General features: G+C 66.0%; 54 protein-coding genes (1 of these 54 only partly in view). 40 read left to right on the top strand and 14 right to left on the bottom strand.

The genetic code is table 11. From position 1 onward, the window contains the following. The 18 genes from VNN77_14155 to VNN77_14070 all read left to right on the top strand — a co-directional run. A protein-coding gene (locus VNN77_14155) for a sigma-54 dependent transcriptional regulator (protein HXG52536.1) crosses the window boundary here: on the top strand, positions 1-416 show its final stretch. The gene continues 1,726 nt to the left of window position 1, outside the view; the window shows 416 of its 2,142 coding nt (coding positions 1,727-2,142); the start codon falls outside the window, past its left edge; the stop codon is at positions 414-416. Between the two features lie 264 nt (positions 417-680). Next, positions 681-1,379 carry a hypothetical protein gene (locus VNN77_14150; GenBank protein ID HXG52535.1) on the top strand — a complete coding sequence of 233 codons (699 nt, stop codon included), beginning with the start codon at positions 681-683 and terminating at the stop codon, positions 1,377-1,379. 62 nt (positions 1,380-1,441) lie between these two features. Next, positions 1,442-1,606 (top strand): hypothetical protein, encoded by a 165-nt coding sequence (locus tag VNN77_14145; protein ID HXG52534.1) that lies wholly within the window; start codon positions 1,442-1,444, stop codon positions 1,604-1,606. Between the two features lie 122 nt (positions 1,607-1,728). Beyond that, the gene (locus tag VNN77_14140) at positions 1,729-5,154 is read left to right on the top strand and encodes an acyl-[ACP]--phospholipid O-acyltransferase (GenBank protein ID HXG52533.1); all 3,426 of its coding nucleotides are present in this window, start codon (positions 1,729-1,731) and stop codon (positions 5,152-5,154) included. Positions 5,155-5,172: 18 nt separating this feature from the next. Then, a complete protein-coding gene (locus VNN77_14135) occupies positions 5,173-6,222 on the top strand; it encodes an aromatic ring-hydroxylating dioxygenase subunit alpha (GenBank protein ID HXG52532.1) in 1,050 nt (349 codons plus the stop codon). After that, positions 6,203-6,892 (top strand): hypothetical protein, encoded by a 690-nt coding sequence (locus tag VNN77_14130; GenBank protein ID HXG52531.1) that lies wholly within the window; start codon positions 6,203-6,205, stop codon positions 6,890-6,892. Before VNN77_14135 ends, VNN77_14130 begins: the two co-directional genes overlap by 20 nt. After that, positions 6,889-7,650 carry a hypothetical protein gene (locus tag VNN77_14125; protein ID HXG52530.1) on the top strand — a complete coding sequence of 254 codons (762 nt, stop codon included), beginning with the start codon at positions 6,889-6,891 and terminating at the stop codon, positions 7,648-7,650. Before VNN77_14130 ends, VNN77_14125 begins: the two co-directional genes overlap by 4 nt. Then, positions 7,647-9,326, top strand: a complete 1,680-nt coding sequence (locus VNN77_14120) for a GH3 auxin-responsive promoter family protein (GenBank protein ID HXG52529.1) — start codon at positions 7,647-7,649, stop codon at positions 9,324-9,326. The genes VNN77_14125 and VNN77_14120 overlap by 4 nt, the downstream gene beginning before the upstream one ends. Continuing rightward, positions 9,323-10,438: a hypothetical protein gene (locus VNN77_14115; protein ID HXG52528.1), complete on the top strand. Its 1,116-nt coding sequence runs from the start codon at positions 9,323-9,325 to the stop codon at positions 10,436-10,438. The genes VNN77_14120 and VNN77_14115 overlap by 4 nt, the downstream gene beginning before the upstream one ends. Before the next feature lie 9 nt (positions 10,439-10,447). Further along, positions 10,448-13,282 (top strand): FG-GAP-like repeat-containing protein, encoded by a 2,835-nt coding sequence (locus tag VNN77_14110; GenBank protein ID HXG52527.1) that lies wholly within the window; start codon positions 10,448-10,450, stop codon positions 13,280-13,282. 17 nt (positions 13,283-13,299) lie between these two features. Further along, positions 13,300-14,352, top strand: a complete 1,053-nt coding sequence (locus VNN77_14105) for an aromatic ring-hydroxylating dioxygenase subunit alpha (GenBank protein HXG52526.1) — start codon at positions 13,300-13,302, stop codon at positions 14,350-14,352. Next, the gene (locus VNN77_14100) at positions 14,349-15,212 is read left to right on the top strand and encodes a diiron oxygenase (GenBank protein ID HXG52525.1); all 864 of its coding nucleotides are present in this window, start codon (positions 14,349-14,351) and stop codon (positions 15,210-15,212) included. The genes VNN77_14105 and VNN77_14100 overlap by 4 nt, the downstream gene beginning before the upstream one ends. A gap of 9 nt (positions 15,213-15,221) precedes the next feature. After that, positions 15,222-16,151: a fatty acid desaturase gene (locus tag VNN77_14095; GenBank protein ID HXG52524.1), complete on the top strand. Its 930-nt coding sequence runs from the start codon at positions 15,222-15,224 to the stop codon at positions 16,149-16,151. Positions 16,152-16,161: 10 nt separating this feature from the next. Continuing rightward, positions 16,162-16,890, top strand: a complete 729-nt coding sequence (locus VNN77_14090; GenBank protein ID HXG52523.1) for a hypothetical protein — start codon at positions 16,162-16,164, stop codon at positions 16,888-16,890. Then, positions 16,887-17,540, top strand: coding sequence for a phosphatase PAP2 family protein (locus VNN77_14085; protein ID HXG52522.1), 654 nt, complete (start codon positions 16,887-16,889; stop codon positions 17,538-17,540). Before VNN77_14090 ends, VNN77_14085 begins: the two co-directional genes overlap by 4 nt. Then, the gene (locus VNN77_14080) at positions 17,537-18,148 is read left to right on the top strand and encodes a nuclear transport factor 2 family protein (GenBank protein ID HXG52521.1); all 612 of its coding nucleotides are present in this window, start codon (positions 17,537-17,539) and stop codon (positions 18,146-18,148) included. The genes VNN77_14085 and VNN77_14080 overlap by 4 nt, the downstream gene beginning before the upstream one ends. A gap of 64 nt (positions 18,149-18,212) precedes the next feature. Next, on the top strand, positions 18,213-19,286 hold the full coding sequence (locus tag VNN77_14075; GenBank protein ID HXG52520.1) for an ABC transporter substrate-binding protein: 1,074 nt from the start codon (positions 18,213-18,215) through the stop codon (positions 19,284-19,286). A 25-nt stretch (positions 19,287-19,311) separates the two neighbouring features. After that, the gene (locus VNN77_14070; GenBank protein ID HXG52519.1) at positions 19,312-21,024 is read left to right on the top strand and encodes an iron ABC transporter permease; all 1,713 of its coding nucleotides are present in this window, start codon (positions 19,312-19,314) and stop codon (positions 21,022-21,024) included. Between the two features lie 16 nt (positions 21,025-21,040). Here the strand turns inward: VNN77_14070 and VNN77_14065 are convergent, their stop codons facing one another. Next, positions 21,041-21,361: a hypothetical protein gene (locus VNN77_14065; GenBank protein ID HXG52518.1), complete on the bottom strand. Its 321-nt coding sequence runs from the start codon at positions 21,359-21,361 to the stop codon at positions 21,041-21,043. Between the two features lie 191 nt (positions 21,362-21,552). Here VNN77_14065 and VNN77_14060 point away from each other — a divergent pair, with 191 nt between their 5' ends. The 3 genes from VNN77_14060 to VNN77_14050 all read left to right on the top strand — a co-directional run bounded on the left by VNN77_14060 (position 21,553) and on the right by VNN77_14050 (position 24,053). Further along, the gene (locus VNN77_14060) at positions 21,553-22,260 is read left to right on the top strand and encodes a class II aldolase/adducin family protein (GenBank protein ID HXG52517.1); all 708 of its coding nucleotides are present in this window, start codon (positions 21,553-21,555) and stop codon (positions 22,258-22,260) included. 62 nt (positions 22,261-22,322) lie between these two features. Then, positions 22,323-23,018 carry an iron-containing redox enzyme family protein gene (locus VNN77_14055; protein ID HXG52516.1) on the top strand — a complete coding sequence of 232 codons (696 nt, stop codon included), beginning with the start codon at positions 22,323-22,325 and terminating at the stop codon, positions 23,016-23,018. 21 nt (positions 23,019-23,039) lie between these two features. Continuing rightward, complete coding sequence (locus VNN77_14050; protein ID HXG52515.1) at positions 23,040-24,053, top strand: ABC transporter substrate-binding protein; 1,014 nt, start codon at positions 23,040-23,042, stop codon at positions 24,051-24,053. 18 nt (positions 24,054-24,071) lie between these two features. Here the strand turns inward: VNN77_14050 and VNN77_14045 are convergent, their stop codons facing one another. Next, on the bottom strand, positions 24,072-25,079 hold the full coding sequence (locus VNN77_14045; protein HXG52514.1) for an ABC transporter substrate-binding protein: 1,008 nt from the start codon (positions 25,077-25,079) through the stop codon (positions 24,072-24,074). A 102-nt stretch (positions 25,080-25,181) separates the two neighbouring features. Continuing rightward, complete coding sequence (locus tag VNN77_14040; protein HXG52513.1) at positions 25,182-26,258, bottom strand: ornithine cyclodeaminase family protein; 1,077 nt, start codon at positions 26,256-26,258, stop codon at positions 25,182-25,184. A 191-nt stretch (positions 26,259-26,449) separates the two neighbouring features. On the opposite strand from VNN77_14040, the gene VNN77_14035 reads away from it, so the two are divergent. The 4 genes from VNN77_14035 (at position 26,450) to VNN77_14020 (ending at position 32,203) form a co-directional block, all read left to right on the top strand. Further along, the gene (locus VNN77_14035; protein HXG52512.1) at positions 26,450-26,896 is read left to right on the top strand and encodes a gamma-glutamylcyclotransferase family protein; all 447 of its coding nucleotides are present in this window, start codon (positions 26,450-26,452) and stop codon (positions 26,894-26,896) included. Positions 26,897-27,026: 130 nt separating this feature from the next. Next, the gene (locus tag VNN77_14030; protein HXG52511.1) at positions 27,027-30,590 is read left to right on the top strand and encodes a DUF748 domain-containing protein; all 3,564 of its coding nucleotides are present in this window, start codon (positions 27,027-27,029) and stop codon (positions 30,588-30,590) included. Between the two features lie 90 nt (positions 30,591-30,680). Further along, positions 30,681-30,926 (top strand): hypothetical protein, encoded by a 246-nt coding sequence (locus VNN77_14025; protein HXG52510.1) that lies wholly within the window; start codon positions 30,681-30,683, stop codon positions 30,924-30,926. 50 nt (positions 30,927-30,976) lie between these two features. Next, positions 30,977-32,203 (top strand): MFS transporter, encoded by a 1,227-nt coding sequence (locus VNN77_14020; GenBank protein ID HXG52509.1) that lies wholly within the window; start codon positions 30,977-30,979, stop codon positions 32,201-32,203. 21 nt (positions 32,204-32,224) lie between these two features. On the opposite strand, the gene VNN77_14015 is transcribed toward VNN77_14020, so the two are convergent. Both VNN77_14015 and VNN77_14010 read right to left on the bottom strand, forming a co-directional pair. Further along, on the bottom strand, positions 32,225-33,097 hold the full coding sequence (locus tag VNN77_14015; GenBank protein ID HXG52508.1) for a cation diffusion facilitator family transporter: 873 nt from the start codon (positions 33,095-33,097) through the stop codon (positions 32,225-32,227). Between the two features lie 67 nt (positions 33,098-33,164). After that, a complete protein-coding gene (locus VNN77_14010; protein HXG52507.1) occupies positions 33,165-34,184 on the bottom strand; it encodes an MltA domain-containing protein in 1,020 nt (339 codons plus the stop codon). A 159-nt stretch (positions 34,185-34,343) separates the two neighbouring features. Between VNN77_14010 and VNN77_14005 the strand changes: the two genes are divergently transcribed. Continuing rightward, positions 34,344-34,712, top strand: a complete 369-nt coding sequence (locus tag VNN77_14005; GenBank protein HXG52506.1) for a metallopeptidase family protein — start codon at positions 34,344-34,346, stop codon at positions 34,710-34,712. Between the two features lie 32 nt (positions 34,713-34,744). Here the strand turns inward: VNN77_14005 and VNN77_14000 are convergent, their stop codons facing one another. After that, on the bottom strand, positions 34,745-35,833 hold the full coding sequence (locus VNN77_14000; GenBank protein ID HXG52505.1) for an ornithine cyclodeaminase family protein: 1,089 nt from the start codon (positions 35,831-35,833) through the stop codon (positions 34,745-34,747). Positions 35,834-35,985: 152 nt separating this feature from the next. Here VNN77_14000 and VNN77_13995 point away from each other — a divergent pair, with 152 nt between their 5' ends. Continuing rightward, on the top strand, positions 35,986-36,897 hold the full coding sequence (locus VNN77_13995; GenBank protein ID HXG52504.1) for a fumarylacetoacetate hydrolase family protein: 912 nt from the start codon (positions 35,986-35,988) through the stop codon (positions 36,895-36,897). A gap of 43 nt (positions 36,898-36,940) precedes the next feature. On the opposite strand, the gene VNN77_13990 is transcribed toward VNN77_13995, so the two are convergent. The 4 genes from VNN77_13990 to VNN77_13975 form a co-directional block, all read right to left on the bottom strand. After that, a complete protein-coding gene (locus VNN77_13990) occupies positions 36,941-37,723 on the bottom strand; it encodes an ABC transporter permease (protein HXG52503.1) in 783 nt (260 codons plus the stop codon). Further along, positions 37,723-38,484: an ABC transporter permease gene (locus tag VNN77_13985; GenBank protein ID HXG52502.1), complete on the bottom strand. Its 762-nt coding sequence runs from the start codon at positions 38,482-38,484 to the stop codon at positions 37,723-37,725. Before VNN77_13985 ends, VNN77_13990 begins: the two co-directional genes overlap by 1 nt. A 13-nt stretch (positions 38,485-38,497) precedes the next feature. Next, positions 38,498-39,274, bottom strand: a complete 777-nt coding sequence (locus tag VNN77_13980) for an ABC transporter ATP-binding protein (GenBank protein HXG52501.1) — start codon at positions 39,272-39,274, stop codon at positions 38,498-38,500. Between the two features lie 77 nt (positions 39,275-39,351). Next, the gene (locus VNN77_13975; GenBank protein ID HXG52500.1) at positions 39,352-40,314 is read right to left on the bottom strand and encodes an ABC transporter substrate-binding protein; all 963 of its coding nucleotides are present in this window, start codon (positions 40,312-40,314) and stop codon (positions 39,352-39,354) included. A 312-nt stretch (positions 40,315-40,626) separates the two neighbouring features. Between VNN77_13975 and VNN77_13970 the strand changes: the two genes are divergently transcribed. From VNN77_13970 to aroG, 11 genes are all read left to right on the top strand, one after another. Further along, a complete protein-coding gene (locus VNN77_13970; GenBank protein ID HXG52499.1) occupies positions 40,627-41,421 on the top strand; it encodes a TatD family hydrolase in 795 nt (264 codons plus the stop codon). Positions 41,422-41,530: 109 nt separating this feature from the next. Further along, positions 41,531-42,448: a mechanosensitive ion channel family protein gene (locus VNN77_13965; protein ID HXG52498.1), complete on the top strand. Its 918-nt coding sequence runs from the start codon at positions 41,531-41,533 to the stop codon at positions 42,446-42,448. Between the two features lie 95 nt (positions 42,449-42,543). Continuing rightward, entirely contained in the window at positions 42,544-43,719 is a 1,176-nt protein-coding gene (locus VNN77_13960) for an MFS transporter (protein HXG52497.1), read from the top strand. Positions 43,720-43,796: 77 nt separating this feature from the next. Further along, a complete protein-coding gene (locus VNN77_13955) occupies positions 43,797-44,867 on the top strand; it encodes an A/G-specific adenine glycosylase (protein ID HXG52496.1) in 1,071 nt (356 codons plus the stop codon). Further along, positions 44,848-45,615: a monofunctional biosynthetic peptidoglycan transglycosylase gene (mtgA, locus tag VNN77_13950; GenBank protein HXG52495.1), complete on the top strand. Its 768-nt coding sequence runs from the start codon at positions 44,848-44,850 to the stop codon at positions 45,613-45,615. The genes VNN77_13955 and mtgA overlap by 20 nt, the downstream gene beginning before the upstream one ends. 75 nt (positions 45,616-45,690) lie before the next feature. Then, positions 45,691-45,900 (top strand): hypothetical protein, encoded by a 210-nt coding sequence (locus VNN77_13945; GenBank protein HXG52494.1) that lies wholly within the window; start codon positions 45,691-45,693, stop codon positions 45,898-45,900. A gap of 419 nt (positions 45,901-46,319) precedes the next feature. Then, on the top strand, positions 46,320-47,246 hold the full coding sequence (msrP, locus tag VNN77_13940; GenBank protein HXG52493.1) for a protein-methionine-sulfoxide reductase catalytic subunit MsrP: 927 nt from the start codon (positions 46,320-46,322) through the stop codon (positions 47,244-47,246). 88 nt (positions 47,247-47,334) lie between these two features. Beyond that, on the top strand, positions 47,335-47,973 hold the full coding sequence (locus VNN77_13935; GenBank protein ID HXG52492.1) for a protein-methionine-sulfoxide reductase heme-binding subunit MsrQ: 639 nt from the start codon (positions 47,335-47,337) through the stop codon (positions 47,971-47,973). Positions 47,974-48,228: 255 nt separating this feature from the next. Continuing rightward, the gene (locus tag VNN77_13930) at positions 48,229-49,638 is read left to right on the top strand and encodes an ATP-binding protein (GenBank protein ID HXG52491.1); all 1,410 of its coding nucleotides are present in this window, start codon (positions 48,229-48,231) and stop codon (positions 49,636-49,638) included. 144 nt (positions 49,639-49,782) lie between these two features. Further along, a complete protein-coding gene (gene asnS, locus VNN77_13925; protein ID HXG52490.1) occupies positions 49,783-51,174 on the top strand; it encodes an asparagine--tRNA ligase in 1,392 nt (463 codons plus the stop codon). Between the two features lie 218 nt (positions 51,175-51,392). After that, a complete protein-coding gene (gene aroG, locus VNN77_13920) occupies positions 51,393-52,472 on the top strand; it encodes a 3-deoxy-7-phosphoheptulonate synthase AroG (protein HXG52489.1) in 1,080 nt (359 codons plus the stop codon). 136 nt (positions 52,473-52,608) lie between these two features. Here aroG and VNN77_13915 read toward each other — a convergent pair whose 3' ends face one another. Beyond that, a complete protein-coding gene (locus tag VNN77_13915) occupies positions 52,609-53,628 on the bottom strand; it encodes a DUF2235 domain-containing protein (protein ID HXG52488.1) in 1,020 nt (339 codons plus the stop codon). Positions 53,629-53,834: 206 nt separating this feature from the next. Here VNN77_13915 and VNN77_13910 point away from each other — a divergent pair, with 206 nt between their 5' ends. After that, positions 53,835-54,884 (top strand): tripartite tricarboxylate transporter substrate binding protein, encoded by a 1,050-nt coding sequence (locus VNN77_13910; GenBank protein ID HXG52487.1) that lies wholly within the window; start codon positions 53,835-53,837, stop codon positions 54,882-54,884. An 8-nt stretch (positions 54,885-54,892) separates the two neighbouring features. Here the strand turns inward: VNN77_13910 and VNN77_13905 are convergent, their stop codons facing one another. The 3 genes from VNN77_13905 to VNN77_13895 are packed head-to-tail and all read right to left on the bottom strand — an operon-like array spanning position 54,893 to position 56,475. Then, a complete protein-coding gene (locus tag VNN77_13905) occupies positions 54,893-55,507 on the bottom strand; it encodes a TIGR00730 family Rossman fold protein (GenBank protein ID HXG52486.1) in 615 nt (204 codons plus the stop codon). Next, positions 55,504-56,001 (bottom strand): MgtC/SapB family protein, encoded by a 498-nt coding sequence (locus VNN77_13900; protein HXG52485.1) that lies wholly within the window; start codon positions 55,999-56,001, stop codon positions 55,504-55,506. The genes VNN77_13905 and VNN77_13900 overlap by 4 nt, the downstream gene beginning before the upstream one ends. 42 nt (positions 56,002-56,043) lie before the next feature. Beyond that, positions 56,044-56,475, bottom strand: coding sequence for a PAS domain-containing protein (locus tag VNN77_13895; GenBank protein HXG52484.1), 432 nt, complete (start codon positions 56,473-56,475; stop codon positions 56,044-56,046). Positions 56,476-56,753: 278 nt separating this feature from the next. Here VNN77_13895 and VNN77_13890 point away from each other — a divergent pair. Beyond that, positions 56,754-57,228, top strand: a 475-nt coding sequence (locus VNN77_13890; GenBank protein ID HXG52483.1) for a peptidoglycan-binding domain-containing protein, incomplete at its 3' end; no start/stop codon positions are given.

Below are 57,228 nucleotides of genomic sequence, written 5' to 3'. Positions count from 1 at the left end.
ACATTCCCCTGCTCGTCTCCCACTTTATCGCCAAAGCCAGAGAGCCGACGCGGAAATCGATCAGCGACGTAACCGCCGCGGCGATGGCCTTGCTGATGTCTTACGACTGGCCGGGCAACGTCCGGGAGCTCGAGAACACCGTCCTGCGCATGATCGTCTCCTGCAAAACCGACATCCTCGACGTCTCGGACATCCCGAGCGAGATCCGCGGGGGTGACATCGGCACCGCCCCCGCATCCGCGCTGCTGAAGGGAATTTCCCGGGAGTCCAGGGAAATGGTGGAAAGACGGGCGATCGAGGAAGCCCTTCGCCGCACAGAGGGTAACGTCACGCAGGCCGCAAAGCTCCTCGGGGTGAGCCGCGCCACGCTGCAAAACAAAATGAAGCTCTACGGACTCCGGCAGCCCAAAGCCTGAAAGCCTTGCGCTCGACTGGTCGCGCGGCGCGGTGCCCAGCTTGTTTGCCACCCGCCGTGGCCGGGTGCCGAGCGCTCTTTACAGCGCTCCGCCGCCGCTTCCGCCCTCGCCTCGATTCCGCTGGTTTCAGAGGTGCTTGCCCCGGAGGGGGCAAACGTACCGGCCTGGCACGGGGGTTGCCACCGGATCGAACAGGCGCCGCCGAGGCCGACCCTCGGTCGCCCGGCGGCGGTTATCGATCGGGCTTACGCCTCGGGAGGGTCTATGCGTGTGTCCATGCCTGTTGTCTGCGTGGTCGGGGCGCTGGCGCTGACGTCATGCGCCGCCACCTTCGAGCCCCGCCTTCAGTCGCTGGAGTCGCTCAAGGGCCGGCTTCCGACGGTGAGGCAGGTGCAGGGCGGCGTCGAGGTGTCTCTGGAGGAATTTTTCACGCCGGGAAAGTCCCGACGCGCGTTCGACGCCGAAGTCGGCGCGGCTGGCGTTCTGCCGCTTCTCGTCCGCGTCGAGAACCACGGGTTGCGATCCTACAGGCTGCGACGCGACCGCGTTGCGGTTTACCGGGGGGACGAGCCATTGCTTCCCCTCGAAGGCCGCCTCGCGGCGGCTCAGGGCGCGGCGCGCGATGCGGTGTGGAACTCGCTGGTGAACACCGCCGCACTCGGCCCGCTGGCCATCTACTGGGGGGTCGCCAGCCTCGCAGCGACCGCCAGCCAGACGCAGGCGGTCAACAGGAAAATCGAGCACCACTTCGAAAGCCTGGAGCTCCAGGACACGCTCGTGAAGCCGGACGAAACCGTCCTGGGTTTCGCCTACTTTTCCCTGCCGCGCGCTACAGGCCCGATCGCGGATCTCCGCGCGGAAATCGTGCTGGAGGAGGAGCCGGCGGAAAACGGCGAGGAGAGGCTGCTGGCTTACCAGCTCGCGCTCCCGCCGCTTTCCGACCGGCCGGGGGGCGTTCCATGAGACCGACCCCACGAAGGGAACGAAGGCTTCACTTTTCGACCCCCCTCGAGCGCCCCCTGCGTATGGCCGGCGCGAGACCGCGCGGTCTCGACGACAGCGTCCCGCGCAACGTCGCGACCCTGCAGCACCTGGTCGTGGAGACAGGTTTCGAGACCGACTCGGCCGAAGACTTCGATGACGAGCCCCGCCGGATCTCGATCGCCCTCCCGTCGCTCGATCTGCGGTGATAGAGCCGCCGCCGGTGCGCCTCGCAACCTTCGCCTCCGTCGGATCGGGTTCCCTGTTTCGCCGGGAAACCTCGACGACAACCCTTGAATCGTCTTTCTTTTTCGCCGGAAAATGGGTAACGATGGAGCCGCAAGCAGCCATGGCGGAGCGCCGATACATCGACATCTTGAGGGACCGGGGGTTCCTCTGCTTTTTCTGGACGCAATTTCTCGGCGCCTTCAACGACAATCTTTTCAAGATGGTGGTCTCCCTGGCCGCCCTCAACATGACGCCTTCGCCGGGAACGCGCGGCCTCTACATCTCGATGATCGGTTTCCTTTTCATTCTTCCTTTCGCGCTCTTTTCCGGCTATGCGGGTCAGCTCGCCGATCGCTACAGCAAGCGCCGGGTCCTGATCGTCGTCAAGTTTTTCGAGATCGCCATCATGGGTCTGGGCCTGCTCGCGTTCCTCGCCGAGCACGTGGAGTGGCTGCTGGCCGTGGTTTTCCTGATGGGGCTGCACTCGACTTTCTTCAGCCCGGCCAAGTACGGGATCCTGCCCGAGATGCTTCCCGAGGAAGACCTCTCGCGCGGCAACGGATTGCTGGAGATGAGCACTTTCCTCGCGATCATCCTCGGCACCTCCCTGGGCGGCCTCATTTACGGCAACTGGCAGGACCGTCTCGGAGCCATCGGCGCCCTCCCGGTGCTGATCGCGGTCGCCGGCACCGCAACGAGCTTCGGCATCACTCGGGTGCCCGCTTCCGGATCGAGCAAGAGCTTTCGGGTCTTTCCCTGGACGGAAATCGTCGACGGAATCCGCCGCCTCTACGGCGACAAGGCGCTCTGGCTGGCCGTTGTCGGCATCTCGTATTTCTGGTTTCTCGGCGCGCTGGTGCAGATGGACATCCTCCTGTTCGGGAAGGAGGTCCTCGCGCTCGACGAATCGCGGATCGGGCTTCTCGGGACGTTTCTCGCCGTGGGCATCGGCGCCGGCAGCCTCGCGGCCGGCCGGCTTTCGGGAGGCCGGATCGAGCTCGGACTGGTGCCTCTCGGCTCGGTGCTGATGGGGCTTTTCCCGATGCTGCTGTTCCTCGCTCCGCCACGCTTCGGCGCCGCCGGCGCTCTCCTGGTCGCGATGGGCTTTTCCGCGGGTCTTTTCATCGTGCCTCTGAACGCCCTCCTCCAGCAACGCAGCGGCAAGGTGGAAAAAGGTCAGCTCATCGCCACCAACAACTTCCTGAACACTCTGGGGGTCCTGGCCGCCGCCGGTTGTCTCTGGCTCCTGAGCGACAGGCTGAGCCTCGGATCGGATCGCGTCATCCTCATCACCGGGGCGCTCACGTTCGCGGCCACCGGCTACGCGCTCTACGTCCTGCCCGATTTCGCGGTGCGCTTCGTTCTCTGGCTCCTCACGCACACCCTTTACCGCATCCGCATCGTCGGTCGCCGCAATGTTCCGACCCACGGCCCCGCCCTGCTGGTCTCCAACCACGTCTCGTTCGTCGACGCGCTGGTGATCGGCGCCTGCATTCCGCGCTTCGTCCGTTTCATGCTGCACCGCGAGTACTACGATATCCGCTGGCTCCAGTGGTTCTTCCGCCTGATGAAGGCGATCCGGGTTTCGGCCGAGCGGCGGCGCGACATCGTCGAGTCGATCGAGCGCGCGCGCAACGAGCTCCTGGCGGGCCGGGTGGTCTGCATTTTCGCCGAAGGAGCGATCAGCCGCACCGGGCGGCTGCTGCCGTTCAAACGGGGCTTCGAGAAGATCGTCGAGGGGACCTCCGTCCCCATCATCCCGGTTCACCTGGATCGGCTCTGGGGGAGCATCTTCAGCTTCAAGGACGGCCGGTTCTTCTGGAAGTGGCCGGGAAAGATCCCCTACGACGTCACGGTTTCCTTCGGGAAGCCGCTTCCCGCGACCGCGACCGCGCCGGAAGTGCGCCAGGCGGTGATGGAGCTCGAGAGCGAAGCGGTCCACCACCGCCGCCGCCCGCACGACCTCCTGCACGCGCGCTTCGTCCGTACCGCGAAACGGCGCTGGTTTTCCTTCTGCATGGCCGATACGACCGGCGTGCGGTTGAGCTACGGCAGGACGCTGGTGGCAAGCCTGCTCCTAGCCCGCTGGCTGCGCCGGCACCGCGCCGCCGAGCCGATGATCGGAATCCTGCTCCCGGCTTCCGTGGCCGGCGCCCTGACGAACATCGCGGCGCACCTCGCCGGCAAGATTCCCGTGAACCTGAACTTCACCGCCGGGCGAGAGGCGCTCGCATCGGCGATCGCGCAATGCAACATCGCCACGATCGTCACCTCGCGCGCGTTCCTCTCCCGGGCCCGGCTCGAGGAGATGCCCGGCATGGTCTTCGTCGAGGAGATCCGAAGAACCTTCGGGCCCGCCTCCCGGGCCGCCGCCTTCCTGGACGCTTTGCTGGTTCCCGCCGCCTGGCGCGCCCGACGCTACGCCGCCCGCCACCGGCCCGGCGACCTCGCCACCGTGATCTTCTCGAGCGGCAGCACCGGGACTCCCAAAGGCGTCATGCTGTCGCACCACAACATCGTTTCGAACATCGAGGGCATTTGCCAGGTGATTCCCTTCAATTCGACCGATCGGATCATGGGGGTGCTTCCCCTGTTTCATTCGTTCGGCTTCACCGGGACGCTCTGGCTCCCTCTGCTGGCGGGATTCGGCGCGGTTTATCATCCCAACCCGACCGACGCGAAGACGATCGGCGAGACGATTCAAAAGTACAAGGCGACGCTCTTCATCAGCACGCCGACCTTCTACGCGAGCTACATCCGCCGTTGCAGCCCCGAGGAGTTCGCGAGCCTGCGCTACGCGATCGCCGGCGCCGAGAAGCTGCGGGAGCACATCGCCCGCGGCTTCAAGGACAAGTTCCGGATCGACCTGCTGGAAGGCTACGGCTGCACCGAGCTGGCTCCGGTGGTCGCCGTCAACATGCCGGACGTGGTTCACGCGGGCCAGCGGCAGATCTCCCACAAGCCCGGCACGGTCGGCCAGCCGATTCCGGGAGTGGCGGTCAAGGTGGTCAGCCCCGACACCGGCGAGAGCCTGCCGCCCGGCTCGGAGGGGCTGCTGCTGGTCAAGGGCGCCAGCCGCATGCTCGGTTACCTCGGACAACCGGAGCTCACGGCGCAGGCGCTGCGCGACGGCTGGTACGTCACCGGGGACATCGCGTCGATCGACCATGACGGGTTCATCCGCATCACGGACCGCGTGTCCCGCTTCAGCAAGATCGGCGGCGAGATGGTTCCGCATGTGAAGATCGAGGAGGCGATCAACGCGATCCTCGGGAGCGCGGCCTGCGTCGTGACCTCGGTCGCGGACGAGCACAGAGGAGAAAGGCTCGTCGCCTTCTATACCCACGGGATCAGCGAAGACGACCTGTGGGAGAAGCTCAACCGCTCCAGCCTGCCCAAGCTGTGGATCCCCAGGCGCGACCACCTCTACCGGGTCGAGTCGATTCCGGTCCTGAGTTCGGGCAAGGTGGACCTCAAGCGGGTTCAAGCCATGGCGCAAGAGACCGCCGGGACGCGCGGCGCCGGCTGAGGAACGCGACGCGGCCCGATGAACGGATCCGGTTCGCTCATCTCCCGCTTGAAGGCGTTCTGGTACATCGGCGCCGAATCCCGGGAGCTCGAGTCGCGTCCCCTCGCCGCCACGATCATGGGCGAGCGGCTCGTGTTCTTCCGCGCCGGCGACGGTTCGCCGAGAGCGCTGCTCGATCGGTGTGCTCACCGGGGCATGGCGCTGTCGCGCGGGAGAGTCCGGCGCGACGGGCTCGAATGTCCGTATCATGGCTGGCGGTACGACGGCGATGGCCGCTGCCTGGAGGTTCCGGCCCTTGCCGACGGCGCGCCGCCGCCCCGCGCGAGCGTCCGGGCCTTTCCCTGCGCCGAGCGCGACGGCTATATCTGGGTCTACATGGGGAATTGTCCGCCGAGCAGCTCTCCTCCGCACCTGGACGGCGCGGGCGAGCCCGGCTGGACCACTTTCAGGATGAAAACCCGTTTTCAGGCGGGAGTGTTGGCCTGTCTGGAAAATTTTCTTGACTGCCCGCACACGGTTTATGTACATCGTGGGTGGTTTCGGAACTCTCGACCCCGACCCGCCAGAGCCCGGGTGGAGCGGTACTCCGACAGGGTTCTGGTGCGCTTTTTCGGCGAGCGCGATCCCCGGAGCGCCGTTTCCCGGCTGTTGTTTCCGCGACGCGCAGAGATGGGCCACACCGATTGCTTCCTGATGCCGGCCACCAGCCGCGTGGAATATTCCTTCGGGCCGAGGCGGCGCTTCATCATCACGTCCCAGTGTACTCCGGTGTCGCCCGACGAAACCGAGGTCTACACTCTGATCGCTTTCCGCTTCGGCGCCGTCGGACCTCTCGTGCGGCTGCTTTTCGAGCCTCTTTCACGCATCATTATCCGCCAGGACGTGGAAATCCTGCGGCTACAAGGCGAGCAAGTCCGCCATTTCGGAGACGGGCCGCTGGTCTCGACTTCCGCTGACGTGTTCGGCCCGGAGATCGTGCGCCTGTGGCAAAGCGCTGTGGAATCCGGCACGGACGCCGGGAAACACGGCGCGCCGCTCGAAACCCGCGATGTTGTCCTCCGTTTCTGACTCGTCGCCCGCGGGGAGGCCGCGGGCCTGGGCGCGGCGCCGCAAGCTCACGGGGCTCGTCCCGATCGCCGCGCTTCTCGCCGGATCGTTGCTGTTCTACTATCGGCAGAACTATGCGGGCCAGATCGGCGGGAAAATGTCCGTCGCCAAGCTCCTCTGGCTGGACTATGCTGTCCTCGCGTGGTTCGTGCTTCCGCTGCTGCTCGTGCTCTCGCCCCGGGTATCGCCCGCGCTGCGGCGGGTCTATGGCGTGCATCTCGCAAGCTTCGCCGCTCGCGGTCTGGCCGAGCTGTGGATGCTCTACGTCGTCGTGTCGTGGATCCCGCCCTACGGCATCGCTCACGACCTCGCGCACGTCGTCCTCGTTACGCTCCTGGCCCGCCGAACGCGGAACGACCCGGCAAGCCTCCGGGGCGCGGTCGACGCGGCGGCCTTCCGGTTCCTGACCTCGCTCCGAGTCGGGCTGTTCTGCGAGATGCTTTTCGCATGGCTCTTTTACCGGGCCACGGGAGGAAAAATCGGCATTTATTTCGCGAGCACGGACCCGGTCTTTTCGACCATCAATGCGCTCACCTGGGCGGCGGTCACGTTTTTGGTTCCCGATCTGCTGCGCACGTTCTGGAGATGCCGGGACGCTCTCTTTCCTCTTCGCCGGGACCGGGCCCCATGAGCTCCAGGAGACTTTCGTCGGAAACCGCGGCCGTGAGCTCGCTGTGCGCGGGCGACGTCGCGGCGCTTTACCGGATCTACGAACGGTGTTACGACGGCTCGGACCCCGCGCGCTTCGAGGCCGATCTGAAGGAGAAGCACTGGGTGATCTTGCTGCGGGATCCGGCGTCGCTCGCCGTGGTCGGCTTCTCGACGCAGACGATCATCGATGTCGAGGTGGACGGGACGCCCGTCCGCGCATTGTTTTCGGGCGACACCGTGATCGATCCGCGCTACTGGGGCACTCAAGAGCTGGTGCGCTCCTGGTGCCGCCTGGCCGGCGAAATCAAGGCGCGCAGGGCGGACCTGCCGCTCTACTGGTTCCTGACCTCCAAAGGCTATCGCACCTACCTTTACCTTCCCTGTTTTTTCCGCACCTTTTATCCCCGGTACGATCGCCCGACGCCGGCGTTCGCGCGCCGCCTGATCCACGTCTTGGGAACGACGCGGTATCCTCGGGAGTTCAACGCCGCGACCGGGCTCGTCGAGCACCGCGGCGACCACGACCGAGTCAAGCAGGCGCTCGATGCGACCCCGCGGCACCTGGCGAACCCTCATGTCCAGTTTTTCGTGCGCCGCAACCCGCGTTACCGGGAGGGAAGCGAGCTCGTCTGCGTTGCCGAGATTTCCCCGGCCAACATGCGCTCCATCGCCCGGCGCGACGTGGAGGCGGCTCTGGCGCGCGCCGCGTCCGCCGCGGCCGAGGGGGAACAGAGATGATCCCGCTTCTGCTGGCGAACTCGCTGTGGCTTTGCTCGGGGGTTGCGGCGGCCCGCGGGCTGCGGCGCGCCTTGCAAACGCCGCTTCGGGCGCAAGAAGACCTCTTGCTGTCCATCCTGCGCGCCAACCAGGACTGCGAGTACGGGAAGCGGCACGGCTTTTCCCGCATCCGTTCCGTCCGCGACTATCAGACCGCGGTTCCCATCGTTTCGTACGGCGATCTCGAGGAAGACATCGACGCGGTCAAAAAGGGCCGGAGCGGCGTTCTCACCAGCGCGCCGGTCGTCGCTTTCGAGAAGACGACCGGTTCGTCGGCCGCGGCGAAATATATCCCGTACACCGCGGCTCTCAAGCGTCAGTTCCGGCGGGCGGTGGCGGCCTGGATGATCGATCTCTACAGCCATCATCCGGCGATGATGATCGGGAAAGCCTACTGGTCCGTGAGCCCCGCCGCGCGGGAGCGCGAAGTCACGCCCGGCGGCTTGCCGGTCGGCTTCGACGACGAAACCGAGTACTTCGGCGGTCGGGACCGCTGGCTGCTGCGGCGGATTCTGGCGGCTCCTCCCGAGCTCCCGGCGATCCCGGACCTTTCGAGCAGCCGCTACGTCACGTTGCGGTTCCTGCTCGAGGAAAAGCGGCTCGCTTTCGTGTCCGTCTGGAACCCGAGCTTTCTCACCTTGCTGATCCGTTATCTTCTCGAGCACGCGGAACGGCTGATCGAGGATGTGAGGCGGGGCCAGCTCACTCCTCCCGTTCCGCTTCCCGATCCGCTTCGAGAAACGCTCTGCCGCAGGCTCCGGGCCAACCCCGAACGGGCCGCGGAGCTCGAGCGAGCCTTCGAACAGCCCGCCCGTCTGGTTCCTTCTCTCGTCTGGCCCGGGCTTGCCGTGGTCAGTTGCTGGACCAGCGCCGGCGCGAAGCTGTTCGTGCCGGAGATGCGGGAGTTTTTTCCGCACGCCGTGATTCAGCCCAAGGGCCTGATCGCCACCGAGGGAGTGGTTTCGATCCCGTTGACGGGGCATGCCGGAGCGGCGCCCGCCCTCACCTCCCATTTTCTCGAATTCATCGACGGCGACCGGCCCGGAGCGACCCCTTTGCTGGCCCACAAGCTGACGCCGGGCAAGACGTACTCCGTCGTGCTGACCACCGGGGGAGGGCTGTACCGCTACCGGCTCGGCGACCGGGTGCAGGTGGTCGGCCGCATCCTCGAGACGCCTCTCGTCGAATTCATCGGCAAGGAAGATCTGGTCTCGGACCTTTGCGGCGAAAAGCTCCACGAGGCCTACGTCCGGAAAATCCTCCGCGAGCTGTTCGAGCAGGTCGGCCTGCGGCCGTCGTTCGCCATGATGGCGCCTGAATGGGGCCGGCCGCCCGGCTACGTCCTTTTCGTCGAAGCGCCCGGGTTCTCCGACCCTCCGATCGAGTCGCTCGGCGCCCGCCTCGAAGCGAGGCTCAAGGACTCGCCGCATTACCGTTACTGCCGGGAGCTGGGACAGCTCGCCCCGGCACGGGCCGTGCTCGTGAGCGGCGGGGCCGCGCGCATCTACCTGGAGCGCTGCCTGACGCTCGGCCAGCGCGCCGGCGATGTCAAGCCGACCGCGCTGCACTGCGCGACGGGCTGGCGGCAATGGTTCCGGCCGGCCGGCGCGGACGTCGTCGCGGGGGAAAATCCATGAGCCGCTTCGCGTTCGAGCTCGCCGGAGCAGAGCACGACCTTTCCCTGAGGCGGTTGTTCGCGGAAACGGAGATGGACGGGGAAATCAAGATCTCGTTTCGCCGCGAGCCGAGCTACTTCCACGCATCACGCGTCCAGGGACCCTTCTATCAAGTCGTCGCGGCGCGCGACACGCTGACGAGCGAAGTGGTCGGCGTCGGCACTCGGGCGGTCCGCCCCGGGTTCCTGAACGGCGCGGTTGCACCCGTCGGTTACTTGGCGGATCTCCGTCTGGCGCCGCCGTACAGGGGCGGCCCGCTGGTCGCCAGAGCCTACCGTCACCTGAACGAGCTCGATCGAGACGGCCGGACCGAGATCTACTTCACGGTGATCGCGGAAGGCAACCGGCACGCGCTGCAAACGCTCGCCGCCGGGCGGGCGGGGATACCGCCCTACCGGGACTTCGGACGCGTGCTGTCGCCCGCCGTCAACCTGCGGCGCCGCAAGCCGGCCGGCCCGGCCGGCGTCGAGATCCGGCGCGGCACTGTGGATCTTCTTCCGGAAATCGTGGACTGTATCAATCGAAATCACCGGCGCAGGCAGTTCGCTCCGTGCTACGCGGTCGCCGATTTTCGCTCGGCGGACGCTGACGAAGCGCCGGCGACGAGAGGATTTCGCGTCGAGGACTTCTATGTGGCGTTGCGGGGCGGAAAGATCCGCGGCGTCCTCGGGAAATGGGACCAGTCCTCTTTCAAGCAAGCGGTCGTGACAGGGTACGCCAAAAGGCTCCTCGCGCTTAGGCCGGCCCTGAACTTTGCCGCCCGATTGACGGGCGGGCCGGTCTATCCGCCCCCGGGAACAGAGCTGCGTTTCTTTCACGCCAGCTTCATCGCGGTCGACGACGACGATCTCGTGGTCTTTGCCGCGCTGCTCAGGCGGTTGTACAACGATCATGTCGGCGCCGGATACGATTATTTCGTCCTCGGGCTGCACGAACGCGACCCGCTGACGGCCGCCCTCCGGGATTACTGCTCGACGCCTTTTGCGGCGCGTCTTTTCGTCGTCTGTTTCGACCAACGCGCTGTGCGGGCGCTGGACCGCAGGGTTCCCTACGTCGAGGCGGCCGCCTTTTAGAGGCCTCGGATGGAGCGCGCCGAGTCGTTCCTTGTGACCGAGCGAACACCGGGCCCTCCCGCGGTGCCGCGTCCCTTGCGCGGCGGCTGGGCTCTTCCCCTGCCGGGCGACCCGCGCATTCCTTTCGCGGCGATCCTGACTTTGTATGCCGTTCTCGGCTGCACGGTTCTCCGCTTCAACCGCACGCCCCTGCAGATCCTGCTCACGGTGGGCGCTTCCTGTCTTTTCGATTCGGCGCTCTGCTACCTGCTGCGGGGCGCGCGCGTGTTTCCGCTCAGCGCTTACATCACCGGCCTTTCGCTCGCCCTGCTCCTCAACTACGCCCACAACAACTACCTTCTCTTCCTCCCGGTTTTCCTGGCCATCGGTTCGAAATACGTCTTTACCTTCGAGGGCCGCCACGTCTACAATCCCTCGATGTTCGGCGTCGCGGTCTCGCTGCTGGCGGGGGGCGACCTGATCACCACCGCTCCCGCCTACCAGTGGGGCGGCACGTGGGCGATGTCGGCCTTCATCGCCACGGCCGCGCTGAGCCTTTTCGTTTTCCGAATCGGCCGCAACCCTCTGATCATCTCGTTCCTCTCCTTCTATCTCGTCCAGATCGCTTTGCGCGCCTATATCATGCGGTGGTACCTCCCTCCGGAGGCTCTCCTGCTGGGCACGCTCACCTCCGCCCCGTTCTTCATATTCGTCTTCTACATGATCACCGACCCGCAAACGTCGCCGGCCGCTCCCCGGCAGCAGATCGGTCTGGCCCTGGCGCTCGTCCTGGTCGACCTCTACCTCCACACGCTGACCAGCCTCTATACGTTCTTCTACGCCGCGTTCATAGTGGCCACCGCGCGCTTCCTCTGGCTGCACTGCCGACGGCTGCGGTCGCGCGGCTGGGGGGCTCTTTTCTCCCGCGCCGTCTTCCGCTGGGCGACGTGGAGACCGCTCGTCACCGTCGGGCTGGCGGGCGCGGCGCTGCTTCTGGCCTACCGCCATCTCGTCCGTCCCGGCATCGCTGCGGGCGCGCCGGCCTTTCTCCTGACGCCCGTCGCCCCGGCCGATTCCGGGATCAGCTCGCGACGCGACGGGGCGCTCCTCGATCGCGCCGACGCCCGTGTCCGCCACGTCGCCAAATGGCTGCTCTCCGCGGGAGCGGCGGCCGCGGTCGCCGACTTCGACAACGACGGCCGGATCGACCTTTTGGTGACCGCTCCGTTCTCCGACCGGCCCGTGGCGCTCTATCGCAACCTGGGCTCGTTCCGTTTCGAGCCCGTCGAGGTTCCAGCGTTCCGCGAGATCGCCGGCGATCCGGCGGCGCGGGGTCTGCTGTCCGGAGGAGTCTTTGCCGACTACGACAACGACGGCGACCAGGACCTTCTGCTCACCGTCTCCTACGGCAAGATCGTGCTGCTGCGGAACCGGTTGGCCGAGACCGGAGAGGCCGGTTTCGAAGACGTCACCCGGGCGGCGGGGATCGATGAGCACGCCGTCAGTATCGCGGCGACGTTCCTGGACTTCGATCGCGACGGCAGGCTCGACCTTTTCATCGCCAACGCCCTCAATCCTTATCTGGAGCGCTACCGGCCGCCTCACCCCCTCAATATCTTCCGACTCCCCGCGCCCGAGTTCCCCGGCGATCGGCGCATGCTTCCGTTCATGCACAGCAGCTGGGACAATGCCGAGAACGGCGGACTGAACGCGCTGTATCGCAATCTCGGGAACGGCCGCTTTCAAAAGATGGATATCCGGGCGCTGGGAATGGCCGAGACGCACTGGAGCCTGGCGGTGGCTTCCGGCGACCTCAACAACGACGGGTGGCCGGACCTTTACGTCGCCAACGACTTCGGACCCGACGACCTCTATCTCAACGAGGGCGGCAAACGCTTTCGCCGCGTCCAGGGAAGACTGTTCGGCAGCATCGGCCGCGACACCTACAAGGGAATGAACGTGTCGCTGGGAGACATCGACCGCAACGGTTTCCTCGATATCTACGTCTCCAATGTTCACGTGCCGCTGCAGGCGGAGGGAAGCTTGCTGTGGATGACCTATCCGTCACGCGACCGCTTCGTTCCCCGTTTCGTGGACGAAGCATGGCAGCGCTCGGCCTTGAACGAGCACCGCTTCGGTTGGGGCGCCGCCCTCGGAGACCTCGACAACGACGGATGGCTCGACATCGTGCAGACGAACGGAATGGTCGACGATTCGCTGGACAAGCGATTCGCGACCTGTCCGGACTACTGGTACGTCAACGAAAAGCTCATGCGCTCCGGCCCGGAGATTCATACGTACGCCGACATGTGGGGGGACCTCCGGGGGCGTTGCATCAACGGCAAAGAGGCCGACCGGATCTACCTGAACCGCGGCAACTACTCGAGGCTGCAGTTCGTCGACATCGCGGAGCGGCTGGGATGGAAGCCCCGGACGCCGTCCCGAGGCGCGCTGCTCGCCGACTTCGACGACGACGGCGCGCTGGACGTTGCGATCACGCGCCTGTACGCGCCGCTGGAGCTCTACCGCAACGCGCTCTACGACGCGAAAAAGCCGTCCGGCCCGGCGGCGCGACCGCGTCACTGGATCGGCTTCCTCCTGGAAGGGGACGGCGTCACGTGCAACCGCGACGCCGTCGGCAGCCGGATCGTCCTCTCCTACACGGAGCGCGGCGCTCCGGCGCGTCAGATCCGGGAGGTTCATGCGGTCAACGCGTTCGCGGCTCAGGGCGAGCGGCGCCAGCACTTCGGGCTCGGAGCCGGAGTCGAGAGCGTGGAGGTCTCGATTTCCTGGTGCGGGGCGCCGCCGGTCTCCGTCGGTCCGATGGAGGCCAACCGTTACCATACGATCGTGCAGTCGCGCTGAGAGGTAAGGCAGGAACCGTGGGCGAAATCTTCAACAATCCGGCGGTCGCGGTGCAGAGCTGGTACGTGGTGGCCCGGTCCGCCGAGGTGCGCCCCGGCCGAGCGCTCTCCCGCGAGCTCGCGCGGCGGCGAGTCGCCGTTTATCGCGGGCGCGACGGCAAGGTCCAGGCCCTGGGCGGGCGCTGCCCGCATCTCGGCGCCGACCTGGGGCGCGGCCAGGTGATCGGAGATCGGTTGCAGTGCGTCTTTCACCGCTGGACCTTCGACCGCAGCGGCCGGTGCGTTCACGCCCCGTCGCTGGATGCGATCCCTCCGTCCGCCCGCACCTTCTCCTATCCCACCGACGAGAGGTACGGCGCCGTGTGGATCTTCAACGGCCCGCGCGCGTTGTTCCCCATTCCCTCCTTTTCCCGATGGAGCGACGAGCAGCTGGCCGCGGTCGCGCTCCCGCCGCAGACGATCAACTGTCACCCGCACGTCGTCACCTGCAACGGCCTCGATATCCATCACTTCAAGGCCGTTCACGGGCTGGAGTTCGCCGAAGCGCCCGTGGCCGAGCAGCTCGACCCCTATCGCATCCGCTTGCGCCTGCGGATCCGGTTGCGAGGCCGCAGCTTCTTCCAGATCGCGTTGCGTCGCATCGCCGGTGACGTCGTCGACGTCACGTTCACCACGTGGGGAGGGAACCTGGCGACCCTGGAAGGAAGCGCCGGCCCCGTGCCGCTGTTGGTCCTGTTCACCCACCGCCCCTCGGCGGGCGGTCGAAGCGCCAGTCAAACCTTCCTCTTCGCGCCGAGGCAACGCGGCTGGAGGCGCTGGATCGGAACCGATCTGCTGCTGCTGGGCGCGCTCAGGTTGATCATGGGGAACATCCTCGCAAGAGACCGTGCGCTGCTCGACACGCTGGAATTCCGCAGCAACCTGACTGCCGCCGACGCCGCGCTGGCGACCTTCGTGCTGCAGGTCAACGCGATGCAAGTCTTCGACCCGGAATCCAGCGGCTCGCTGAACGAGCCGGCAGGAGCCGACGACGCGCGCTCCGCTCCCGCGGCCGGGGAGGCGGCTCCATGATCCGATCCCGGGACGTCGTGGACCGGTCGTCGTGTTTCGTCCCCGAGTTCCTGACGCCCCTTTTCTACACGTCGATCTACCGCGACCTCAACGAGGAGCAGCGGCTGTGCTACAACCAGCTGCACGGCTGCTACTGTAACGAGCAGATCATGTTTCTCGAGCGCTGCCTCGCCGAGCCGGCTCTACGCTCGCTCTCGGACCGTCTGCCCGGGCCGCTGCGGGGCTCTCTGCGAACCTTCCTGGCCGAGGAAAAGCGTCATTCGCGGTTGTTTCGGCGGCTCAACCGTCGGTGCTTCCCTGAACTCTACCGGCGGCGCGACTTTCATTTCCTCGCACTGTCGCCCGGGTGGCACCGCGTCGTTCGAGCCGCGGCCCGGCGGCCGTTTTTCTTTTCGCTCGTGATTTGGCTCATGCTCCTGGAAGAAGAGCGCGCGGTGGCCATCGGTCTCGAATACCTGCGCGGCAAAGACCGGCTCGAGCCCAATTTCGTCGCTCTCCACAGGCTCCATGTCGGCGACGAGATCGGACACGTTCACTGGGATCAGCAGATTCTCGACGTCCTGTGGCCGCAAATCCCCGCCTGGAGCCGCCGTCTCAACGCCATCCTGCTCCGGTGGATCGTGGACGAGTTCCTCATCACACCCAAACGGTCCAACTGGCGCGTCGTGCGGGAGCTCGCCGTCCGGTTCCCGGAGCTGCGTTTCCGGCTGCCCGAGATCCGCCGCGCCCTCGCCGCCGTGGGCGCCGACCCGGCCTGGAGGGATGCGCTCCACTCCGGCGCCACCATTCCAAGGACTCTCGACCGCCTGCGCGCCGTACCGGAGATGGACCCGGTCCGGGAGGCATTGCTCGCCCGCTGAGGAGCCATGATGCCGCCCGCAAGGCCCGATTTTCCGATCCCGGTCCGTCTCAACCTCGCCATCCTGGCGGCCCAGCTCGTCGCGCTCCCGGCCTTGTTGTACCTCGCCGGCCAGGTGGAGAACTGGCTTGGCTTGGTCGCGGTCGCCCTGTGCTACGGGATCGCCATGAACTCCGGTTACGCGCTCCTGCACGAGGCGGAGCACAACCTCTTCCATCCAGATCCCCGAATCAACCAGCTCGGGGGGATATTGCTGGCTCTGTTCTTCCCCGCGCCGTTCCACCTGCTCCGCCAGGGGCACCTGGGCCACCACCTGCGCAACCGCTCCGACGACGAAGCCTTCGATTTCTACTTCGAGGGAGAGAACCCCCTATGGAAGCGCCTCCAGTTCTACGGGATCCTGACAGGCCTGTTCTGGCTCGTGATCGCGCTGGGGAATTTCCTGGCCGCGATCAAACCGACGCTCCTGCAGCCGAAGTACGCCTCGTTCGACCGGCCTACGGCCGCTTTCCTGGCCTCGCTCAACCGGAAGTTCGCCCGCTGGATCCGCGGGGAAGCCCTTGCCGCGATCGCCCTGCACGGCGGACTGATCTGGTCGGGCGACATCCCCCTGCTCAACTACGCGCTCGTCCTCTTCGGGTTCGGATTCAGCTGGTCCGCGATGCAGTACGTCCACCACTTCGACACCGTGCGCGACGTCCGGTGGGGCGCCCGCAACCTGCGGACGTTGCGCTGGCTCGACGCGCTGTGGCTCAACCACAACTGGCATCTCAACCACCACATGAGCCCCACCGTGCCCTGGATCTACCTGCCCGGGCTGTACTCGGGCGCGCCCTTCGAGCGAGGCAATCTGCTGACCGCTTATGCCCGGATGTGGCGCGGGCCGACGTTCACCACGGAAAGGATCGAGAATCTCTATGGCGGCGCCGTCATTCGGTAGATCGCGCCCTGTGGCGGCCGGCGAAGCGCTGGCACTCGAGCGCTGGCCGCTCAGCTCGCGCCTCATCCTTCTCGGGCTGAACGTTCTGCCGTTCGCGCACCTCGCTCTCGTCGCCGCCTCGGCGGCCTTCGCCGCCGAGGCTCTCATCTGGCGCGCGGCGGCCGCCGTCGCGACCCTCTATCTGGTTCCGCCCGGGCTCGCTCGCGCGGTGCGGCGCCTGTCGAAAATTCCGGAGGGCCGGATCCCGGTGCCTTCGACCGCGTTTTTCGCGTGGTGGGCCCTGCTGCAGCTACAGATGGTGTTCTGCCGCGCCGGGTTCCTCGAGGAAGCCTTGCGTCTGATCCCCGGAGCTTATTCCGCGTGGTTGCGTCTGTGGGGCGCTCGAATCGGCAGGCTCGCCTTCTGGGCTCCGGGGGTCAGCGTGCTGGACCGGCCGTTCGTGTCGGTGGGAGACGACGTCGTCTTCGGCGCCCGCGTTCAGATCAATCCCCACGTGTTCACGCGTGACCGCTCCGGCCGAACCGAACTTCTTCTCGGGACCGTAAGGATCGGCGACCGCGCGACGGTCGGCGGCTATTCGCTGCTCACCGCCGGCTCCGCGATCGCCGCCGGCGAGAGCCCGCCCGCCCTGCTGGTGCTCCCCCCGTTCTCGATCTGGAAAGACGGCCGCCGGGTGAAAAGCGGGACCGCCGGCGGCGTCCGGCCACGGCCCGCGCCCTGCTCGGAAGATCCATCGTGACACGGATCGACCGGATTCGAAAGCACCTGGGCTGCAAGCTGGCCCTGGCTCTGGGGCTCAATCTCTGGGCGCTCGTTCCCTACTATGCCCTGCAGCACCATACTTTTTTTCCCGTGACTCTGATGCCGGAGACCCCGGTCGATGAATGGATCGGCTTCGACGACCGCGCCCTGTGGCTGTACCTGTCGCTCTTCCTGTTGATGCCGGTGGCGCCTCTTCAAATGACCGACCTCACCCGGCTGCGGCGCTACGCCGTCGGGGTCTGCCTCCTGAGCCTTGCCGCGGACCTGGTGTTCCTCGTGTGGCCGACCGCAGTCCGGCGGCCGGACCCTGGGGCGGCGAGCGCTTTTTACGTTCAGCTGACGCAGGCCGTCTCCCCACGGAACGCCTGTCCTTCGCTCCACGCGGCCATGGCGATCTTTTCGGCTCTGTGCTACGAGCAGACCGCGGCCGACTTCCGGCACCCGGGGTCGTGGCGAATTGCGCTGTGGGCCTGGGCGCTCGCGATTCTCTATGCGACCCTGGCCGTCAAGGAGCACGTCTTGCTCGACGTGCTCGCCGGCAGCCTGCTGGGCTGGGCGGCCTACTGGTTGGCCTTTCGAGCTTCTCCGGCAGCAAAGAATCTCGACCAAGGGAGGACAAAACCATGAACGTGCTGTTGCTGGCCGCCGCCGCGATCATGATCTGCTCGGCCGGGGCGATCGCCGGGACCGACCCGGGCGGCGAAAACGCCGACCGCGCCGCGCTGGCCAAGATCAGGTCCCTCTACGAGGAGGTCGTGAAATCCGACGACCTCACGCGGCTGATGCCCCATCTCGCTCCCGACGTCAGCGCCGTAACTCCGACGGGAGAGGAGGTCAAGACACCGCAGGAGCTGCAGGCCTATTTCAAGAAGATCTGGGGCATGATCGGCAAGGGCGGCTCGTACGAAGTAAAGGTCCACCTGACCAGGACGGACCTTTACGGCGACATCGCCGTCTCCCACGGCACGACCGACGAGTTGATCCGCCCGGCGAGCGGCGGGGAATACCGCTTCCCCATGCTCTGGACTGCGGTCAGCCGCAGGGACAGCGACGGGTGGAAGGTCATTCGCCTCCACGGCTCGATTGATCCGCTCGCCAACGTTTTCGTGCAGGCGCAGCTCGAGGCCGTGAAATGGGCTTACGGATCCGGCGGGTTGATCGCGGGTATCGCGCTCGGAATGACGGTTTGTTTCGTCTGGCGCCGCTCACGGAGAAGGGCCTCTTCCGTGGCTTGACCCGGGGTCACGCGTGGAATATAGGAGCCGGTTGACAGCCCAACAAACCGGACAAGGAGCGACGATGAGAGCGTTTTCGACGGGAGCTGCGGGATTGCTGGCGATGTGGTTTTGCCTGTCGCTCGCGAGCGCCGCCGCGGCGCAGGCGCCGGAACGGTTGTACGCGGAGCTGGCGAAGCTCAAGCCGGAGGACCGCCGGAAAAGGCTCGAGGACGGGGCGCGCAAGGAGGGCAAGCTCAATTTCATCCATACGTTCCGCGGCAAGCTCGCGCGCGACCAGGTGCGCCTGTTCGAGAAGCGCTACCCGTTCGTCCGGGTCGAAATGGCCGACATGGGCTCGCAGGACGCCGCCGAGCGGTTCATCGCCGAGGAGACCGCAGGCCGCCATTTGACCGACGCCATCAGCCTCGCGGTTCCCGACATGCCGGTGATCCTCAAGCAAAGGCTGGTGGCGCGCTACCCCACGCCGGAGACCAGGCGAATCCCCAAGACCCACCAGGGGTTCCTCGACAAGGAGGAGCGCTGGGTGCCGTGGTACTGGAGCGAGCACGGCATCTCTTACAACACCAACCTGATCCCGCCGGAAAAGGCGCCGAAAAGCTGGCAGGACCTCTGCAACCCGGCCTACAAGGGACAGGTCTCCTTCGACCCGCCCGAGACCCGCTTCATGGTGGGCCTATACGTCATGATGGGAGAGGAAAAGCTCAAAGCCTGGATGAAGTGCATGGGCGAGAACCAGCCGATCATCCAGCGCGGCCACACGCAGCGGATGAACCTCATGCTCGCCGGCGACCACGCCATCCAGGGCGACAATTTCCTCTACGTCGGCGCGGAAGCCAAGAAAAAAGACCCCAAGACGCCCTACGCGATCGTTTACACGGCTCCCATTCTGGCGTATGCCGGCGCCATGATCATCAACAAGAACGCGCCGAACCCCTACGCCGCGGCTCTCTTCACCGACTGGACGCTCTCCGACGAAAGCCAGAAGTACACGGCCGACGAGTGGCGTGGGCCGCTGATCGGCAGGCACCCCTACCTGCCCGACAACGTCAAGCTCGTGCCGTTCGGCTACGTGAGCGACGACATCGTCGAGCGGCTGCACGGTTACTGGAATCAGTACATCGGCAAGAAGAAATAACCCGGCGGCAAGGACCGGAAACGGGATGAGGCGGATTTCCCTGGACGGCGGCGCGCCGGCGCTGGCGCTGATCGTTCTCGTCCTCGCCTACCAGGTCCTCGTCCCTCTGTCGATGGTGGTCTGGACGAGCCTCAAGGTCCAGCGCCCCGGCGAGCCGGGATTCTTCGAGCTCAGCTTCTCGCTCGCGAACTACGCCCGCGCCTTCGGCTCGCGCGACTTCTGGAGCGCGACGTGGAACACCGCCCGTTTCGCCCTGGCGTCCACGGCGCTCGCCTTCGCCTTCGGGACGTTTCTCGCGTGGGTGGTGCACCGCACGAACACCCCGCTTGCGCGCCTGATCGGGTTGATCACGCTCGGCCGCATCGTCATTCCGGGCATCCTGATCACCGTCGCCTGGATTCTCCTGGCGAGCCCCAACATCGGCCTCCTCAACGCGCTCGCCGCGCCGCTCACCGGGGGCCGCGGGATTTTCAACGTTTATTCCTTCTCGGGGATGGTGTGGGTTCACTCGCTCGAGATGACGCCGCTCGCCTACCTGCTGCTCTCGGCCGCTCTGCAGTCGATGGACCCGCGCCTCGAGGAGGCGTCGGCCGCGGCCGGCGCCGGCCACTGGCGGACGCTGCGGACGATTTCCCTGCCGCTGATCCTGCCGGCGGTCGGCGCCGCCGTCCTTCTGCTGCTGATCTACACGGTGGAAACCTTCGAGGTGCCGCTGCTGCTCGGCGGCCGGGCACGGGTGCGCGTCTACACCACCGAGATCTTCTACAACACCTCCAGAACGCCCACGGACTGGGGGCTGTCAGGGGCTTATTCGGTGGCGATCCTGGCGCTCAGCTCGCTCCTGCTGGCGGGCTACCTCCGGCTGGTGCGCCACGGGGAACGCTACCAGACGGTAACCGGCAAGGACTTCAGGCCCAGGCGGCTCGACCTGGGCCGGCTGCGGTACCTGACCTGCGCGCTGAGCGTCTTTCTGGTTTTCCTCGTTACCGGGCTGCCGTTTCTTGTCATGCTCTACGCCTCTTTTCTCGCACGCTACCAGCCGCCGTCGCTGCAGGCGTTGCGGTCCATGGACCTGAGAAACTACCGCGAGATCCTTTCCGACGCGGCTTACTCCGTCGACCCGTTGTGGAACAGCACGCTGGTAGGGCTGGGCTCGGCCACCGCGGTCATGCTGCTCGTTTCCGCCATGAGCTATTTCGTGCACAAGACCCGGATGCGCGGTCGCAAGCTCATCGACTTCCTCGGCTTCGCGCCGATCGCGATGCCCAGCGTGGTGCTCGGCGCCGCCTTTCTGTGGTTTTATCTTCTCGTGCCCCTGCCGGTGCTGGGTACGCTCACCATCATCGGCCTTGCCTACGTTACCCGGTACATGGCCGTGGCGCTGCGCTTCGTCTCCGCTTCGATGGTGCAGATCCACACCGAGCTCGAGGAAGCCGCAGCCGTCGCCGGCGGCGGCTGGTGGAGCACCTTCCGGCGGATCTATCTGCCGCTGCTCCGCCCGGGTCTCATGGCCGGATGGTTCTGGGTGATGGTGCACGCTTACCGCGAGCTGACCATCGCGCTCATGCTCGCCCGCTCGCGCAATCGCACCGCGGCCGTGGTGATCTACGACCTGTGGGAGAACGGCTCGTTCCAGGAGCTGAGCGCGTTCGGGGTGCTGATCTTCCTCCTGCTCATCGCCCTGGTCTCGACCGGCCAGGCGATCGGGCGGCGCTTCGGCGTCCAGGAGCGGCCTTGAGCCCGCGGCCCGGCGGTCAGCGGGCGGATCGCGTCCAGTACGTGCCGTTCGCCCATTCGATGCGATCGCCGCGAAGCTCCCCGCGCAAGCCGCCCTCCCACGCCGTGGCGAGCACGATCCGATAGGACTCGCGCACGAGCGGCGTCGTCGATCCGCGCTCGTTTCGCGCCTCGAGCCCGCCGCGCACCTGCACGATCTCGCAGCGCCGGTTACGGTCGCCGCCGACGTACCAGGTGCCCACGAGCTGCCTTTCGGAGACGATCGGACCCGCCGTCGTGCAGGCCGCAAGCAACGCGAGCAACGGAATCGCAAACCGCATCCTTACGATGTTTCTCATTCGGATCTCCTCCCTCGGAACCGGGCTCGGGCGAGACGCGGCGAGCCTATCGCCGGCGGGGGCTCGCGTCAACACGGACCCTGGTCGCGCTACGGCCTCAGCGCGCGGCGTCCGGGTCCTTGACACCCCCGGGCCGGCGCGACTAGATTGCCGCTGCGAGCGGCTCGATCCGGTCCGCCGCGGAGGTTCTCATGACGGCCAAGCTCCCCGCCTTTGACTCGCCCGAGCTCGACCCGCTCAAGGAAAAGCTGGTGACCGCCTGCCGCATCCTCGATCGTGAAGGGATCACGGACGGCTACGGCCACGTGAGCGTGCGCGTGCCCGGGGCCGACGCGTTCCTCACCATCGCCAACGTGAGCCCCGGCTGCGCCACCGTCGACCGGCTCGTTCTCCAGGATTTCGAAGGCAACCGGCTCGGAGGCTCCGGCACGCCGCCGAATGAGTGGCCGATTCACGCCTGCATTCTCAAGGCGCGCCCCGATGTCGTCAGCGTGGCCCACACCCATTCGAAGTGGAGCACGATCTTCAGCGTGCTGCCGATCAAGCTGAGGCCGCTGCATCATTACGGGAAGTTCCTGCCGCCGGAAGGCCCGCCCGTGTACCAGGGAGCCGGGCTCGTGCGAACCCTGGAACGGGGAGAGGCGCTCGCCAGGGCGCTCGGCAGCGCCCCCGCCGTGCTGATGCGGGCCCACGGCGACGCCGTCGTGGGGGAGTCGATCGAGCAGGTGGTCGAGCGGACGACCCGGCTGGCGCTGCTCGGAGAATGGAATCATCTCGCGCTGCTGCACGGCGAGCCCAGGTACTTGACGAAAGAGGAGCTGGAGGTTTACAACGCGGACCAGCGCTTCCCGATGCGCGGCTGGGAGTATTTCGTGAGCCGGCTGAGCGGCCGGTCGTGACCCGTGCCGTTCCCCTTCGCCGCGACGCGACGCGCGAAACGCGATACGAGGAGGAAGTTTCCATGACCAGCCAGTCTCCCGCCCTCTCGTCGGCGGAATTCGTCGAGCAGCTCAAGCGGGACGTCCAGAAATTCCACAAGCTGCGGATCAATCATCCGTTCGTAAAAGCGGTTTGCTCCGGCAAGGCGACCCTGGACGAGATCCGGCGCTGGGCCGTGCAGGACTACCAGTTCCGCCGCGCCGTGCCGCGCATCGCCATGCTGCGCTACCTCGCCTGCAGCGATCCCGAGATCGCCCGGAAACTGTGGGGCGTGGTCGAGGAAGAAACCCGCGGCCTGGATACCGGCAGCGCCGGCCACAACGAGCTGTTCGTGCGCTTCGCCAGGTCGATCGGGCTGACCGACGAGCAGATCGAGCACGCCGAGCTCCGGCCGGCGACCGCCGCTCACCTCTACTACGTGGAGCTGATCATCCACACCCTGCCCTGGTTCGTGGTGATGGCGATCCAGATCGGCGCCGAGGGAACGTTCAGCCCCGCCGCCGCCGCGCTCGGTCGCGGCTTCATCGAACAGTACAACATGAAGCCCGAGGACGTGCGCTTCTTCACCGTTCACGCCGAGGCCGACGAGGAGCACGGCAACCTCGCGGAGGAGATCGCGCTCCGCTACATCACGTCGCCGCACCTGCAGGCGCTCACGCGCGAGCACACCTTTCGCCGGATGGAGCTTCTCTACGACATCTGGAGCGTCGACTACTGACGCCGCTGCTCGAGGAAAGCGATGGCCAGACTGGAGTTGAGCTTCGTTTCCGCTTACAACGAGCGGGTGCAGCCGCTGATGGACGGCTCCGTGCCGGTCGAGGGCATCGAACTGATCCCGACCTATTCGCCGCCCTCGGAGACCTTCTGGCGCCAGCTCAGGTTCCAGGAGTTCGACGTCGCCGAGATGTCGATGTCCTCCTACCTGATCGCGCGCGCCCGCGGCTTCGACATGACGGCGATTCCGGTCTTTCCCAGCCGGCGCCTTTTCCACACCGAGATCTTCTACCACGTCGACTCGGGCGTCCGCGGTCCGGGCGACCTCGCCGGAAAAAAGGTCGGCGTCGGCGAGTACCAGCAAACCGCCGCGCTGTGGAGCCGGGGCATCCTGGAGCACGACTTCGGCGTATCGCAGTACAAGATTCACTGGTACATGGAGCGAACCGAGGAGCTGAGCCACGGCGGCGCGACCGGCTTCGTTCCGCCGCCGGGGATCTCGTTTCAGAGAATCCCGCCCGAAAAGAGCATGGCCTCGATGCTCGCCGCGGGCGAGCTCGACGCGGCGGCGATCGGCAGCCCCTGGAAGAACACCCCCACGGTCATCGGACGATCCCACAGGATCGCCGGCGCCGGGGGGGACTGGAGCAAGATCAAGCCCCTGTTTCCCGACCGCATGGCGGAGGGCGCCCGGTTTTTCCGGAAATGGGGCTTCCTGCCCGTCAATCACGCCTATGTCATCCGGGGAGAGATCCACCGCAGGCATCCGTGGGCGGCGTTCAATCTCTATACGGCCTTCGTCCGCGCCAAGGAGCACTTCAACGCGAAACTCCTCGATGCCATTCCGACGGCGCTCTTCTTCGGCGCGGAGTACCTGGCGAGAACGCGCGAGATATTCGGCGAGGACCCCTACCCGTACGGCGTCAAGGCCAACCGCGGGATGCTCGAGACCCTCGTCGCCTTTTCTCACGAGCAGGGGCTGATCCCGGAGAGAGTGAGAATCGAGGACCTTTTCGCCCCGAGCACGCTCGACCTGTAACGCGGCGGCCCGGCTGGCTCACCGGCCGTAGAGCGATTTGACGAACCCGCCCTGCTCCAGCTCCTGGAGGTAGGAAACGTCGATCAGGCTCGCGGGCGTCACCGCCTTGGCCTTGGGGTTGCGCGAGGCGATCTCGTCCAGCACGAGCTGGATGCCCGGAAGCGTGGGGTAGGGCACCCTCGGCATCACCTTGACCGCGTAGTGCCGGTAGGTCTCTTCAAGGGCATCGGGCTCGGTGATGCGCGAATACTTGCCGATCACCTTTACCGAGAACTCCTTGTCGGTCTTGAACCGGTGGAGGGCCTCCACGTACGCGCGCAGGTAGCGGCGCAGCACGTTCGGGTTCTCGCGCGCGTAGCCGCGCGTCGTCACCACCCCCGCGCCCTGATAGTCCACGCCGATCGCGCTCAGGTCCGCGAGCATGGAAAAGCCCAGCTTCGCCGCGCGCAGATGCAGCGGCGATGAGAGCATCCCGCCGTCGATCGCGCGCGAGCCCAGTCCCGCCAGCGTCTCCTGGGACCCGCCCATCTGAATCAACGCCACCTCGCGGTCCGGCTGAAGCCCCCAGCGCCCGAGAATGTAGCGCAGCAGGAAATCGTCGGATGTGCCGAAGCGCGTAACGCCGATCCTCCGTCCTTTGAGGTCCTCCGGGCGCCTGATCTCCGGCTTGACCATGATCTTCTGGCCGGGCTTGTGGTTGGGTCCGGCGAGCATCACGAGGTCCGCTCCGGCGAGATTGGACTGGATCACCGCCGGAATGGCGATCTCCGCGATCGGAACCTCCCTCGCCAGCATCGCCTGGACGACCTTCGAGCTTCCCGCCACGTAAATCAGCTCGACGTCCAGACCATGCTTTTCGAACAGCCGCGCCTCCTTGGCGACCCAGACGACGGCCATCGATCCCACGGTGGTCGGGTAAGCGACCTTGAGCCGGTCGGCCCGGGCCGGGAAAGCTCCCTGCAGCGCGGCGGTGATCCAGATCGCAGCCGCGACGAGAAATTTCCGTTCCGGAATTCCGCTCTTCATCTTCTCCTCCTCGCACAGGGGCCCGGGGCGCGCGCGCTCGCCGCCCTCCTCGGCGGCGTGCGCGCCGAGCGGACCGGTCGAGCCGCTCGTCCGCGCTCCACCTCAGGGATGTACGGATTCGAGGAACCAATCGGTGGGTATCTCGCGTCCGACCTTGGCTTCCCGCGCCCGGGCGAGCACCTCGCTGCCGACCGCCGCGAACTGCAGCCCGAGCCCCACGTTGTTGCAGAAGCAAGTGATCGCGTCGTCGCGGGTTCTGCCGGGATGGCGCCCGTTGACCAGGTCCGCGATCGTCGGCAAATCCCAGACCGGCGCATGCTCCCGCGTGAGCGGATGGAGCCATCCGTCGGAGATGTCCGGGATCGTCATGGGATCGACCCCGATCGGGATCTGAAACGGCTTCGCCTCGCGCCAGTGGATGATCAAGGGGTCCGCGCGGCGGTACGCCGTCGCGTCCAGCTCGCAGGGCTTGACGCACGAGACGTGAACGCCGGGCTGCAACCGGTCTCCCGAAAAGACCGCCGAGATCGAGTTGGTGGCGCAGGTGACGATGTCGGCACCGTCGATCGCCGCCTCGACGCTCGCCGCCTCCTCGACCGAGGCGGCGACGCTGCCCCGGTTCTCGTCGACGAAGCGCCGCCGGCTTTCAGGCGTCGGGCTGTAGACCCTGACGACGCCGAGCTCGCGCACCGCGCAGAGCGCCGCCAGGTGCGCGCTGGCCTGCCAGCCGGCTCCCAGCAACGCCATCACCCGGGAGTTTCGGCGGGCGAGATGGCGCGCGGCGATCGCGCTCGCGGCCGCAACCCGCAGCTTCTGCACGTAGCCGTCCGGAAAGATCGCGAGCGGCTCGCCGGTTTCCGTGCTGAACAGCATCACCAGCCCGACGAACCGGTCTCCTCCCGCCGCCGGCAGCTTGTCCTTGCGCACGCCGCCGGCCTTCTCGTACCATTTCACCACGCTGGAATTGAGACGGAGCGCGGCGACCCTGCGGTTCGGAAGCACGCCGCTCATGGTCTTGTACTCGTAGTACTCGCCGGGCTTCGTCGGGCTGAAGACGTCGTAGCGCGGCACGGTCGCCGCCAGGCCGTTGCCGAGATCCCGGTACGCCTGCTCGAGGACCTCGAGGCAGGCGCCCACGGGGAGAAGCTTTTCGATATCTTCGTTGGAAAGGATCAACATCCGGATTTTCCGGCCGTGATTCGTCCGTCCGCACCACTCCTAGAGAATTACCGCGCGCTTGTCAAACCGCCGCGACGCACGCCGCCGGGCTGCTTGTCAGGGGTTGCCGCTTCTTTTAGAATCCGCCTCTTGAAGGCCGCGCGGAACCCGAACGGGAAAGCGCCGGACGTGGAACAGAGGGAGGACGTCGCTTGTATTACTTCGCCTACGGGTCGAACATGAACTGGCCGCAGATGCAGCGCCGCTGCCCCTCGGCGACGTTCGTCAGCGTCGCCCGCCTCCCCGATTACCGTTTCGCGATCACGCGCCGCTCGCGGCTGCGCGGGTGCGGCACCGCCAATATCCTGCGCCAGCCCGGCGCCGAGGTCTGGGGCGTGGTTTACGACGTGGCCGCTCCCGACCTCGTCGTCCTCGACGGTTTCGAGGACGGCTACCGCCGGGAGACCGTCCGCGTCTATTGCCGCGACGACGGCCGCCGCCCGCTCGAAGCTCTCGTTTACGTAGCGGCGGACGAGCCCGACGTGCCGCCGCCGAGCGCGGAATACATCGGCCTGATCGTCGAAGGCGCCGCCCACTGGAAGATACCCCACCCCTACCTCGAGATGCTCCGGGGGCTCGCCGGCGCTTGCGCGGATTGAATCCCGGCCGCACGCCGACTTGTTTCCCTCCCCGATCGCTGATTAAATGCGTGCGGTACCGAAGGGCTCGTCCCGCCGTCTGCCCGCGCCTCGGGCCGGCGTGAAGCTCGGGAGCTGACCGGAAGCAAGCATGGCCTTTTCTGGGACCGAGCTGCGCCGGCGCGCGGCCGCGATTCTGTTCCACCCTCGAGCGCGAAGGCTCCTGATCTGGTGCGTCGCGATCCTCGCGGCGCCCGGTCTCCTCTCTCTTGCGGCGCCGTGGTTGCTGCGCGACAGGATCGCGGCCGAGCTGTCGAGCAGGCTTCACCGGCGGGTGACGATCGAGCAAATCCGCCTGAACCCCTACGCGCTGTCCGTCACGATCCGCGGCCTGGCGGTCCGGGACCGCCAGGACCAGACGACGGCGCTCTCGGTTAGCGAAGCGTACGTCAACCTCGAATCGCTGTCGCTCTTTTATCGCGGTCCGGTCATCAAAGAGCTGCGCGTGGTCGGGCCGTACCTGCACCTGATCCGCAACGAGGATCGCACCTACAACTTCACCGACCTGATCCGCGAGTTCACCCAGGGGCCGCCCGGCCCGCCCCCGCGTTTCTCCCTCAACAACGTCGAGATCGTCGACGGCCGGATCGAGCTCGACGATCTCCCGGAAGGGGTCAAGCACGAGGTCACCGCGCTGAAACTGGGGGTTCCCTTCGTTTCGAGCCTTCCCTACTACGCCGACATCAAGGTCCGGCCGGTCTTTTCGGCGATCGTGAACGGGGCGCCCGTGAAAATCGAGGCCGAGACCAGGCCCTTCGGGGCCTCGCGCGAAAGCACGATCCACCTCGACATCGACAACCTCCAGCCGGCCAAATACCTCGAGTACTCACCCGTCGACCTCGACTTCGGCGTTCCCGCGGGCCGGATCGACGGGCGCCTGACGGTCTCGTTCCGCTCGCCCAGGGGGAAGCCGGCCGCGCTGGTCCTGTCCGGCCGCCTCGATTTTCAGGACTTCGCTGTCCGGGGGAAGGACGGCGCGCCCATCCTGACGCTGCCGAAGCTCGAGGTCGCCATCGACGCGATCGAGGTGTTCGCGCGCAAGGCGGCGCTCAAGGCGGTGCGCGCCAGCGCCCCGGAGCTGCACGTCATCCGCTTCCCCGACGGGCGCCTGAACCTCGCCGCCCTCCTGCCGCGGAGCGAGGCTCCGGCCGAGAAGGGGGAGACGGCAAAAAAAGAAGAGCCGGCCCCCTTTCGCTACTCGGTGGAAGAACTCGCCGTCGAGCGCGGCACCGTTCATCTCGCGGACCGTCGGCCCAAGCTTCCGTTCGAGACAACGATCCAGAACATCCGGCTCGACGTCAAGGGGCTGACGAGCGGGGCCGAGCGAAAGGCGCGGACGGAGCTCTCCTTTCAAACCGCCGCGGGAGAGCAGCTCGCGCACAAGGGGAGCTTACAGCTCGATCCGCTCGCCGCCGACGGCACGCTCGCCGTGACCGGGCTGCGCCTGCCGGCGCTGCGCCCCTACTACGGCGACTTCGCCGCGATCGTGATCGAGCAGGGGCTTCTCGACGTCGCAGGCCGCTTTGCGGTCGTGCTCAAAGGCGGAGCGCTCGACGCCAGGGTCTCCGATCTCGAAGCCACCCTGCGCTCTTTGCGCGTCGAGGCGCCCGGCGAATCGGAGCCGCTCTGGCGGATCCCGCTGCTGTCGATCAAGGACGTGGCGGCCGACCTCGGCGCGAAGAGCCTCGTGATCGGCTCGGTGGAAAGCCGGGACGGCAACGTCTTTTTCTGGAGAGAAGCGGACGGGACCGCGGGATACCCCCGGCTGCTGAAGACGGCAGCGGGCGCCGGGCCCTCGGCGGCCGGCCCCCGGGGCGATGCCGCTGCGTGGAAAGTCGAAACGAAGAGCGTCGCCCTCGACGCGATGCGGCTGATCTTCGAGGACCGCTCGATCACGCCGCGGTCGCGGCTGGTGGTGTCGGACCTCGCCCTTCGCGCTCAGAATCTCTCGACCGCCAGGAACGCGCGGGCGCAGGCGGCTGTTCGCGCGAAGATCAACGAGCGCGGCGGCCTGCGGCTGGCAGGCTCCGCGACCATCGACCCGTTGAACGCCCGCTTCGCCGTCGAGGCGGAAGGGATCGGGCTGTTGCCGCTGCAGCCCTACCTGAACGACCGCGCCAACTTTGTCCTGACGGGCGGACGGCTCGGCACGAAGGGCACGCTTTCCGTCGAAGCCGGCGGAAACGGATCTGCCCGGTTGAGCTACGCCGGCGACGTTCGGGTCGTCGATTTCGGCTCCGTGGAAAAGGACAGCTCGCGCGATCTCGTGCGCTGGGGCTCGCTCGGCCTGAACCGGCTCCGCTTCTCCCTCGAGCCGCTGGAATTCCGCGTCGAGGAGATCGACCTGGCCGATTTTTACGCCCGGCTGATCATCGGCGCCGACGGCAGGACCAACCTGCAAAAGCTCGCCGCGCGCGAAGAGGCGAGCGGCGCGGCGCCCGAGCCGATGCCTCAGGCTGGCCGCAAGCGCGTGACGATCGGCAGGATCGGTCTGAAGTCGGGAACGGTCAACTTCAGCGATTTCTTCATCAAGCCCAACTACAGCGCCAACCTGACGGGCGTCGAAGGAACGATCTCCGAGCTCACGCCCGAGGTCCCCGGAAACCTGGAGCTCCGCGCCAGCCTCGACGACTCCGCGTCCGTCGACATCCGGGGCAGGATCAATCCGCTGGCGGAATCGCTCTACCTGGACATTGCCGCCGACGCGCGGGAGATCGAGCTGAGCCCGCTCTCTCCCTACTCCGGGAAGTACGTGGGGTACGGGATCGAAAAGGGCAAGCTTTCCTTCAAGGTCAAATACCGGCTCGAGAACCGCAAGCTCACCGCCGAGAACCAGCTCATCCTGAACCAGCTGACTTTCGGCGAGAGGATCGAGAGCCCGACCGCGACCAAGCTGCCGGTCCTGCTCGCGGTCGCTCTGTTGAAGGATCGCAACGGCGTAATCGACGTCGATCTGCCGATCGCCGGCTCGCTCGACGATCCGCAGTTCAGCGTCGGCGGGATTATCCTCCGCATCGTGATCAACATCGTCGCCAAGGCCGTGACCGCGCCGTTCGCCCTGCTCGGGGCGGCGTTCGGCGGCGGCGGGGAGGAGCTGAGCGTGATCGAGTTCGATTACGGCCGCGCCGATCTCTCCCCTACCGCCCGGTCGCGCCTCAAGACGATCGCCACCGCGTTGAACAACCGGCCCGCCCTGCGGCTCGAAATCGCCGCCCGGTTCGACCCGATGAACGACCTCGAAGGACTCAAGCGCGTTGCCCTCGAGCGAAAGGTCAGGATCCAGAAGCTCCGCGATCTCGCCGGGCGGGAAGGGGCTCCGAAAAGCGCCGACGAGGTTCGCGTCGACCCGAAGGAGTACCCTCTCTACCTCAAGGCGGCCTACGCCCGGGAGGATTTTCCCAAACCGCGCAACTTGATCGGCCTCGCGCGCGATCTGCCGGTTCCGGAAATGGAGGCTTTGATGCTCAAGCACGAGCGGGTTTCCGGGGATGACCTTCCGGACCTCGCGGCCCGAAGGGCCCGGGCGATCCGCGACTACCTGCTCGGCACCGGGCAGGTAACCCCCGACCGCCTTTTCACCGTCGCCCCGAGGCCCGCCCCGGCCGAGCCCGGCGCCGAGGCCCGCGGCAGCCGGGTCGAGTTCACGCTGAGATAGCGCCATTGCCCTGGCACGCCGGCGAAAATTCCGAGTTGTAGAAGCGCCGCCTTTCGTATAGACTTTTTGGCGTTCGCAGGAGGTCGCTTCATGTCACAGCCAAAAAAATCCGCCAAACCAAAAGTCACCATCATCGCCAGCAAGGGCGCCAATCAAGCCATCAACTACCTTTTGGAAGACCGGGACGAACTGGATTGGCTGGTTGCGATCGGCCGGAACCACAAGGGCGACATCTTCTTCTACGATACCGGCGGAGACATCATCCAGGATCTCGGAGCGCTGGAGTACATCAAGGAGCGGATCCTGAGAGACTATTTCGGCGAGATCGACGACTGACCGCTCGCTTCACTTGACCGCCGGCCGGTTTTTCCTCTAGGGTTCGGCTCATGCGGTTCGGCAGCGTGACCTCGTTCTTCGGCCTCGGCGGGTTGACGGCGGACCGTCGCCGGGCGCTGGGGATTGTTTACGCCACGAGCGTGGCGGTCGTCATGGGCGTGAACTTCCTCCAGCCGGCGCTCCCCGCGATCACCGCGCCGTTCGGCATCAGCGACGCGGCGCTCGGCCTGGTCATGGCGGTTTTCACCGCGCCGGCCATTTTTCTCGCGCCGCTCTTCGGCATGCTCGCCGATCTGTGGGGGCGCCGTCTTCTCCTCGCCGGCGGCCTTCTCGTCTACGGCCTGTCCGGAGCGGCCATGGCGCTGGCGCCGAGCTTTTCCTGGCTTTTGTTCTTCCGCGCCGTCCAGGGCGTCGGCTACAGCGCCGTGATCCCGCTCACGATCGTGCTGATCGGCGATCTGCTCGAGGGCGAAAAGGAGATCGGCGGGCAGGGTCTCAAGGTCTTTCTGGACAGGGTCGGTTACCTGATCCTGCCTCCGCTCGGAGGCGCGCTGGCGGCGATTGCCTGGTACTGGCCTTTCGCCATGTACCTGCTGGCCGTGCCCCTCGGAGCCGCCGCGCTTGCGTGGATGCCGGAGACCAGGGGCGAGAACACGAACGGCGCCAGAGCGTATCTCGGCGACGTCGCCCGCCTCGCTCGCCATCCGCGCCTTCTGATCGCCTTTGCGGCCGGCTTCCTGAGGTTTTTTCTCGACTACGGCTTTCTCACTTACTTTCCCCTGTTCCTCGTTCGCACCCATGGTTTCTCGACCGCGACCGCAGGGTTGCTCTACACGGTCTTCTCCCTTGGGGCGATGGCGACCTCGAGCCAGGCCGGCCGCCTGGCCGCCGGCCGCGACAAGGCTTTTCTGCTCCTTGTGGCGTTCGTGGTGAGCGGCCTGGCGGTGACCTCGGTGCCGTTTCTGCCGGGAGTCCCGCTCGTCGGCGGCGCCCTGTTCTTCTACGGGCTCGCCAACGGCGTCATCTCACCGATGCAAAAGAGTCTCCTCACCCAGAACGCTCCGGTCGAGCTGCGGGGTGGCGTCGTCTCGCTCGACCGCTTGATCCAGCAGATCTCGAAGACGACGGCGACCTCGGCCGTCGGCCTGCTGCTGATCACGGCTGAGCTGCCGACGATCTTCTGGATGCTCGGCTTGCTTTCGCTCGCCGCCGTGGGGCTGATGGCGGCGCTGGTTCCGCGGGCGGGACGGCCGGTGCCCAGCCACGCGGTTCCCTAGACTCCTGGAAACGGCGGCCGGTCAGAAGGCCTTGAATTCCCGGTCCTCCCGGCTCTCGGTTTCAAGCTGGATCGTGGTGTGCTCGATGTTGAAGCGCGCTCTGAGCCTCTGCTCGATCCCGCTGAGGACGCGGTCGAAATCACGGCGCGGATCGACGACGGCGTGGGCGCTCAGGGTCAGCATCCCCGAGGTGACGGCCCACACGTGAAGGTCGTGGACCTTTTCCACCCCCTCGACCTCTTCGATGGTGTGCTGGACTTCCTCGAGGCTGATTCCCTTCGGCACCCACTGCATGAGAATGCTGACCGACTCGCGCACGAGGTTCCAGGACGAATAGAGCACCAGGAGCCCGATCAGGACGCTCACCACGGGGTCCGCCAGATACCAGCCGGTCGTGAGCATGACCGTCCCGGCCACTATCGCGCCGATGGAGCCGACGGCGTCGCTGACGACGTGCAGAAACGCCCCGTGCACGTTGAGGTTCTTCTGCTGCCGGTCGTAGAGAATCCAGGCCGAGGCGAGATTGACCGCGAGACCGAGCGCGGCGACGACGATCATCCCGCGGCTGGCGACCTGCGGCGGCTCGAAGAACCGGTTGTAGGCAGCCGTGAAGATCACGCCGACGATCAACCACAGCGCGAGGCCGTTGAAGAGGGCCGCGACGATCTCCACGCGGTGATAGCCGTAGGTGCTGTTCAACGTGGCCGGCCGCCGGGCGATGTAGAACGCCGCCAGGCTCAGCACGATGGCGCCGATGTCCGAGAGCATGTGGCCGGCGTCGGACAGCAACGCGAGACTGTTGGTCAGGAATCCCGCGATCAGCTCGGTAATGAAGTAGGAGGAGGTGATGGCCAGGGCGAGCTTGAGGCGCCTTGTCTCGACGTGCCGGTGCATGCCTTCGTTCCGTGTAGCCTACTGCACGGCCGTTCGCGGCTCAAGGCCGGAACACGGGCGCGGCCGCTCAGCGGCGCCCGGGTTGCTTGAGCTTCAGGAAATAGAGCCGCCCCGGCCGGTTCATCAATCCCGCCGCGGCGCCCGCCGTTTCTCCGGTCCCGAAATAGAGATCCGCGCGGCGCGGACCGCGGATGGCGCTCCCCGTATCCTGGTTGAGAACGAACCGGGTGGTCGGGCGCCAGCCCTTCAGCTCGCCGGCGGCATCGACCACGGGCACGTCGGTCGCGATGAACGCGAGCGCTCCCTTCGGGAAAAGGCGGCCGTCGGTCGCGATGGACCGCCCCGGCGTCAACGGGAAGTCGAGGCTTCCGAGCGGTCCGTCCTCGACCGCGCGAAAAAAGACGTAGCTCTCGTTGTGAGCCATGATGTCGCGCTGCTCCTCGGGATGCTCGGCGAGGTAGCGCCGCAGCCGCTGCATCGACATCTCCTCGCGCGGGATCCTTCCCGCGTCGGCCAGAAGCCTCCCGATGCTGCGGTAAGGCCGCCCGTTCGAAGCGGCGTAGCTCACGTGCAGTCGCCGGCCGTCGGCGAAGCGCAGGACCCCCGAGCCCTGGACGTGGAGGAAGAAAAGATCGACGGGGTCCTTCACCCAGGCGATCTCGTGACCCCGCAGCCGATCCGATTCCTCGATCTCCCGGCGCGAATAGTACGGCAGGAAGCTCTCGCCCTCGACTCTTCCGGTCACGCGCTCGACCGCGACCTCGGGCGTTGCCGTCACCAGCTCCGCGGTTATGAGATCCGGCGGCCGGCGATACAGCGGAAACCGGTACTCCGGGGTCGCCACCGGGCTGGCGTCGAGGAGCGGCTGGAAGTATCCGGTGAAGAGCACATCCGCTTGTTCCGGGTCGTCGCTCGACGGGATGAACTCGAAGCGCTCGCTCACCCGTTCGAGCCAGCATCCGCCGCAGCGGCTTTCCTCCAGGATCTGGAGAAGCTCCGCGAGGGCCTCGCGCGCCTCCCCCGCGGTGAAGCGCGCCGGCCGCTCGGCGAGGATTTTTTCCCGGGGCTGCCCCTCCAGGTAGCGCATGCTCCGGCGCGCGGCCGCGCGAAGCGAATCCGCGTCGAGATCGTCGGCGACGTCGGGCGGCCGGCTTTGCGCCGGGACCGCCGAAAAGGTACATAAAAGGATGAGGGCCGCGGGGAAGAGCCGGCGGAACGCCGCTCGGATCGGGCCGAGGACATCCCCGTGACGGAAAAGGAAATCCGGAAAGAGGCGGCGCGGGCGCTCGAAGAGCTTCCGGAGGAGTTTCGCAGCCGCCTGCAGAACGTCGAGATCTTCGTCGCGCGAAGGCCCAGCCGACGCCTGTTGCGCTCCGTCGGACTCGATCCCGACACAGACACGCTCTACGGTATTTACGAGGGGACTCCGCTTCCGGAACGGTCCTTCTTCGAGCCGCCGCCACCGCCGGACAGAATCACCCTTTTCTCCGAGCCGCTTCTCTGCGACTTTCCCGATCCCGAGGAGCTCAAGCGTCAGGTCCGAATCACGGTGATTCACGAGATCGCGCACTACTTCGGAATGGACGACGACTGGATCGAGAAGCTCGGATACTAGCCGGTCTTTCCCCCGGTTTCCGGAACCCGGGCTCAGTCGCGGATGTCCTGCAGGAACCATTCCGTCGGGAGATCCCGGCCCACCCCTTTCGCTTTCGCAAGCTGGTACACTCTTCCCGCGCACGCGGCGAACTGGAGCCCCTGGGTTCCCGCGTTGATGAAAAACGTGGTTTGCTCCGGGCCCGTTCGGCCCGGCGTCCGGCCCGCGCGGACGTCCATAAAATACTTGAAAAAGTCGCCGCGGTAGTTGTCCACGGCAGGATTGGGTATGCGGCTTCGCTCCTCCGGCTGACCGGCGATGTAACCCGCGTTGCCGTGGAGACGCACCATTCCCTCCTCCATCACGTCGAAAGTGTTCTTGCCCAGCTTGACCGAGAGATCGCACCGGCGCACGACCCGGGGCCCGACCTCGCAGGCGCGGACGCAGGTGATGTGCGCCCCCGGTTTGAGCCATTGCGGCTCGTCGAAGACGGTGCGCGTCGAGTCGGTGCAGGTGGCGACGATGTCCGCGTCGCGAACCGCCTGCTCCGGAGAGTCGACCGCGATCACCTCGAGATCGAGCTTGCCTCTCATCTCCCTGGCGTAGGCCTCGCGGTGGGCCTTGGTCGGGCTGAAAACCTTGACGCGCTGGAGCCTGCGCACCTCGTGAAACGCTTCGAGATAGGTTCGCGCCATCCCTCCGGAGCCGAAGATGCCCACGACCGACGCGTCCTCGCGCGCAAGGTACTTCACGCCCAGGCCGGCGCAACCTCCCACCCGCATGTGCTGCAGCAGCCCGTCGTTGATGATCGCCAGCGGCTCGCCGTTGCGGATGCTGAACACCATCACCAGCCCGCACCAGGTGCCCGGACGCACGCAGTACTTTTCTTCCGTCGCGCCGTCGGGCCAGTAGACCACGTCGGACTTCATCCGGATCGCGAAGACGCCGATCTTGCGACTCGCGCCTTCCATCGTGCCCCAGCAATAGTAGCCGTCCGGCCGCTCGCACGGCATCCACAGGTCCAGACGCGGGCGGTAGACCGCGTCCCCCTTGAGCAGATCGTCGTAGCCGTCCTCGAGCGCCTCCAGGCAGGCCTTCATGTCGAAGATCTGCTCCACTTCCCGGTTGTTGATCAGCAACATACGGCCTCCCGAAAACCATCCATTACACCAACGGCGCTTCTTTGGGAAGCTCGCGGCCCGCGAGGCCCGGGCTTTGGCGCGCCGCTCGCGATTGACAACTGGCCGGGTTGTCGCAATGATAGGCGAAAATTTTTGCCGCGGAGGGCGAGCCATTGAAGATCCTTCGATTCAACGACGATCGCATCGGCGTCATCAAGGGCGAAGACCGGGTCGTGGACGTCAGCGATGCGGTAAGCTCGCGCAAGGCCAAGGGGCCGCAGCGGGTGATGGAGGAGATCATCGAAGGCTGGCGCAAGTATCGCCGCCGGTTCGAGAAGCTCCTCCAGGAGCGCGACGGCGTGCCGCTCGCCGAGGTCCGGCTGCTCTGCCCGCTGCCGCGGCCGAGCAAGTGCCTGGCGGCGTTCGTCAATTACCTCGATCGGCCCGACCGGACTCCCGAAAGCCTGCCCAACGAGTACTTCTACAAATCGCCCGATCTCGTCGGACCCGACGGGGCGATCGAGCTGGTCGATATTCCTCCCGCGGTGGTCTTTCAACCCGAGGCCGAGCTGGCCTTCGTCGTCGGCCGAACCGCGAAGAACGTGCCGGAATCGCAGGCGCTCGATCACGTCTTCGGGTACGTCCCTTTCTTCGACATCTCGACACGCGGCCTCGTGCGCCGGACGCAATTCATTCCCAAGGGCCAGGATACCCACGCGGCGTGCGGGCCCTGGATCATCACCAAGGACGAGATTCCCGATCCGCACGACGTGATCGTGCGGTCCTGGACGAACGGCGAGCCGCGGCAGAACTACAGCACCAGGCACATGGCGCACAAGATCCCCGATCAGATCGCCTGGCTCACGCGGTTTTTACGGCTCAACCCGGGCGACGTCGTCGCAACCGGAACCTATCACGAGGGGCTGATGCCGATGAACGTCGGCGACACGATCGAGATCGAGTTCCAGAATTTGGGTCGCGCCCGCTTCCGGGTGACGGGGAACAGCCCGCGGAAGGACGTCGCGTGGCTTCCCGGGAAAAGCCAGCCGCAGCCTCCGCCCGGGGGCGGGATGCACCGCGTCTGAGCCGCGAGCGGCGGACTTGCCTTTTCCCGCGGCGGGTCCGCCTTCATCTCCCCTCCGCTTCCCTTTGCATCATTCCCCAGTGCCACCAGAGAACGGCGCGCTGGAGGCGGTCGAACAGCCGGTTCAGCAGGTACCCGACCAGCGCGAGCGCCAGCATGCCGGCGTACATCTGATCGATCTTGAAACGGCGCTGCGAGTCCAGGATGAAGTAGCCGATGCCATCCGTGCTCCCGACCATCTCGGAGATCACCACGAGGATCAAGGTGATGGGAAGGCTCACCCTCAGGCCGGTCATGACCTGAGGCAGGCAGGCTGGCAGGATCACCTTCGCCAGCGTCCGCGGCGCGGACAGACCGAACGTCCTCGCGGTGTGGAGAATCACCGGATCGACGTTGCGCGACCCATCGATCGCGTTGAGCAGGATGGGCCAGGCGCACGAGAAAAAGATCACGAAGATCTTCATCGCGCCGCCGAGGCCGAGATAGAGCATCGCCAGCGGGACGACCACCGGAGGCGGAATCGGCCGCAGCATCTCGATGACCACGCCGAGGGCCCGGTAGATCGGCCCGACGCACCCGAGAAGAATGCCCAACGGGATGCAAAAGGCGGCGGCAAGCAGGTAACCGGCGGCCGCCCGCTTCAAGCTGGCCGTCAGCTGAGCCGCGATGTGTCCCGAAGTGACCAGGGACCACGCCGTCTCCAGAACCCTGCTGACCGGCGGAAAGAGCAGCCGGTCGGCCGCCCCCGAGCGCGCCGCCGCCTCCCAGAGCAGCAACAAAGCGCCCAGGAAGACGACGCCGCTCAGCCTCGACTCGCGCCCCACCATCAGACCGCCTCCCGCGCCCCCGCTCCGTGATGCCAGCGCATCACGCGCTTTTCCAGGAGCGCGAATCCCCGGTTCAGCGCATATCCCAGCGCCGCCGTGACGGCGATGCCGGCGTACATGTTGGCATTGCGCAGCGAGCGCTCCTCGTCGAGGATGAAAAAGCCGAGCCCTTTGCCTCCCGCCAGCATTTCCGCCGTCGTCACCAGGATGAGAGCGACGGCGAGGCTGATGCGCAGGCCCGTCATGACGTAGGGCGATGCGGCGGGCACCGCGATCCGGCTCAGGATCCGCCAGCGATTCAACCCGAAGGTCCTCCCGGTCTGGATCAAGGTGGGATCGATGTTCCGCACTCCGTCGATGGTGTTGATCAGGATCGGCCAGGCGCTGGCGTAAACCGTGACGGCCACGATCATCGCGTCGCCGATCCCCAGGGCGAGGATCGCGACGGGAATGATCGCCACCGAAGGCATCGGCCGCAGAAACTCGATCACCGGCTCCATCAGGGAGTGCGCCCAGCGAAAGTAGCCGAGCACGATACCCGCGCTCACCGCGAGCACGGCGGCGAGCAGATAGCCGGCGGCGAGCCTGAGGAGCGTGATCGCCAGATGGCCGGCCGCTTCGCCCGAAAGAACCAGCGCGGCCAGCGCGGAGGCGATCTCGGTCGCCGGCGGGACGTAGAAGGAGAGCTCCGGCCGGGAGCGGCCTGCGGCCTCCCAGGCGAGCACCGCCGCCAGGAACACCAGCCATCCGCTCCAGTTCACCCGCATGACGCCCCTATGCCGGCAATCCCGCGCCGATGCGGCGGTAGATCCTGTTTCTGAGCTCCATGAAGCCCGCCGCGGCGCGCGTGCTCAGCTGGTTGCGCGGTCTCGCGAAGCCGACCTGGATCTCGTCGACGATGCTCGACGGCCGCGGGCCGAGCACCCAGATGCGATCCGAAAGATAAATCGCCTCCTCGATGTCGTGGGTGATGAAGACGATGGTCGTCTTCAGCTCCTGCCAGAGCCGCAGCAGCGTGTCCTCGAGCTCCAGCCGGGTCAGAGCGTCGAGCGAGCCGAACGGCTCGTCCATGAGCAAAACCTCCGGCTCGTAGGCGAGCGCCCGGGCGATGGCGACCCGCTGTTGCATGCCTCCCGAAAGCTGCCAGGGGTAGTGCTTCTCGAAGCCTTTCAGGCCGACCAGCTCCAGCAACGATTCGGCCTTGCGGCCGCGGTCGCGACCCCGGTAGCCCCTGGCTTCGAAACCGAAAAGGACGTTGCCCAGGACGGATCTCCAGGCGAACAGCGATCTGTTGAATTCCTGGAACACGAGGATCAGGTTGGGCGGAGGCCCCCGGACCTCCTGGCCCTTGACCAGCACGCGCCCGGAGGTCGGGGCGATGAGCCCCGCGATCGACATCAACAACGTGGTCTTGCCGCAACCCGACGGGCCGACGAACGACACGAACTCGCCCGGCTCGACGCTGCAGGAGATCTCGCCGATGGCGGGCGTCGTCTTGCCGTCCAATTGCCGGTAGCTTTTCGAGAGCGACTGGATCTCCAGAATCGGCATGAACCGGAAGCGTGACGAAAAAACAGCCGGGGTCCGCCCCTGCCCGGGGACGGCGGTTAGGAGGCGGTCGGGACCTTTTACCCTTTCGGCGCCAGGTCGCTGATCACCTCTTTCGCCTTGAACGGGCGGGCGATGAGCTTGTACTTGTGCGTGAGATCGATCGTGACCTGGAGGTCCTTCTCGGAGATCCCCTTTTCGAAAACCGGCAGCCCGATTTTTCCCGCCAGATCGGCGCGCAACCCCGACCACTTGATCATCGCGGCACGCGCTCCTTCCGGATCGGCACGCATGGCGTCGATCGCCCGGTTGATCGCGCGCACGAACCCCTGGACGGTGCGCCGGTTTCTTTGAATCCACTTCTCGGACGCGAACCATCCGGCGATCAGGAACTTGGGAACCACGTCGCTCCAGGGATGGGCGAGAATGCGCGCGGAGCCCTTTTCCATCGCGGCCGCCACGAAGGGCTCGTGCACGCTCGCCGCGTCCACACGGCCCGCCACCAGCGCCGCTTCCATCTGCGGGAACGGTATCTCGACGAACTTCACTTTCGCCGAGTTGGCGCCGCTCTGATCCACCCAGGCCATCGCCATCAGGTGAACGATGTTGTTCAGCGTGTTGACGGCGACCGTTTTCCCCTCGAGATCCTTCGCGCGGATGATCGGCGATGCCTTCGGGACGATGATCGCGTGCGTGTCGTTGCTCCCCTTGACGTTGGTCGCGCCTCCCGCGACCAGCTTGAAGTCGAAACCTTCGACGTGGGCCTGGTAGAGCGAGATCACGTTGCTCCAGCCGAACTGGAGGTCTCCCGACGTCACCCCCTGCACGATCACCGCGCCGCCCGCCATCGGAACCGTCTCCAGCTCCAGCCCCTCGGACTTGAAGAATCCTTTCTCCACGGCCATGAACAGCGCGGCGTTGTCGACGATCTTCATGTAGCCGAGCTTGCCCTTGAACTGCGCCCATCCGGCTTTCCCGAGCAACGGCAAGCCGGCCAGGCCGGTCAGCGTCGTAAGCACGAACCCGCGGCGCGTGAGCTTCATACCTTCTCTCCTCGCTCCTCCGATTTTCGACGGCGCACCGTCCGATAACGCTTCGAACCAGCGTGATCTTACGTGAACTGCAATCGATTTTCCATCGAAAAAAGGGCCCGTCGGCGCCCGGCGCATTGACTTTGAAGGCCGCCGCCGCGATGATGAAGCCGCGACGTGGCGGGCCGGACAGCGAGGGCGGCGTCGAACGCGGCGTCGCGGCCATCGCTCGTTCGGGCCGGCTCTTTTACGGCGCCGGAACGGGTGCCGGTGCGCTTCTGCCGGCGCCGGCCGGCTCCGGCCTCGCCGGGCCGGGCGCTGAAGATGCTGATCGACGCGCACGTTCATCTCGACAAGTACGGGAACGATCTGCCGCGGGCCTTGCAAGAGATCGAAGCCGAGCGCGTCCTCACGATCGCGGTCGCCTCCGACGTCCCGTCGTACCTCGAGACGCGGCGGATCGCCGAGCGCTCCCCTCTCGTCGTTCCCGGCTTCGGCATCCACCCCGCGCGGGCGGCGCGGTACGCGGAACGGCTCCGGGAAGCGGCCCCGCTGATCGAGGAAAGCCCTTTGCTGGGAGAGATCGGGCTCGACTTCCACTGGGTTCGCGACGCCGCCACGTACCCGGCCCAGCGCCGCGTGTTCGCCTATTTTCTCGCCGCCGCGCGAGAGCAGCGCAAGGCGGTAAACCTCCACACGAAAGGCGCGGAGCGGGAAGTGCTCGATCTCCTGGAGCGCTACAACGTCAGTCGTGCGATCGTCCACTGGTATTCCGGTCCCCTGGACATCCTGCGGGCTCTGGCGGAGCTCGGCGCCTATTTCACCGTCGGCGTCGAGCTGCTCTACTCCGAGACGATCCGGACGGTGGCGCGGCAGATCCCCGACGACCGCCTCCTGCTCGAAACCGACAATCCCGGCGGCCTCAAATGGCTGGTCGGCACCTCCGGCATGCCCCGCCACCTCAAGGAAGTGGCGACAGCGCTCGCGGCCCTCAAGGGAGTCTCCTTCGGCGCGGCGGTCGCCCTGACGCGGCGGAACTTCCTGCGGCTGATCGCGGGCGATCCCTGGCTGGCGCCGGTGGCGCGGTTGATCGAGGGTGAGCCGCCGGGCGAGCCGTGATAGGGTGCGGCGATCCGAATCCGGCGCGACCGCCCTGCGCGCGCGTAAGCCTCGGTCGGCGCGGGCGCCGCGGGGCGCGAAACCGAGAACCCAAGCAGGAGGAGACGGCATGCCAGCTCTCTTGTCGGAACGCTTTATCGCGAGGCTGCTCGATTTGAGCGTGAGTTTCGGGATCGCCGCGGTGCGGATCGTGCTGATCCTCGCCGCCGCCTATTTCGGGCTCAAGCTGCTCCGCTTGCCCCTCAGGCGGATGGAAGCGCTTCTCACCCGCGCCGCCCAGGCTACCGAAACCGTGCCGGGCGCGGGGGCCAAGAGAATCGTGACGCTTACCAGCGTTCTCTGGACGATCATCGTCTGCGTGGTCTGGTTCGTCGCCACCCTGGTGGCGCTCGGCGAGGTCGGGGTCGACGTCGGGCCCATCCTGGCGGGCGCCGGCATCGTCGGCATCGCCGTCGGCTTCGGCGCGCAGCATCTGGTGCGCGATCTCGTCAGCGGCTTCTTCCTGATCCTGGAGAACCAGATCCGCGTCGGCGACGTCGCGATCATCAACGGCACCGGCGGCCTCGTCGAAGCGATCTCGTTCCGCACCGTGGTGCTGCGCGATCTCGCGGGCGTGGTGCACGTCTTTCCCAACGGCTCGATCAACACGCTGGCGAACATGACCAAGGAGTGGTCCGGTTACGTCATCGACGTCGGCGTCGGCTACCGCGAGGATACCGACCGCGTCATCGACGTCATGCAGCGGGTGTCCGAGGAGATGCGGGCCGACCCTCAGTACGGCTCCGCGATGCTCGAGCCGATCGAGATCTTCGGGGTGGACAGCTTCGGGGAATCGGCGGTCACGATCAAGGCGCGCCTCAAAACGCTGCCGCTCCAGCAATTCACCGTCGGGCGCGAATACCGGCGGCGGCTGAAGAAGGCGTTCGACGCCGAAGGCATCGAGATTCCGTATCCGCACCGGGTGGTCCACGTGGCGCAAGCCCCGGAGGCCGTGCGCCCCGGCGCGCCGGCGGGCCGGACGTCGTGAGGCGCTCGGCCCGAGGTCCCTTTCCATTTTCTTCAGACGGTGTAAATTGACGGGAATCGCATGTCGCGCAATCCCTGACCGAAAGACCGTAAGCTTTGTCTGAGAGCCGCTACTCGTTCAATCGGGCGGAGCTGGGGCCGGTGCTCGTCGTGAGCTTCATATCGGCGCTGCGGCTGCTCGGGATTTTCCTGATTCTGCCGATCTTCAGCGCCTACGTCGTGCGTTACCCCTCCGCGACCATCCCGCTGGCGGGCGTCGCCTTCGGCGTCTACGCCCTGTCGCAGTGCCTCTTTCAGGTGCCGCTGGGCTGGGCGAGCGACCGCTGGGGACGGCGGCCCGTGCTGGTCGCGGGTCTGGCGATGTTCGCTGCGGGAAGCCTCGCCTGCGCGCTCGCCCGCGACATCTACGAGCTGATCCTCGCCCGGGCGATCCAGGGCGGCGGGGCCGTCGGTTCGGTGGCCCTCGCCGCGCTGGCGGACCTCACGCGCTCGACGGTCCGCACCCAGGCGTTCACGATCACCGGAATCGCGGTCGGCGGCGCGTTCATGCTCGGCATTCTGGGAGGACCGATCCTTGCCGCCAGGGTCGGCATCGGCGGTCTGTTTTACATCCTGGGCGGTCTCGGCGTTCTCGCAACGATTCTCGCGGCGCTGACGTTTCCCCGTGGCGACTCGAGCATGCGAAAGGAGCGCCCGCTGCCGATCGGTCCGATGCTGGCCGACGCCAGCCTGCGCCGCATCTTCGTCGCGGCGTTCGTTCTTTCGCTCGCCCTCAACATGTTCTTCTTCACTTATCCGCTGAGCTGGACGGATCTGGGCCTCGACCGCTCTCAGCTCTGGAGGGTCTATCTGGTTATCTTCCTTCCCAGCGCGGCCGTGATCTTTCCCTACATGCGGCGAGCCGAAAATCGCGGCACGCTCCGCCTGGCCGCGCTGATCGGCTGGATCGCCGCGACCGGCGGCTACGCGGCCTATCTCTTCGGCGCGCAGTACGACTTCATGCTCTACGTCAGCGGTGCGGCGTTCTTCCTGGGCTACAGCCTCTTTCAACCCATCCTTCCCGCTTTCCTCACGCAGAGAATCCCGGCCCTCGGGCGGGGAACGGCGACCGGGCTGTATACCTTCTTCGGCTTTATCGGCTCGTCCCTGGGCGGCATGCTCGCGGGAGCCCTGATTCGTATCTCTCCCTCGTTACCGGAACTCTTCGGGTTTTTGATCCTGGTCGCCTGGTACTTTTTCGGGCTGCCGGAGCCGCCGGAAAGCGGCAGCTAGCTCCGCCGGCCGCAGCTCGTCGCCGGTTCGTGTTCCCGCGAATTTTCGTTTAAAGTACCCGTGCCGCCGAAAGCCGTTTGACCGCACGAATGCCGAAGCCGCTGGCCCTCCAGTTTCGCCTGAAGCTCCTGCGATGGTACGATCGAACCCGACGCGACCTTCCGTGGCGCCGCACGCGGGACCCGTACGCCGTCTGGATTGCCGAGACCATGCTGCAGCAAACCCAGGTCGCGACCGTGGTGCCGTATTACGAGCGTTTCCTTCGAGTGCTGCCCGATCTCGCCGCGCTCCGTCGCGCCGCGCCCCGCAGGGTCCTGGCTCTCTGGTCCGGCCTGGGCTATTATCGCCGCGCCGAAAATCTCTGCCGGGCGGCCCGGGAAATCGGCCGCCGCTTTGCGGGAAAGCTGCCTTCCGAATACGCAGCGCTCCGCTCCCTGCCCGGCATCGGCGACTACACGGCGGCCGCGATCGCCAGCATCGCCTTCGACCGCCCGATTCCAGCCCTCGACGGCAACGCCCGGCGCGTCCTCGGGCGGGCGCTGCAAATCCGCGGTGAGCGCTCCTTGCGCCGCGCCGCGGGGCGCCTCATTTCGAGGCGCCGCCCGGGGGATTTCAATCAGGCTCTCATGGACCTGGGCGCGACGATCTGCGTGCCGAGCAGGCCGCGTTGCCCGGCGTGCCCGGTTTCGGTCGAGTGTCGCTTCGCCGCCGCGAGAGGTCGTGTGCGCCCGCCGTCTCGTTCCCGTTGTTTCCGGCACGTCACATGGCCTCTGGCGGTGATCCGGCACGACGGCAAATGGCTTCTCCGGCGGCGCGACCGCAAGGGAATCCTTCCCGGCCTCTGGGAGTTTCCGGGCGGGGAAAGATCGGGTCGCGAAACGGTCGCTGAAACTCTGCGCCGTCATCTCTCCGGCCTCGGAGGAGCCCTGCCTTCGTGCCGCCGAATCGGAGCTTTTCGCCACACGATAACCGATCGGCGCATCGTCGCTCCGGTTTTCCTGTTCTCCGCTGGCCCGTCCGATCGATTGGACCCTCCCGACGGCCGCTGGCGCTGGTTCACGCCGCGAAGCCTGCGGCGGGAGGCGATCTCGGCCATGACCGCGAAGGCCGCGGCTCTTGCGACGCGCTATGAAGAGAGTGCTTCTTAAGAGCCTGTTGCTCGCGGCCTTTGCCGCGCTCCTGTTTTACTTCTACGCGTCGCTGCCGGACGTAGCGCCGCTTCGGCGGCAAAACCCCCGGACCACGGCGCTCATGGAGCTGCGCGACCGCGAGTACCGTGAAAAGAAAATCCACAGGCCGCGCCAGCAGATCTGGGTGCCGTACGGCGCGATCTCCGAGCACCTGAAAAAAGCCGTGCTGCTCAGTGAGGACGCGGCGTTCTTCAGTCACAGCGGGGTCGACCTCAACGAGCTGCGCGAGGCGTTCAAAAAGGATTGGGAGACGTTGAGCTTCAGGCGGGGCGGGAGCACGATCACCATGCAGCTCGCCCGCAATCTCTATCTCAGCCCGTCGAAAAATCCGCTGCGCAAGGCCAGGGAGATCGTAATCGCCTGGCGGCTCGAGCGCGCGCTTTCCAAACGGCGGATCTTCGAGCTCTATCTCAACGTGGTCGAGTGGGGACCGAACGTTTACGGCGCCGAGGCGGCGGCGCACCGTTATTTCGGCAAACCCGCCTCGGCCCTCGACGAAGTCGAGGGCGCGACGCTGGCGGCGCTCTTGCCGAATCCTCGCGAATGGCGCGAGAAAGGGGTTCTCCTTCGGCGCAACCTCATCTTGAGCCGCATGGCGCGCGTCGGGCACATCAGCGAGGCCAGCTACGCCGTTCTGAAAGAAACGCCGTTACTCAAAAAAAACGACGGCTTCTCGCCCGCTTGGCCCGCCGGCACCGCACCCTGAAAGAGACAAGCCGCCCCGCTGAACGGTTTCTATCTGAAAAACGTCTAAAAGGATGAAAGGACGGGGTCCGGACCCATGCTGAAGTCCAATGCGGCGGGATTTGCAGCGACCTTGAGCGAGCTGATCGCGGCGGCCGGAGAGGTTGCCTTCGAATACTCCGACAGCGACAAGGAAGGATACGAGATCGCGCGGCAGGCTTTGATCCAGATCCTCAGGAACGGATCTCGTCTGGGCGACTTCTACGACCCGAACAGCGAGCCGCTCGCAAACCGCTTTCTCCACTGAGCAGGCCTCTCTGCCGCGAGCGTTTACGGTTCCGCGCACGATTGCCCGCCGGGTGCCCGGTACCGATAGCGCTCGCTCTTGCGTCCAGGGGGTGGTTTCTGGTTTTTATATCGGTGTGCGCCCAGGCTACGGCCTCTGGACCGGTCGCTGCGGCAGCCGTAAAATAAGCCCGGACGTCGGGATCCAGGTCCGCTGTCGAGCCTGCGAAGCGAGGGACAATCCCGGAGAGTTGAAGAGGCAGGCACACACGAGGCGTCGTCAAGCGCGGGCTTTGATGGAAGCGTCCTGATCGATACGCGCTCGGAGGCGGCGCACAGGCGCCATCGCGTCCCGCGTCGACCGCAACCGCGAAGTCCGGGCGAAAACCACGCGGGATTGCGCGGCCGACCGCGGCACCCGGGAGGAGAAGCTTGATGCTCATCAAGAAGCCCAGCGATATCCGTCCCTCCGAGATCACCAGCAAGGAGCTTTACCTGAACCGGCGGCAGTTCATTCTCGCCTCATCGGCCGCCGCGGGCAGCTTTCTCGCCGGCGGACGCGCGACGGCCGGGCAAAAGCTCCCCGATCTAAGAAAGAGCCCTTACAGCACGAACGAAAAGCAAAACTCGTTCAAGGACATTACCACCTACAACAACTTCTACGAGCTCGGCACCGACAAAGGCGATCCGGCGCGAAACGCGAAGTACCTCACGACGCGGCCCTGGACGGTCGTCGTCGACGGCGAGGTCAGGCAGCCCAGGACCTACGATATCGACGCGCTCATGAAGCTGGCGCCGCTCGAGGAGAGAATCTACCGCATGCGTTGCGTCGAGGCGTGGTCGATGGTCATTCCGTGGGTCGGCTTTCCGCTGAGCGCCCTGATCAAGCAGGTCGAGCCGACGGGCAACGCCAGGTACGTGCAGTTCCTGACGCTTTACGATCCGAAGCGCATGCCCGGGCAGAGGTATCCGGTGCTCCAGTGGCCCTACAGCGAGGGGTTGCGCATGGACGAGGCCATGCACCCCCTGACCATCCTCTCCGTCGGGCTTTACGGCGAGATCCTGCTGCCGCAAAACGGCGCTCCGATCCGCCTCGTGGTGCCGTGGAAATACGGCTTCAAGAGCATCAAGTCGATCGTACGGATCCGTTTCGTGGAGAAGCAGCCGCCGACCGCGTGGAATCTCATGCAGCCGGAGGAGTACGGCTTTTATTCCAACGTCAACCCCGAAGTCGATCACCCGCGCTGGAGCCAGGCGACTGAACGACGGATCGGAGAATTCTTCCGGCGAAAGACCCTCATGTTCAACGGCTACGCCGATCAGGTCGCGCACCTGTACAAAGGAATGGATCTCAAGAAATACTACTAGTTCAATGGTTCAAAGACCGTTGCGCTTTGAACGGCTTGAACGATTTGAACCTTTTGACCGCCGCGCAGCGGCTCGGCACGGCTCGAACTTGAAGCTTTTGAAACCTGCGGTTTTTCTCGCCTGCCTCTTTCCGTTCACGCAACTGCTCTACGATGGCGCGTCGGACAATCTCGGCGTGAACCCGATCGAGGCGATCACCCGTTTCACGGGCTCGTGGGCCTTGATCTTTCTCCTCCTGACGCTGAGCGTCACGCCGCTTCGCAGGATCTCGGGCTGGAACGACCTCGTCAAGCTGCGCCGTATGCTCGGCCTGTTCGCGTTCTTCTACGCCTGCCTGCACTTCGCCACCTTCGTCGTCCTGGATCATTTCTTCGATTTCGAGCGAATCGCCAGAGACGTGGTCAAACGTCCCTACGTGACCGCGGGCTTCATCGGCTTTTCGCTGATGATTCCGCTGGCTGTGACCTCGACCGCCGCCATGGTCCGCCGCCTTGGCCGCCGCTGGCAGCAGCTGCACTACCTGGTGTACGTCTCCGCCGCCGCCGGCGTGATCCATTTCTACTGGCTCGTCAAAGCCGACGTCCGCCGCCCTCTCCGGTACGGCATCGTGCTGGCGTTTCTCCTCGGGTTTCGCCTCGTCTTCCGGTTGCTCGCGGCGCGTCCCGCGCGCCGACGCCCCGCCCCGGCCGCGGAACTCCGTCCCGAGCGCACCACTTCCGCACCCTGAGCCGCGCAGGGCTCTCCTTCGCGTCCCGGGGTTTGGCCTCCGGCAAAAACGGCGCTTGCGGCTTCGGTCTTTTGATGCCCGGTTTCGCTGTGCGCCGATCCGTCACGACCCCTCCCCTGGGTCCGCTGTTTTACGCGAACGGCCTGGTTTGTGATATCCTTTGCCCGGGGTGACAGGATCGAATTCGTGCGGACGTTATTGCGCGCCTCGGAGCCTGTGGGCCGCTGACTCTTCGCCGCGGCGGCCGATCGACACATGAAAGACAAGCTGTCGCGAGTGACGTTGCGGACGAGCCTGTTTTACTGGCTCGTCGCGGTGCTATGGATCCTGCTTTCGGATCGCCTCCTGTTTTCCCTCGTCTCCGACCCGGCTACGCTTTCGATCGCGCAAACCTACAAGGGATGGGCTTTCGTCACCGTGACCGCCGCGCTGCTTTACCTTACATTGCGAAGCCAGCTAAACCGGTGGGCCGCCGAGGCCGAAGCCCGGGAGCGATCGGAGTCCGCGCTGCGCGAAAGCGAGCTGCGCCTGAGCGCGATCACCGAGACGGCGCGGGTTGGCCTCGCCATCATCGACGCGAAGCACAGCTATCTCTACGCGAACCCGGCGTACGCGGCCGCTCTGGGATCCGACGCCGATCGTCTCGTTGGGCAGCCGGTGGCCGCCGCCCTCGGCAACATTTATGAGGAACGGGTGCAGCCGCAACTGCAACGTGCTTTCGGCGGAGAACGAGTCCACTACGAGCTGGCGCTGCCGGAGCCGGGTGCCGCCGGCGTGAAGCGCCATTACGCCGTCTGGTACGAGCCCGGCATGGCCCGAGCCGGGGTCATCGTGGTTGCAGTCACCCTGGACATCACCGAGCGCAAGCTCATCGAGGAAGAAATACGCAAGCTTAACGCCACCTTGGAAGAAGCGGTGGCGGAGCGCACCGCCGAGTTGCGCCGCGCGAAGGAGCGCGCCGAACACTCGGATCGGGTGAAATCGGATTTCCTCGCCAACATGTCCCATGAGCTCCGGACCCCTCTGAACGCGATCATCGGTTTCACCGAGCTGATTCGCGACGAAAAGGCTGGTCCCCTCAACCCCCGACAGCGCGAGTATCTCGACGACATCCTCGCCAGCGGCCGGCACCTGCTCGACCTCATCAACGACATTCTCGACCTCGCCAGGGTCGAAGCGGACCGGCTGGAGTTGAAACCCGAGCCGTTCCCCTTGAAAACCGCCGTCGACCAGGTCTGCGCGATCATGAAGCCCTTCGCCGCGAGAAAACGGGTCACGATCGCGGTTCGACCGGTTCCGGGGCTGGACCGCGTCGTCCTGGATCAGACCCGGTTCAAGCAGATCCTCTACAACCTCGTCTCGAACGCGGTGAAATTCAGCCGCGAAGGTGGCGAAGTGCGGATATCGTGGCAAACCGACGAGGCCGGTGACCTGCGCTTGCAGGTGGAAGATGACGGGATCGGCATCCGGGAGGACGATCTCCCCCGCATCTTCGGCAAATTCGAGCAGCTGGACACCGGCCCCGGGCGCCACTACCAGGGTACGGGCCTCGGCCTCGCGCTCACGAAGAAAATCGTCGAGCTGCAGCGAGGCTCGATCTCGGTTGAAAGCGAATTCGGCAAGGGCAGCAGGTTCACCGTCGTCCTTCCGCTGGCATCGGTTTAGCCCTCGGGAAACATGAACCGGCGCCGCCACGTCGCGTACGAGGCTTCCATCCGGCGCCTCGACGCTTTCCGCAGGCGCTGTTCTCGAAAGGCGAATCGAGGAAAGACCGTTGACTTTCCAGGGGTTTCGTCGATACTTGCCCTTATGGATCCCAGCTCGCTCACGGTCAAGGAGGCCTACGCCGCGCCGATCGGCACGAAGATGACGTTGCGCGGCTGGGTGCGCTCGCGCCGGGACTCCAAAGGCGTGACCTTCGTCGAGCTCAACGACGGCTCGCGCTTCAAGAGCATGCAACTCGTTGCCGAGGGAGGGGTCGTGCCGGAGGAGACGCTCAGGCAGCTCACGACCGGCAGCAGCATTGCAGCCACCGGGACGCTGGTCGCCTCTCCGGCCAGGGGCCAGGCGGTCGAGCTCAAGGTCGAGCGCATCGACCTCTACGGCGGCGCCGACCCCGCGGCTTACCCGCTCCAGAAGAAAGGGCACTCGCTCGAGTTTCTCCGCGAAATCGCGCACCTGCGTGTGCGCAGCAACACGTTCGGCGCCGCCTTCCGCGTGCGCAACGCTCTGAGCTTCGCGATCCACCAGTTTTTCCAGGAACGCGGCTTTCTCTATGTCCAGACACCTATCATCACCACCTCGGATTGCGAAGGCGCGGGCCAGATGTTCGCGGTGACGTCGCTCGATCTCGGCAACCCGCCTCGCGATCAGGAAGGCAGGATCGACTGGCAGCGGGATTTCTTCGGCCGCCCTGCCTATCTCACCGTCAGCGGGCAGCTGGAAGCCGAGATCTTCGCGCTGGCCTTTTCCAAGGTTTACACCTTCGGTCCGACCTTCCGCGCGGAAAACAGCAACACCCCGCGCCACCTGGCCGAGTTCTGGATGGTCGAGCCGGAGATGGCCTTTTGCGATCTCGACGGCGACCGCGCGCTGGCGGAGGAGTTCCTGAAGCATACGATCCGCTACGTCCTGGAGCACTGCCGTGAAGACCTGGAGTTCTTCAACGAGCGGATCGACAACAACGTGCTCGCCACGCTGGAACACGTGGCCGAGTCCCGCTTCGCCCATATCACCTATACCGATGCGATCCGGGAGCTGGAGCGTTCGGGCAGGCAGTGGGAATTCCCCGTCTCATGGGGCGCCGATCTGCAGACGGAGCACGAGCGCTTCCTTTCCGAGGAGGTTTTCAAGAAACCGGTGATCGTCACCGACTATCCCAAGGAAATCAAGGCCTTCTATATGCGTCTCAACGACGACGGCAGGACGGTGCGGGCCATGGACGTGCTTGTGCCCCGGGTCGGCGAGATCATCGGCGGCAGCCAGCGTGAGGAGCGGCACGATGTTTTGAGGCAGCGGCTGCGGGAAAGCGGGCTGGAGGAGAAAGCGTACTGGTGGTACCTCGACCTGCGCCGGTTCGGCTCGGTCCCCCATTCGGGCTTCGGCCTCGGTCTCGAGCGCATGATGATGTATCTGACCGGATTGAAGAACATTCGCGACGTCATCCCCTTTCCCCGTACCCCCGGCAACGCGGATTTTTAACCGCCGACCGCCGCCCCTCCGGGCGATTTCCGGCACGACTTGCCCCCGGATAAGCCGATCCGGCCTCAGCGGGCTTTGTTGAACGCGCCGGTTCCTGCTGTATAATGTTGCATTCCCTGCAGCCGGCGAATTGGCGTGTTTTTTCTGCCCCTTTCCGGGATTGGAGGCGGAGGCGACCGATCGGCGGAAATATCCGGGAATTCAGAGTCTAAAACATCATGCCGTACAGGACCGACGACCTTCGGATCAGAGAGATAAAGGAGCTGTTGCCGCCCGATAAGGTCCTCAGCGACTTCCCGATTACGGAAAACGCGGCGCGCACGGTTTTCGAGACGAGACAGGCGATCCACCGCATCCTGCACGGCGCGGACGACCGCCTTCTGGTCATCATCGGCCCGTGCTCCATCCACGACGTCAAGGCGGCCAAGGAATACGCCTCGAAGCTCCGGGCGGCCAAGGAGCAGCTCGAGGCGGACCTGCTCATCGTGATGCGCGTTTATTTCGAGAAACCGCGCACGACCGTGGGGTGGAAAGGGCTGATCAACGACCCGCACCTCGACGGCAGCTTCCAGATCAACGACGGCCTGCGGATCGCGCGTCAGCTGCTGCTCGATATCAACGAGATGAACCTCCCGGTGGGCTGCGAGTTCCTCGACATGATCACCCCCCAGTACATCGCCGACCTGGTATCGTGGGGGGCGATCGGCGCCCGTACCACCGAGAGCCAGGTTCACCGGGAGCTTGCTTCCGGGCTGTCCTGCCCGGTGGGCTTCAAGAACGGCACCGACGGCAACGTTCGCATCGCTCTGGACGCGATCCGCGCGGCTCAGGCGCCGCACCATTTCCTTTCGGTGACCAAGGCCGGCCGCTCCGCGATCGTCTCCACGATGGGCAACGAGGACTGCCATATCATCCTGCGCGGCGGCCGTCAGCCCAACTACGATCCGGCCAGCGTCGCGGCGGCGGCGAAGAGCCTCGGCGAGGCGGGGATCCCCGCGCGCATCATGATCGACTTCAGCCACGGCAACAGCGGCAAGGACCCGTTGAAACAGATCGATGTCGGGCGCGAGGTCGCGAGCCAGATCGCTGCAGGCGAGGAGCGCATCATCGGCGTGATGATCGAGAGCCACCTCAAGACCGGCCGCCAGGATCTGCTCCCTGGAAAGGAGCTCGTCTACGGGCTCAGCATCACCGATCCTTGCGTAGGGTGGCAGGAGAGCCGGGCGCTTCTCGACGTGCTTGCCGACGCCGTGCGCAAGCGCCGCCTCAAGCTCGCCGCAGAAAACGACAACGAATAAGCGCCCTCCTTTTCAGCGGCGCGAGACGGGCATCGAACCCAAGCTGCCTGGACGGGAGCGGGCCAAGTGAGCATGCCGCGCGTTGCGACGCGGGAAGCCGCGGGCCCGGTCCCGGGACCGTGTCGGGAACGACCTGCTAGAGCTTCGGCAGACCGTCGTTCTGCGGTTCGTACGTGCGGTCCTTCCGGCGGCGCCGCTGCACGCTTTCGTCGACGACCTCGTTGCCGAATCGGGTGCTGCCGATCGCACGATAGTGCCGGGGTTTTCTCCGGGCGTACAAGCCGCGGAGAAATTCACGGTAGGAATCGGTGAAGGGGGCGAGGTAGCCGTCCGGCCGCGCCTCGACGCGCTCCAGCGCGAGCCCCAGTGACGCGGCGCGGTCCTGCATCCACCCGAGCGCGATATCGGACAGGCCGCGATCCGGGTAACCTCCGCCGACGTCGCAGTGCGCGCCCACGAACCATCTCTGCTCCAGCGCCTGCCCGGGAGGGGATTCCGGGTCCCACAGGCAGACGTCATAGTCCTTGCGGTGCTCGTCGATCGCGATCGCCTGGCAGGCGTTTTCCACGATGGCGCTCAGTTTGGTGTCGTGAAATTCGTAAAATTCCATGTTGAACTCCCTGAGGATGTCGAGAGGGATCCCCAAGGCGCCCACGGTATCCCAGACTCCGAGGAACTTGATCGCGATCGGCCGGGAAAACATCGAGCGGAACAACCTCGCCGCAACCGAATCCGGACCGTCGTCGCGCGTCCGGTAAATGCCGTAAGCCACCCCGACCTGGAACCCGAGGTGCTCGGGCCGGATCAAGCCGCAGTTGCGGATCATGCCGACGAGGCTTCTGGCCGTGTAGGCGCCGCGGCTGAAGCCGAGGACGTAGACCTCGTCTCCCTCCTCGTACGCCGTGGCGAGATACCTGTAGCCTTCGATGATGTTCAGCTCCAGGCCGACCCCGAAGGCGCCGCCCACGAACCGGTCGTACCATTCGGTCCCGACTCCCTGATCGTACCATTTCACCTGCCGGACGCCGCGCGCGTCGCGCTCCTGCACCGATTCGAAGAAGCGGCGGACGTTGGTCTCGACCTGCCGGTCCGCGGGCAGATTTTCGTCCGCCGGCTTGCTCCACGTGCCGTCGAAGCAAAGGACGATCCTCTTCATTCCACCCCTCCTGCCCCGGTGTCGCCGGAGCGGCCGCTATTCTACAGCGGTCCGAGCCGGTCGGGTAGCGCTTTGCGGCAGGAGCCGGGACTTGACAAGCACGGCCCCCCGGGTATATTGCCGCACAACAATGGTCCGGCCGCAACCGTCTGGCTTCTCTTGAATCCACGCGTCCGGTTCGCACGGCCGGCGGGAAGGGATCGCTCGTGAACAAGCTCAATCTCGGCTGCATCGGCGCCTTTACTGCTCTGCTCCTGTGGCTCGCATCCCCGGAACGGGCCGGAGCGCAAAGCGACTTCTACAAGGGCAAGCAGATCCGGATCATCGTGGGCCTGAGCACGGGGGGCGGCTACGATCGGGCGGCTCGCCTGGTCGCGCGCCACATCGGCAAATACATCCCGGGAAACCCGGACGTCGTCGTGCAGAACATGCCCGGGGCGGGGTCGGTGACCGCGGCCAACTACGTGTGGAGCGTCGCCAAGCCCGACGGGCTGACGTTGCTTGCGCCGCACAACAACGTCTACCTCAGCCAGCTTTCCGGGCAAAAGGAGGTGCGGTTCGACCTCGTCAAGTTCCAGTGGATCGGGTCGCTCGAGAACGACGACATGACGATCTTCGGCCGTGCCGACGCTCCGTTCAAATCGATCGGCGACATCATCCGCTCGAAGGAGCCGCCGAAGTGCGGGTCCACGGGGGTGGGAAGCTCCGATTACGTGATGTCGAAAATCCTCGAAGAGACCATCGGCGCCAAGGTGACCCACGTCACGGGCTATCCCGGTAGCAGCGAGATCGCCATCGCCCTCGAGCGCGGCGAGGTCGCGTGCATGGGGCTGACGATTTCCACCTACTTCAGCCGCGAGCCCTTTCTCACCTGGCACAAGAACAAGTTCGTCCGTTTCCTCGCACAGAGCGGCCGCAAGCGGGACCAGCGCATCGCCGAGGCGCCGACCGTTTACGAGCTGATGGACGAGTACAAGACGCCGGCGACCAAACGGCGGGTCGCCGAGGCGATGCTCCAGGGCGGGGAATGGGCGCGCCCGTTGATGGCCCCCCCGGCCACGCCGCCGGATCGCGTCGCGGTACTGCGCGCCGCCTACGACAAGGTCGTGAAGGACCCGGACCTGCTGGCGGAAGCCAAGAAGCTGCGCATCGTGGTGACGCCGAACCGCGGGGAAGAGCTGCAGAAAACGGCCAGGGAGGTGCTGTCGCAGCCCCCCGAGGTGATCGAGCAGATCAAGAAACTGTTCGTTCAGTAGAACCGCGATCAGGTCCTGGCGCGATCGAAAGTCCGGGTCGCCGACACCGCCATGACGCGCTCGAATGCGTCCAGCAGGGGCGCCGGGCGGTCGGCCTCGATCAGCAGGGCTCGGTGTTTCGGCTTGAGAAACTCCTGCTCGACGGCGCGATCGAGAAAATCGACCACGCGGTCATAATAGCCCTCCACGTTGAGCAGCCCGCACGGCTTGTGGTGCAGCGCAAGCTGGGCCCAGCTCAGGACCTCGAAGAACTCCTCCATGGTTCCGACGCCTCCGGGCAGGGCGATGAAACCTTCGGAAAGCTCGGCCATGACGGCCTTCCGCTCGTGCATGGAGCCGACGACCCGCAGCTCGGTGAGACCGCCGTGGGCGACCTCGAGATCCATGAAGGCCTCCGGAATCACTCCGATAACCTCCCCGCCTCGCTCCAGCACGGCATCCGCCAGCACTCCCATCAGGCCCACGTTCCCGCCGCCGTACACCAGGCCGTAGCCCCGCCGAACCAGCTCCGCCGCGAGCTCCTGCGCAGCCGCGACGTACTCCGGGCGGGAGCCGCGGCGCGATCCCGCAAACACGCAGATGTTTTTCCTCCCGAGCGCCGAACGCGTTCCGTCGCGATTCACTCGGCGCGTTCCTCCGGCTCCGATTGCGATTCGCGGTTGATATAGTTTTCCATTCTTCCGATCCACGCCAGCGTCACCCAGGTCAGAAGCGTGCTCACCACCGCCAGCCCGACGCGGCCCAGTCCCACCGCAACTCCGACGGCGGCGATCATCCAGATACCGGCGGCGGTCGTCAACCCTTCGACTTCCCGCTTCTCCTCCAGTTTGAGAATCGCTCCCGCTCCGAGAAACCCGATTCCGGTAACCAGCCCCTGAACCACTCGCGACAGCTCCTCGTTGCCCATCCCGTACTCGGCCGGCGCGATCACGAACAGGGCGGCCCCGAGAGCCACCAGCATATGGGTGCGCAACCCTGCCGGCTTTCCTTTGCGCTCCCGCTGCAGGCCCACGATCGCTCCGAGCACCATCGCGAAGATCAGGCGCCCGAGCAGGATGACCGCCCGCTCGCCGTCCGGCAGGCCCGCGTTCAGATCCTGAAAAATATTCTCGAACATCCGGTCAGCATCGCGCCGGCCGCAGGGCGGCGGCAGCGGGGCTCACGCGCCTTCGAGCTGCTTCAGGCGCAGGCGCAGAGCCCGTTCTTCGTTCCAGCGCGTGGTTTCGTCACGCACGACGGCGACGATGACCCTGCTCTCGCTCGCCGGGGGGTCGAGCAGCACGACCGTGAAAGCGATCGAGAGCTGCCGGCCCTCCTTGTGCAGCGCGGGAACACGAAGCACTTCGCTCCCGTAGCGGCTCTTGCCCGTTTCCATGACCCGCCGGTATCCCTCCCAGTGACGGGCTCGAAAACGCTCGGGGATGATGAGGTCGAGCGATTGGCCGAGTGCTTCCTCCGCCGAGTGGCCGAAAACACGTTCCGCGGCGGCGTTCCAGAAGAAGATCTTGCCCCGGGCGTCGGCGCCGACGATCGCGTCGCCCGCCAGTCGGGCGAAATACTCCCAGTCCACGGAGCTCGTGGTCGTGCTCATTGCAGTCGCCTTTCCGGCGACTCATCGCGTGAGACGCGGGAAGGCACAGCGCGCAAGTCTGACCTATAGCCGACCGGCAGAGGATAGGCAAGCCGCACCGGCGAAGGGATATCGCCGACCGGTGGACGATTCAACTGTAGGGTTTCGGCGACAAAGCATGCCCTTACCCGACAAATGGGCTCGCCGGCGGCCGAAAACACTGCGCTGCCTTGAGGGGCACGGGCATTGCTTAACTGGGATGCGGGCGCGTCCGAAAATTCTTCGGAACGGAGGTCACGATGCAGAAGCGATTACTTTCAACGTTCTTCGCGGCGGCGGCGGGAATGGGCTTCGGCGCTGCCGTGGTCCTGGCACAGTCTGCCGGCACCGGGACGAAGGGGCCTGAAGACGTACCTGGAAGCAGCCAGCGCGAGGACAGCTCCATTGGCGGAACTCAAGGCCAGCGCAATCGGGAAGGTCAGACGCCGTCGCCGGGCGCCGCGCGGGAACCGGAGCGCGGCCCGGCCGAGCAGTCCCGCGGCGGGCGCCTGGCCGCAAGCCGGGAAGAAGTCCGGCAGCTCCAGCAGGCGCTCAAGGAAAAAGGCCATGACCCGGGTCCGATCGACGGCGTCATGGGACAGAAAACCCGCGACGCGCTCATGGAGTTTCAACGCTCGAACGGCCTGAGGGCCACCGGAACGCTCGGCGCGGAGACCGCAGCGAAGCTGGAGCTCGGCGGCTCCTCGGCGGGCTCGTCCGACTCGCCCGCCGGAA

The organism is Candidatus Zixiibacteriota bacterium (assembly GCA_035574315.1).
Lineage (GTDB): Bacteria > Desulfobacterota > Binatia > UBA9968 > UBA9968 > DATLYW01.
The sequence above is the reverse complement of the archived record's forward strand: the minus strand, read 5'-3'. Positions and strand labels throughout refer to the sequence as shown.

Bases quoted from the DNA above. Each gene is read 5' to 3' on its own strand.
- VNN77_14150 (HXG52535.1), top strand. From the start codon at position 681: ATGCGTGTGTCCATGCCTGTTGTCTGCGTGGTCGGGGCGCTGGCGCTG.
- VNN77_14145 (HXG52534.1), top strand. From the start codon at position 1,442: ATGGCCGGCGCGAGACCGCGCGGTCTCGACGACAGCGTCCCGCGCAAC.
- VNN77_14140 (HXG52533.1), top strand. From the start codon at position 1,729: ATGGAGCCGCAAGCAGCCATGGCGGAGCGCCGATACATCGACATCTTG.
- VNN77_14135 (HXG52532.1), top strand. From the start codon at position 5,173: ATGAACGGATCCGGTTCGCTCATCTCCCGCTTGAAGGCGTTCTGGTAC.
- VNN77_14130 (HXG52531.1), top strand. From the start codon at position 6,203: ATGTTGTCCTCCGTTTCTGACTCGTCGCCCGCGGGGAGGCCGCGGGCC.
- VNN77_14125 (HXG52530.1), top strand. From the start codon at position 6,889: ATGAGCTCCAGGAGACTTTCGTCGGAAACCGCGGCCGTGAGCTCGCTG.
- VNN77_14120 (HXG52529.1), top strand. From the start codon at position 7,647: ATGATCCCGCTTCTGCTGGCGAACTCGCTGTGGCTTTGCTCGGGGGTT.
- VNN77_14115 (HXG52528.1), top strand. From the start codon at position 9,323: ATGAGCCGCTTCGCGTTCGAGCTCGCCGGAGCAGAGCACGACCTTTCC.
- VNN77_14110 (HXG52527.1), top strand. From the start codon at position 10,448: ATGGAGCGCGCCGAGTCGTTCCTTGTGACCGAGCGAACACCGGGCCCT.
- VNN77_14100 (HXG52525.1), top strand. From the start codon at position 14,349: ATGATCCGATCCCGGGACGTCGTGGACCGGTCGTCGTGTTTCGTCCCC.
- VNN77_14095 (HXG52524.1), top strand. From the start codon at position 15,222: ATGCCGCCCGCAAGGCCCGATTTTCCGATCCCGGTCCGTCTCAACCTC.
- VNN77_14080 (HXG52521.1), top strand. From the start codon at position 17,537: ATGAACGTGCTGTTGCTGGCCGCCGCCGCGATCATGATCTGCTCGGCC.
- VNN77_14075 (HXG52520.1), top strand. From the start codon at position 18,213: ATGAGAGCGTTTTCGACGGGAGCTGCGGGATTGCTGGCGATGTGGTTT.
- VNN77_14070 (HXG52519.1), top strand. From the start codon at position 19,312: ATGAGGCGGATTTCCCTGGACGGCGGCGCGCCGGCGCTGGCGCTGATC.
- VNN77_14065 (HXG52518.1), bottom strand. From the start codon at position 21,361: ATGAGAAACATCGTAAGGATGCGGTTTGCGATTCCGTTGCTCGCGTTG.
- VNN77_14060 (HXG52517.1), top strand. From the start codon at position 21,553: ATGACGGCCAAGCTCCCCGCCTTTGACTCGCCCGAGCTCGACCCGCTC.
- VNN77_14055 (HXG52516.1), top strand. From the start codon at position 22,323: ATGACCAGCCAGTCTCCCGCCCTCTCGTCGGCGGAATTCGTCGAGCAG.
- VNN77_14050 (HXG52515.1), top strand. From the start codon at position 23,040: ATGGCCAGACTGGAGTTGAGCTTCGTTTCCGCTTACAACGAGCGGGTG.
- VNN77_14045 (HXG52514.1), bottom strand. From the start codon at position 25,079: ATGAAGAGCGGAATTCCGGAACGGAAATTTCTCGTCGCGGCTGCGATC.
- VNN77_14040 (HXG52513.1), bottom strand. From the start codon at position 26,258: ATGTTGATCCTTTCCAACGAAGATATCGAAAAGCTTCTCCCCGTGGGC.
- VNN77_14030 (HXG52511.1), top strand. From the start codon at position 27,027: ATGGCCTTTTCTGGGACCGAGCTGCGCCGGCGCGCGGCCGCGATTCTG.
- VNN77_14025 (HXG52510.1), top strand. From the start codon at position 30,681: ATGTCACAGCCAAAAAAATCCGCCAAACCAAAAGTCACCATCATCGCC.
- VNN77_14020 (HXG52509.1), top strand. From the start codon at position 30,977: ATGCGGTTCGGCAGCGTGACCTCGTTCTTCGGCCTCGGCGGGTTGACG.
- VNN77_14015 (HXG52508.1), bottom strand. From the start codon at position 33,097: ATGCACCGGCACGTCGAGACAAGGCGCCTCAAGCTCGCCCTGGCCATC.
- VNN77_14010 (HXG52507.1), bottom strand. From the start codon at position 34,184: ATGCGCTACCTGGAGGGGCAGCCCCGGGAAAAAATCCTCGCCGAGCGG.
- VNN77_14000 (HXG52505.1), bottom strand. From the start codon at position 35,833: ATGTTGCTGATCAACAACCGGGAAGTGGAGCAGATCTTCGACATGAAG.
- VNN77_13990 (HXG52503.1), bottom strand. From the start codon at position 37,723: ATGGTGGGGCGCGAGTCGAGGCTGAGCGGCGTCGTCTTCCTGGGCGCT.
- VNN77_13980 (HXG52501.1), bottom strand. From the start codon at position 39,274: ATGCCGATTCTGGAGATCCAGTCGCTCTCGAAAAGCTACCGGCAATTG.
- VNN77_13975 (HXG52500.1), bottom strand. From the start codon at position 40,314: ATGAAGCTCACGCGCCGCGGGTTCGTGCTTACGACGCTGACCGGCCTG.
- VNN77_13970 (HXG52499.1), top strand. From the start codon at position 40,627: ATGCTGATCGACGCGCACGTTCATCTCGACAAGTACGGGAACGATCTG.
- VNN77_13965 (HXG52498.1), top strand. From the start codon at position 41,531: ATGCCAGCTCTCTTGTCGGAACGCTTTATCGCGAGGCTGCTCGATTTG.
- mtgA (HXG52495.1), top strand. From the start codon at position 44,848: ATGAAGAGAGTGCTTCTTAAGAGCCTGTTGCTCGCGGCCTTTGCCGCG.
- VNN77_13945 (HXG52494.1), top strand. From the start codon at position 45,691: ATGCTGAAGTCCAATGCGGCGGGATTTGCAGCGACCTTGAGCGAGCTG.
- VNN77_13930 (HXG52491.1), top strand. From the start codon at position 48,229: ATGAAAGACAAGCTGTCGCGAGTGACGTTGCGGACGAGCCTGTTTTAC.
- asnS (HXG52490.1), top strand. From the start codon at position 49,783: ATGGATCCCAGCTCGCTCACGGTCAAGGAGGCCTACGCCGCGCCGATC.
- aroG (HXG52489.1), top strand. From the start codon at position 51,393: ATGCCGTACAGGACCGACGACCTTCGGATCAGAGAGATAAAGGAGCTG.
- VNN77_13915 (HXG52488.1), bottom strand. From the start codon at position 53,628: ATGAAGAGGATCGTCCTTTGCTTCGACGGCACGTGGAGCAAGCCGGCG.
- VNN77_13900 (HXG52485.1), bottom strand. From the start codon at position 56,001: ATGTTCGAGAATATTTTTCAGGATCTGAACGCGGGCCTGCCGGACGGC.
- VNN77_13895 (HXG52484.1), bottom strand. From the start codon at position 56,475: ATGAGCACGACCACGAGCTCCGTGGACTGGGAGTATTTCGCCCGACTG.